Below are 57671 nucleotides of genomic sequence, written 5' to 3' on the forward strand. Positions count from 1 at the left end.
CAAGGCTCAGGCTACAACCAACTACGCTTTGATGACACTACAGGACAGATCAGCGCCCAACTACAAAGCAGCCATGCAGCCAGCCAACTCAATCTCGGCAAACTGAGCCATCCCAAAGCCCAAGCAGAAAGCGAAGACCGAGGCGAAGGCTTTGAACTACGCACAGACCAATGGGGTGCGATTCGAGCAGGTGAAGGCTTACTGATCACCTCCTATGCACAAGCGCAAGCCGAAGGCGATCATCTCGAAGCACAAACAGCCAAACAACAACTGGAAGGCAACCAAAACAATGCCAAAGCCCTGAGTGAAGTGGCAAAGAACCAACAAACGGATGAGTTGGAGTCGGTAGAGCAACTTAAAAACTTTGCAGAAGAAATTCAGCAAGATATAGCCAAATTCAACAAAGCCTTATTACTACTCAGCTCACCGAATGGGATTGGACTCAGTACCGCAGAAGACATCCATCTATCCGCGGATGGACAACTGAACAAATTTGCAGGGGACAGTATTAACCTGACCACACAGAAGAACCTGATTGCCCAAGCCAGCCAAAAGATCAGTCTATTTGCCGCACAAAATGGAATCAAACAAGTCGCAGGCAAAGGCAAGATTGAGATACAGGCACAAGGAGATGGCGCTGATTTTATTGCTCGAAAAGACATCCAGATTATTTCCACAGAAGATACGATTTATATCACCAGTCCAAAAGAAATTGTATTTACCGCTGAGAGTTCGCAGCTCAAATTGAATGGTTCAGGGATTTTCCCAACCACGGGTGGAAAGTTCGAAGTGAAAGCAGGGCAGCATTTATTTGCTGCGGGAGCGAGTGCAAGTGCTAATGTTCCTCAGTTACCGAAAGCCAAACCAATGAAAGGGGCATTGGAATTATTGAGAAGCTATGGTGGTGAAAACTTCTTTAAGCAGAATAGTTATAAAGTAATTGATTCGCTCGGCAAGCAAATTACGGGCAAGCTTAATGCAAATGGTTTTGCTCAGGTGACAGGTATTGCACCTGGTCCAGCAAAAGTTGTTTTTGAGAAAGATGACACGAGTGCATGGCTACAAAGTAGTGATTTTAGCCGTGATTATACGTGGGCTGAACCTGTTTCAGGCGTTGCTGCAATGATGCAAAATGCTTTGGGTTCATTGGGGCAAAATGCAATGTCACAATTGAAAAGTAACCTTCTTTCGATGGACAAAAATAACTTTAAAGATTTAGGTGAAAATACTTTAACTAACTTAGTTGGACAAACTGTAGGACAGATTAAAGATCAGGTTACAAATAGCGCGCTCAATACTGTGTCAAAACAACTCAATCTCAATCTATCCGCAAATCAAATGAAAAGTCTTACTCAAATGGCAATAAATCCAAATCAATCTCTTGAAATGCTCAAAGAGCAAGGCAAAGATTTTTTCACTGATCAGGCAACAGCAAAATTATCTCAATTCACAAAAATAGACTCTCCGATTAAACAGGGTATGGTCGACACCTTCTCTAGATCGAAAAAGTAGATGTAATAATAGAAAGCTCGAAGTGAATTAAACATATTGATGTAATCGAATGAATTAAAGGTTTTAATTAATGGCTACTGAAAAGACACAACAGGCAGAAACTACAAAACAACCCACTGTTGAACTTGCTGTTTTTAATTTAGAAAGTGTAACAAATGTGACTGATTTGCAAATGATTGCAAATCAAATTCAACTTTATTTACAGGTGTGCGGTAACACTACGCTAGAACAAGTCAAAAGTAATGCGAATGTTCCGACGGTTGCGAATATTTTTGCATTAACAGGCAGTGTCTTAGATTTACTTTTGTATGCAACAACACCGAAGACTGGCGATGCTGATTTGCAGCGTGGTGCTTTACTAGGGGCAAACTTAATCGGATTGTTTCTTGAACCGAATAATGAAGCTCATGCTCGTATGGCGTTACGACCAATGTTTGGTGTAATGGCAGAATGTTTATACCCTGAAAATGGGAAAATTAAAGAAGCTGATATTAAGCGTTTAGGCTTACATCTCAATGCAATGGTTGCAGGGGATTTAGAAGTATTTTTAAAAGAAACCCAAGCAAAGTTAAGTGGACTACTGACCCAAGCGGCAACCTTGGGTGCAAGTATTTTACAAAGTATGGCAACCCAAACTACAGCTATTAATGCAGGTGTTGCAGCTCCAACAGGCGCTTCGGCAGAGAAACGGGATCCCAAGCTTAAATTTAGCAATTGGGCTGTGCCATTAATTGACCTAATTGGAACGCCGAGCCAAGCAAACCTGACACCGAAGATTGAGCCGAATATTCAAAGTCGTTTACAGCAAGAAGCAACTCAAGCGATTAAAAGTTTAAGTCAAACGTTGCAACAGCAAGCGAATGCTAGCCAAAAATATACTTTGGCATGGTTAATACAAGAAACCTTGAAAGCGATAAAAGCGTTAGAAAATAAAGGCAGCGCTAGTGTGCCGATGAATCAAACGGGGGAATATGAACGGCATACCAAAGGGGATACTTTAGAGTTCGTGAGTTTACAAGCCGATGCTTTAAATGCTCCACCATGTGAGGGTGCTGATTCGCAATCAGGAAAAAGCATTAGCTATTCAATTGGTGCTGAACGAGTGCAGCATGCAGATTTTTATTTGCCGAAAGTTGGTTTTTCCTTTATCCGTCAATATAACTCACAAATGAATGAGTTTGATCACAGCAAGATTGGCGCACGTTGGATGATGCCATTTTCCAACATGATTCAACCCAACGCTCAAGGGCATCTATTTATTGACAGTAAAGGGCGAAAGCATCAACTTCCAGCTTCGATTACATTTGAAACTTATGAAGTACCGTATGAAGGTATAACGGTACAACCGATTGAAAATAGTGATCTCGTTTTAAACTTTGGTGGAGAATGGTCTTTTCAATTCCATCAATTTTCGGCTGGTCAGCCTTATCAGTTGATTCAACAATTTAATGAAAATACACAAGAAAAGGTTGTTTTAAGTTACCTTGTTTTCGATGAAATTGCCTATCTGCAAAGCGTTGATTTCCAATTAGCACATGCCCAACATCAATTAAAATTTGCTTTTAATGAGCAAGTTAAAATCATTGCTGTATTTGTTGATGAACAGGTTAAGCCTTTAGCGCGTTATCAATATGATACCCAAGGCAATTTAATTGAAGCCATTGATCAAAATGGTCATGTCCGAAACTATGAATACAACCATTTCCATCAACTCACACGTTATACCGATCGTACAGGGCGTGGGCAAAATATTCGCTATGAATCAACCGACGCCCAAGCCAAAGCAATTGAAGAATGGGCTGATGATGGTAGTTACCATACTAAACTAAAATGGCATCCTCGCTTACGCCAAGTCGCTGTTTATGACGCCTACGATGTTCCGACCTATTACTATTTTGATCTGAATGGATTTACCTATCGTACACGTTTAGCAGATGGGCGTGAATCGTGGTACAGCCGTGATAGTCAAAAACGTATTACCCGTCAAATTGATTTTGAAGGGCGTGAGACACAACAAGAATACAATGATCAGGATCAACTCATCAAAATCGTACAGCCAAATGGCGGGGTAATCCGTTTTGCCTATGATGAGCAAGGCAATTTGGTCGAAACAAAAGACCCTGAAGGCAATATTTGGAAACGAGAATATGATGCGAAGGGTAATATCAGTAAAGAAATAAATCCTTTGGGACATATCACCCAATATAAATACAACAATGACAGTCAATTGATCGAAGTGATTGATGCCAAAGGCGGCAACAAAAAAATTCAATACAATGAATTAGGACAAATGACCTCCTATACTGATTGTTCAGGCAAAAGCAGTACTTGGGAATACGATGAAGAGGGTTCGTTAACTGCTGAACAAACTGCAAATAATAAGGTCGTGCAGTACCTTTACAGCACTCAAGGTCGAGACAAAGGACAACTTCAAAGTATTGTTTACCCTGATGGATTAAAAGAACACTTTGAACATGATGAAGAAGGGCGTTTACTCAAACATATTGATACTAAAGGTTTAGTGACTGAGTACCAATACAATGCCACAGGATTACTCGAACAACGCATCGATGCTAATCGACATCGCATTGGCTATCAATGGGATAAACAGGGACGTATCAAAAAACTAATCAACCAAAACCAAGCAGAATATTTATTTGATTACAATCAATATGGTTATTTGGTACGTGAACAAGCCTTTGATGGAGAAGAAAAACACTATAGCTACAATGAAATTGGCAGGCTATTCCAGATGCGTCAACCGAATATCTTGACCCAATTTGATTATTACGCAGATGGACAAATCGCATCGAAAAGCTTTACCCATTTAAATACGGGAAAGAAACAAACAGAACAATTTGATTATAACCTGAACAGTCAACTGAGCCGAGCCAGTAATGAGGTTAGCCAAATTGATTTTTATCGCAATGCACTTGGGCAATTGGTAAGAGAACATCAGCACTACAAAATCGCAGGGCTTCGTCCACTTACTGCGGTGTTACGTTATGAATATGACGAACTTGGTAATCTAATTAAAACAATCCGCCCAGATGGACAGGAACAAGCCAATTTGAGTTATGGCTCAGGACATTTGTATGCCATTGCCCTGAATAAACAGGACGTGGTTTCATTCCAACGAGATGACTTGCATCGAGAAACAACACGCCTATTGGCAAATGGACTCATCCAAACTAAACACTATAATGACGTTGGTTTACTCAGTTCACAACTGATTCAGCCTGAACAAGAAACGCAAGACTATTTACAGTACCAAGCGCATCGACATTATCATTACGACCAAAACTACCTACTTAATCAAGTTGAAGATAGCCGTTTGGGTAAGCTCAACTATCAATACGATCCAATTGGGCGCTTAATCACAACACAAAGCGCACATAAAACCGAGAGTTTTAGCTTTGATCCTGCGGGTAATTTGATCGACCCTGTATCCGCATCTGGTACGGCACAAATTAAAAACAATCTGGTCAGAAGCTATCAAGGAAAACATTACCACTACGATGTACAAGGCAATGTCATAGAGGCTAAACAAGCAGGTAAAACCCTCAAACTGACATGGGACAACCAAAATCGATTGATTCGCAGTGATCACAATGGTCAAGTCACTGACTACGGTTATGATGTATTTGGGCGCAGACTCTACAAGAAAACTGCAAATGCACTGACTTTATTTGGTTGGGATGGTGATTTGATGATTTGGGAATCCCTCAAATCAGAACACGACAGTTTTACCAAGCACTATATCTATGAGCCTGATAGCTTTGTTCCATTGTTACAAGCAGGATATAAAGGTTTTATTCAACTGATCGAAACCCCTGATTATGCTGAATATCAAAACAAACCCTATTCGGTTTATAAGGATCCTGTATGGCGTAATGATACCCGTAAAAATCGAGTTGATTTAGAGCAGATCACTTTTTACCATTGCGATCAAGTCGGTACGCCACAAACTATGACCAATGCAAGAGGTGAGTGTGTTTGGGAAATTACCCAAGATACTTGGGGTACTGCATTGGAGATTAAGTCGGTAAATCAAGATAATCCGTTCGAGCAAAGTAACCTGAGATTCCAAGGTCAATATTACGATCAAGAAACAGGATTGCACTATAACCGTTATCGTTATTACGAACCCCATAGTGCAAGATATGTGAGTAAAGATCCGATTGGGTTAAATGGTGGATTTAATACTTCTGCTTATGTAAGTGATCCAACTCAATGGGTTGATCCGTTGGGGTTGATGTCGGAGAAAAATAGTAAAAAAGATCCTTTTAGAGTGCCCGATGATGCGCCATTGTGGTTAAAGCTTGAAAATAAGGATATACAGCAACGGAGAGAGAATCGCAGGGAAGATTTTAGAAAGATAGCCTTACGAGAGGAAGCTGCTGCACAGGCAACCGCAGACAAAGCAAAACAACAGAAGTTTGCGGATGAGGCTAGGGCAAAAAATGCGGAAGAATTTTATAAAGATACAGTTTGTGAAAGCACGCCTGCTTCTAGACAACCAGGAGGGCTGAGATCAAAGGCTATATTGGGGAAGAATGCATATAAACCTTATACTTGTCCACCACTTGTTGATTATGCGGTTTGTGCTGGAGGGGCAGGACCTTTAGCGGGCGGTGCGGTAATTAATCTTCATGATGGGAGTGTTTATAAAACTAAAGGAGTAAGTCTTTCAACTGTTACAACAGGAATTACTGGTATAATCGAGAATCAAAATAAGAATCCACTTGAATTTGGAAAATCAATTCTAAAAAGCGTCACAGCAAAAGGCGGTGGTTGTAGTTTTGGCTATATTAGAAACAAACCAAAAACTCAAAGAACATCAGATTTTGTAAATGAGTGGTTGCCAGGTAGAGGTTATACTATTACAGGAGGATTAGGTTTAACAGGTGGAGTAACTGTTCCAGATGGTCAAAAACTATTTTCTACAAAGAGTCAGATTGGATTGGAAAAGGGGGTAGGTACAACGATTTTTGATTATTCAGAAACTGAAACAACAGATTTAAAATTTAAACTACAATTGCCAAAGGTTGTTAAGAAATGAGGTATTTTATTTTAAAGAGTTTTTTAATTTTATCTTTTTTATTTACATCTTCTTGTAAGAATACTGGAACTACAGAACAAGGTAATTATTTTTATACTGTGATAGATAAATATTTTGGAGAATATGGTCCTAGGGAAAAAGTTTGGATTAATAAACCTGTTAATAAGTATGCGATAGCTGAGGTTGAAAAATCAAAACTTTCATTAAATGATTTTGAAATTATTCAAAAAAGGTTGGAAAATGATGGTTGGAAATTAATTTCAAGTCATGATGGTTTTTTTGAATATTGTCTGGATAAAAAAATATATATGGGAGTTCTTTACCCTATCAAAAAAAAACATTATGGTTATGATGGTGAGGAGATTAGATATGAAAACATAAATGAATGGTCAATTGGTTTGTCATATAATGATGCAGGGGTTAAGCATTGTATAAGAGATGAAATTCCAGTAATAAATTTAGATTAGTTGTGTGGTAAATTAACGATATTCTTATAAAGTTATTTATAGTTTAACTTTTCTGATAGTATATAATTAAGAGGTTGATATCTCTTTCCTTAGTTAATGTAGTTCAATAAATGGAAAAGTTATTAAAGATAGTCTTCTTGTTGGCTTGGGTTTTATATATTTCATCTTGTAAAAAAATAGAAGAAACTCAACAAGGTAAATATTTTAAAACGATAATTAATCAATATTTTGGAGAGTATAAACCTATTGAAAAAATTTGGGTTGATAAACCAGAAAGTATGTATTCAATTACTAAAGTAAAAAAAACAAATCTTTATCTAAATGATTTTGCTAACATTCGTAAAAAATTAGAGATTGATGGCTGGAAACTCATTTCAGACCAAGATAGTTACTATGAGTATTGTTTGGGTAAGAAAATACATATAGGTATACTTTATCCAATCCGACCACATCATTATAACTCAGAGGGTCGTGAGGTTAAATATACTGATATTAATGATTGGTTGGTAGGTTTATCTTATGGCGAAAGCGGTGTGAATCAATGCCGTAAAGGTGAAATCCAAATTATAGAATTAGACTAACTCGAATCTCTTATTTGAGATTAATTTGATTATTACTGAGATGGAAAAATCGCATCGAAAAGCTTTGTGCAACAAAGCCATTGAGAAAGAATCCTACGTTAATAGTTTTAATCAATCCCTTATTCAAAGATGAGAGAAATGAGATATTCTTAATTTTAAGAACTCAACTTCAATTTGGTCTAGTTTCAACGGGGCAATATAGTACTTACACCGTTGAGCAGACCAAAACTGGACTAAAAGTTGTAGAACAAGCGAGTTCGGAATTTAATCAAATATCCTTCCTATCGATCAATTTCTAGTGCTTTTCCTCGGCAACTCAAAAACAATTGATTCTGATGCCATGCCAGTTGCCCTGAAACAATGGTCGTATCAACTTCATAACGAAAGCTTTTATCTTGGAATGGACTCCAACCACAATGCATATAATTTTTTTGGTCTTTGACCGCGATTTTATGCGCATTTTCTTTGAGTAGGACGAGATCGGCCCAATAGCCCTCACGAATATAACCACGATCTTTGATCTTAAATAAGTCTGCAACTTGATGAGATGTCTTACGTACCATCGTTTCGATACTGAGCTTTCCATCTGCAACCAGTTCCATCAATGCGGGCACAGCATGTTGTACCAGTGGCAGACCTGAAGGTGCATTCATATAGCATTGTTGTTTTTCATCCCAAGTATGTGGTGCATGGTCTGTCCCGATAATATCCAAACGATTACTGTTGGAAATTGCATGGATCAAGGCCTCTTTATCCTGTGACGTTTTGATTGCAGGATTACATTTTATTAAATGCCCAAGAGCAGCATAGTCAGAATCATCAAAACTAAGATGATGGATGCAAACCTCGGCTGAAATATGTTTTCGATTTAAAGGCAGATCCTTAAATAAACACAATTCTTTGGCTGTGGTCAGATGTAAAACATGCAATTGAGTGCCGTATTTTTCGGCTAAGGAAACAGCAAGTCGAGAACTTTCAAAGCAAGCTTGTTTATCTCGAATTTTAGGGTGCATTGCTGCTGGAATATTTTCGCCATATTTTTCCAAATACAGTTTTTCCTGATCCTTAATCCGAGGCGTATATTCACAATGCGTCAATAAGATGGTTGGTACATTGGCAAATAAACGCTCTAGAATTTTAGGATCATCGACCAACATATTACCTGTTGATGCTCCCATAAAGACTTTGACACCACTGACTAATTTAGGATTAAGTTGTTCAATAATATCTAAGTTTTCAGAACTCACGCCAAAATGAAATGCGTAATTTGCCATGCTATGTTGCGCTGCGATCTGCTTTTTTTGTGCCAGTGTCTCTAAGTTCAATGTCGCAGGATTGGTATTGGGCATATCCATGTAACTAGTAATACCACCAATGGTTGCAGCCATAGATTCAGAGGCAATATTGCCTTTTTGTGGTGAACCTGGATCTCTGAAATGCACTTGATCATCAATCATGCCTGGGATTAACCAAGCACCATTGGCATCTATGGTTTTCGCATTGAAAACGCCCGTGATATTGCTAGCGATTTTCTCGATTCGTCCATCTTGAATCAGTACATCGGCAATGTACTGTTTATCTTCATTGACTAGATTGGCATTGCGAATAATGATCTTGGGAAATTGTCTAAAATTCATTGTGCAATGCCTTATATCCTTTGACTAATTCGATATTGGTGCTCACCACACTTTCAGAAAACTCACTGATTGAAACATCAACAGGCGGATATAGGCTCAAATCTGTTTTGGGATTGATATAGCTCATGGCAGGAACATAAAAGTGACTCGGTAAATCACGCCCGTCGACCACTGCATTGTGTCGGATCGCACTATGATCACCGACTTTGCAGTTAAACAAGACACTGTTAAAACCGACAAAAACATGGCGGCCAATTTCACAAGGACCATGAATAATTGAACGATGTGCAATGGATGAGTTCTCGCCAATCTTCACCGCAGCGCCAGCTTTGGAATGAATCACCACACCATCTTGGATATTGGAATTTGCACCGATAATGATTGGTTCCATTTCGCCGTGTTCATCGGTTTCATCAGCACGAATTACGGCATAAGGACCAATAAATACATTGGCATGTACGATGACTTTGCCGCAGATAATAGCAGTTTGATCGACATAAGCAGATTGATCGATAACAGGCAGATGACCAGATGGATTTTTACGTAGCATAGAATTACCGCTTAAAATAAGTTAAATCACAGGTTGAGTTAAAATCGTCACTTGATCTGTATTTAGACCAAGATAAAAACAAGTCGGGCGTAGGGTGTGGCAGGCTGGACCATTCTGATTGACGAAAAACAATAGGCAGTCGCCATCACAATCGAGTCTAGCATCCGTCAAATATTGACGATGACCTGAACTCTCACCTTTACGCCATAAACACTTTCGTGAGCGCGACCAATAACACACTTGTTTGGTTTGCAAGGTTTCGATTAGAGCTTCTCGATTAACCCAAGCCATCATCAATACTTCTTTGCTTGTTTGATCTTGAGTGATCGCTGGAACAAGACCATCTTGGTTCCATTTGATCTGTTCAAACACAGCTTCAAAATCAAATTTCTGCCCCAAAGACCCATGTTCCATCTGCTCAAAAATAGAATGCTTTACCATTGCCATGAACCCTGTGCCACAGCATCATGCGCATGCAGGCTTTCTGCATGAATGACTTTGAAATTAAAGCCTCTAATACTTTTATGATTTAAAAATGTGCCATATAGCCGTCGTAAGGCATCTTCACAAAACATCAGGTTTTGACCATTGGCAATTGCGAAGGCCTGTTCATCGATACGTTTAACGGCAGTCTGAACAGGTGTCATGAGAGCTTGTTCAGCTTGATTAATAAATAAAATCAGTGGGATATGTTGGATATTTTGATCAAGTCTGAAATTAAGAATTGAACCGTACCGGGTTTGTCGGAGGGTCAATATTCTGAGAGACTATTCCGATGAAAAAACCAAACTATACCCCCGAAATTAGAGAAAGAGCGGTTCAATTACTAATTGAATCTGAAAAAGATTATCCTTCTACTTGGGCAGCAATCACAGCTATTGCACCTAAGATTGGTTGTACTCCTGAAACATTGCGTGTTTGGTATTTAAAGCATATGGATCAACTAAATCCTGCCAAAGTACAACAGATATCTGACCAAGAAAAAATGAAGCAAATGGAACGTGAAATTAAAGAATTAAAACGTGCCAATGAAATTCTACGTAAAGCAGCCGCTTTTTTCGCCCAGGCGGAGCTCGACCGCCCACACAAATAATGGTGGATTTTATCCATAACAATAAAGATCGATATGGTGTTGAAGCGATTTGTAGAATTTTACCGATTGCAGCTTCGACCTATTATCGGGCTTTAGATCTCGTTGATAACCCAGAACATCGAGCGAAACGTGCTCAGCATGATTTACATCATGCAGAACAAATCAAACGTATTTGGAAAGAAAGTTCAGGTCGATATGGTGTACGTAAAGTCTGGCAAAAATTGAAACGTGAAGGCTATGTTATTGCACGTTGTACAGTTGCTCGATTGATGCAGAAGCTAGATATACAAGGTGTTTGGCGTGGTAAGAACAAACAAACTACCCGCAGCCGAGATGATCAAAAACGAGCAGATGATTTAGTGAAACGGAATTTTAGTGCTGATCGACCTGACCAATTATGGGTCAGTGACTTTACGTATATTCAAACTCATTCAGGCTGGGTATATACCGCATTTGTTATTGATGTGTTCTCACGAGCAATTGTTGGATGGAAAGTATCTACACGGATGAATACAGATATGGTGCTCGATGCACTTGAGCAAGCATTGCACGATCGAGGCATGCCAAAGAATGTGATTCATCATTCCGATAGAGGTGTTCAATATCTTTCTATTCGCTATACCAATCGTTTAGAAGCTGCAAATTTACGAGCATCAGTCGGTACAACTGGTGATTCATACGATAATGCTCTGGCTGAAACGGTGAATGGCTTATACAAAACAGAGGTGATTGAATATTTAAAAGCAGATTGGCAAGGTTTAGCAGATGTACAACTTGCGACACTAAACTGGGTATATTGGTTCAATAAAAAGCGTGTACACAGTGCACTGGGTTATGTATCGCCTTTTGAGTTTGAAGCAATGTACTATGATAAGATTAACCCGTTAGGTCAGGTGGCCTAACTTAAATAAAAAAGTCTCCGACAAACCCGGTACGGTTCAAATCGCAAAGCTTCTTTGACTATGTGGTGTTGCAGCAATCGCATCTGTACTGCTTAGCCAATCTAAAATTTCCTGCTGATCTAAACGAATGTCTTGATTGTTGAGTGCTGATTCAAAACGTTGTTGAATAATGTTTCTTGCAAGAGCAGCCGAGCATGGGCAGGTTGATGAATAGGGAATCTCAACGTTTAGTTCTGCTAAAAACTGCCCATCTAAAAGTTGGCATGACAAAACAAAAGGATAACTTTTCCAACCTGAAAGCTTGCTGATCAATGCAGGTCGTTCGATATACAGTTCGCTATGAATTTCAATTTTTGCATGTTTGGATAGATCACGATGACTTTCTAAAAAGTCTTGTAATAATGACTGCAGATCGATCAAGTTCAAATTTTCAATCGAACTCAGTTCTAATAGTCGCGTATACAAGCGTGACATATGAATCCCTTTGGCTAAGGGATCGTCCAAACTGACATAAGCATTGATTTGACTTTGACATAGCGCATTTTCGATACGAACGGGTAATGCAATTTTTTCCATACCAACCCAATCTAGGCAATGGCTATAAGCTTTGGGTAAAGTCGATTCAGCTGAAATATCTGGAAGAGCGAGATTCATTTGTCTAATGGCTTACGTTGTAATGTTTGTTGTAATGTTATAACATAACAATAAGCATCGACAAGCGCGTTGCGAAGTAAATTCGATTTAAGTGATGCTGGCGAGTCAAAATGAAAAAAATCTACATGCTCGGATTCATTTGTGGTCTGTCTGCTTGTCAGTCTTCGTATCAAGAGATCCAACCGCAACCTCGACCAAAACTTGAATCGAAACATACGATTCCCAAAGTGATTCTGCAAGAAAAGCGTATCCCATCTTCGTATCTCCAGTGGGCAATGCAGGCTCAGCATCAACAGCAAATCCAAGCTTATAAAAATTTCTTGAAAGCCCAAGGGATTGATTCTTTTATTCCAGATTTTGAGTTTTTTCAAACAGCGAGAGATTGGCAAAAGTGTAATTACGCTGAATATGAAGTTCCACCCAGAGAACTCTGGAATAACAGCATTCCGACTTTAAAGATTCTGAAGCAATTGGTCGAACAAAAACGCATTGATCAGTTTACGGTGACATCTGTGTATCGAAACTATGCATTGAATCGGTGTGCAGGTGGGGCGGGTGGATCTAAACATGTGTTTAATGCTGCACTAGATTTTCGTATAGGTAGTGAGAATCCAGATTCAATTGAACAAATCCGTATCGAAAATACAAAAAAGAAGCTTTGTGAATTCTGGATAGAGCAAGGTGAAGCATTAAATATGGGTTTAGGTGTGTATGCATCAGGACAAATCCATATCGATACAGCAGGCTATCGTACATGGGGAGTCGACCATCGGTACACTTCTTCACCTTGTATGAATAATTCTTTTAATAATAACAATGAGTAAATTGCAATGAAGCTGACGATCGCTCAACAAAATATTTTAGATATTTTAAAAACAGAAAATAAAGCCATGAGTGCTTATGAGTTATTGGAAAAGGCAAAACCTTATGGCTTTCAAGCACCAATTCAGATTTATCGAATTCTGAAAAAACTGTCAGAACAGTGCCTGATCATAAAACTAAATACCTTGAATATGTATGTGCTAGACCAAGCCGAAATTTCAGCAAGTTATCGGCTTTTTACCGTGTGTACCGAATGCCAAAGCGTGCAAAGTATCTCCATTCCACAACTTAAAACCTGTGTGGAAAGTACCATCCAAGCCAAACAATTCAATCCAAGATACCCATATTTAGAAGTATTGGGTCAATGTTTCTCATGTCTTTCCAAACATGAAACTCAACATATTTAATCAGTGAGAACGCCAATGAATCATTCTTTAGCCACTCCAAGCAAACTTCCTGTGACCGTCCTATCTGGTTTTTTAGGTGCAGGAAAAACCACGTTGCTCAATCATATTTTGAACAATCGTGAAGGGCGAAAAATCGCCGTGATTGTCAATGATATGTCTGAAGTGAATATTGATGCGGCATTAGTTCGTGAGGGCGGTGCTGAATTATCACGTACAGATGAAAAACTGGTGGAAATGAGCAATGGTTGTATTTGTTGTACCTTACGAGAGGATTTGTTGATTGAGGTACGCCGTTTGGCTGAAGACAATCGCTTTGATCAATTGGTGATTGAATCAACAGGGATTTCTGAACCTTTGCCCGTTGCAGAAACATTTACATTTGAAGATGAAAATGGCGTTTCACTAAATGAATTTGCGCGTTTGGATACCATGGTGACTGTGGTCGATGCTTATAATTTTTTAAAGGATTATAGTTCGCTGGATAGCTTAACTTCACGAGGTGAATCATTGGGGGAAGATGACGAGCGTAATGTGGTTGATCTTTTGATTGATCAGATCGAGTTTTGTGATGTGATCGTATTAAATAAAGTTGATTTGATTAATCGTGAAGAAAAAGAAAAATTATTTGGCATTCTACATTCACTCAATCCAAGAGCGAAAATTGAAATTGCTGAATTTGGGCAAGTGAAGCTTGATAAAATTCTAAATACCAATTTGTTCGATTTCAATGAAGCAGCTCAAGCACCTGGTTGGCTAAAAGAACTCAGAGGTGAACATACGCCTGAAACCGAAGAATATGGGATCAGTAGTTTTGTTTACAAAGCAAGAAAGCCTTTCCATCCACAACGGTTTTTTGATTTTGTAAACTCTGAGTGGAAAGGTGTGATTCGATCAAAAGGATTTTTCTGGCTTGCTTCCAATCCTGAGTTTGCAGGTTCGTGGTCACAAGCGGGTGCGATGGCTCGACACGGTGTAGCAGGGTACTGGTGGGCAGCCGTACCAGATGAACATTGGCCAGAAGATCAACATAGTCGTGATGCAATTGAAAGAAATTGGGATGATTTAACAGGTGACGCTCGACAGGAAATAGTTCTGATCGGTATGGATATGGATCAAGATGCACTAACGGCGCAGTTTGATGCATGTTTATTAACAGATGACGAAATGGCACTTGGTGCAAAAGAATGGGAGCAATTTGACAATCCATTTACGGGTTGGACAGATATGATTTTAAAATAATTCGAGAAAATAAAGTTAAGCTCTAATTTACATTTCTATTTAAATTAGAGCTTCTTTTACGCTTTAGATGACATGTCTTAAATCTCGAGAAGTTTCCAGCAATAATGGCAAAATGTGAGTAATTAAATAATCTTTAGTCGTTCGCATGGTTGGCGATACGATATTCAACGCTGCAACAACATCAGCATTTGAATCATAAATAGGCACCGCAACAGCGTGTACACCCAGTTCATGCTCTTCACATGAATAGCACCAATCTTGCTCTTTGATTTCATGCAGTAGCGCCAAAAACTTCTCACTTTCGGTATGCGTATATTTAGTAAGTCGTTTAAGAGGATATTTTTCTAACCATTGTTTCTGTTCATCCAAATCAAGATGCGCAAGTAAAATTTTACCTGCTGATGTGGCATGAGCGGGCAACCGATTACCTAGATGTAGACCATATGGGTTAACGCGATCTGTTTGTTGATGCGCTGCACTTCGTGCGATGGTAATTGCTTCATATCCATCTAACACCATCACTGAATAAATAAGTGAGGTCTGATTGGTCAATAAATTTAATAACGGTTGACAAATTTTGGGGAGTGGGGATCCATCTAAGTAAGCACCTGAAAATTTTAGAATTTTAGGTGCAAGATAATAATAATGTCCATCAAACTCCAAATAGCCTAAGTATTCCAAAGTAAGTAGATGACGTCGAGCAGCGGCACGTGTCATGCCTGTCTTTTCAGCAGCTGTACTGATATTTAGACGATGACGTTCTGGACCGAAACACTCTAGGATGGTTAAACCTTTAGCAATACCTGCGATAAAATCTTCATGTCGAATTGACTTCTTATTCTCACTGTGATGAATCAATCGAACAGTTTTTTCTTGATCATGATCCATATGATGATAACTCCAATCTGCAATTTCAGTTGCTCATTTCCATTCTAATCAAAAGCTGACTGTTTTACTTGGAAAATGTTCGATCATCGAACATAAAATATATATATCGAACAAAATGCACTTTAAAGCATAGAAGTGCGTCCAAAATTTATCAAGAATAAATACAAGCAATCCGAACAGAACACTCAACTTCATTGGCCCGTTTTTCGGCCTGAAAGATTGAGTGACTTATCGTACAGGAAGTAGTCAGATGATTGATAAGAGTACAGCCTCATTGGTTGAGGTTTTATCCCAAATAAAAGATGGATCGACCATCATGATCGGTGGCTTTGGAACCGCAGGACAACCTGCTGAACTCATCGATGCTCTGATTAAACTCGGGGTTAAAGACCTTGTCATCGTCAATAACAATGCAGGCAATGGCGATTATGGTCTTGCCAAACTCCTAAAAACAGGTGCAGTCCGTAAAATCATCTGTTCCTTCCCTCGTCAGTCTGATTCATGGGTGTTCGATGAACTTTACCATGCGGGCAAGATCGAATTAGAACTCGTCCCACAAGGCAATCTCGCTTGCCGTATCCAAGCCGCAGGTATGGGCTTAGGTGCTGTATTTACACCGACTGGTTTTGGAACATTATTGGCAGAAGGTAAAGAAACTCGTCATATCGATGGTAAAGATTACGTTCTTGAATATCCAATCAAAGCTGATTTTGCCTTGATCAAAGCTTACAAAGGCGATCGTTGGGGCAATTTAGTTTTTAATAAGTCGGCACGTAACTTTGGACCGATCATGGCCATGGCTGCAGATGTCACCATCGCTCAAGTCTCTGAAGTAGTAGAACTCGGTCAGCTTGATCCTGAACACATTATTACCCCGGGGATTTTTGTCCAGCATGTGGTTGCTGTTAAAGCAACATCACCTGTCGCTGCGCAATAAGGAGAATAACAATGAGCTATCAAAAACTCAGCCGTGACCAGATCGCTGAACGTGTTGCACAAGATATTCCTGATGGTGCCTATGTCAATTTAGGCATTGGCTTACCGACCAAAATTTCAAAATACTTACCTGCGGATAAAGATGTTTTTCTGCATTCTGAAAATGGCTTATTGGCATTCGGCCCACCACCAGCCAAAGGTGAAGAAGACCCTGAACTGATTAATGCAGGCAAAGAATATGTGACCATGCTCACAGGGGGATGCTTTTTTCATCATGGTGATTCCTTTGCCATGATGCGTGGTGGTCATTTAGATATTGCGGTACTGGGTGCATTCCAAGTTGCAGCCAACGGTGATCTTGCCAATTGGCATACAGGTGCAGCCGATGCGATTCCTGCTGTGGGTGGTGCAATGGACTTAGCTGTAGGTGCAAAGAAAGTTTTTATCACTACCGATCATGTCACCAAGCAAGGTGAACCCAAGATTGTTGAAGCACTCTCTTATCCAGCCACGGGTCTGAAATGTGTTGATCGTATTTATACCGATTTGTGTGTGATTGATGTGACGACAGAAGGTTTAAAAGTGATTGAGAAAGTGGATGGTCTGAGTTTTGAAGAACTACAGGCTTTGACGGGTGCTCAATTGATTGATGCGACTCAAGCTTAAGGATTGAAATCCCCCTAAATCCCCCTTTGTTAAGGGGGAACTTCATCTAAATAATAGAGTGAGGTTTCCCTCCTTTTAAAAGGAGGGATTAAGGGAGGATTATAGGGAAAAACATATGAAAAACGCTTATATCATTGATGCGATTCGCACACCATTCGGCCGTTATGCAGGTGGTTTAGCGCCTGTACGTGCTGATGACCTTGGTGCAGTTCCGATTCAAGCCTTAATGCAACGTAATCCAACGGTCGATTGGCAACAAGTCGATGATGTGATCTATGGCTGTGCTAATCAGGCAGGTGAAGACAACCGTAATGTCGGCCGTATGTCTGCGCTGTTAGCAGGCTTGCCGCACCAAGTCCCTGCAACCACAGTAAACCGTCTTTGTGGTTCATCTTTAGATGCGATTGCGATGGCTGCACGTGCGATTAAAGCAGGTGAGGCAAATCTCATCATTGCGGGTGGTGTTGAGAGTATGAGCCGTGCACCCTATGTGATGGGTAAATCGGACAGTGCTTTTGGACGTAGCCAAAAGATTGAAGATACCACCATGGGTTGGCGTTTTATCAATCCAAAGCTCAAAGAAATGTATGGTGTAGATACCATGCCACAAACTGCAGAAAACGTGGCAGAGCAATTTAATATTAATCGTATCGATCAAGACCAGTTTGCCTTGGTGAGCCAACAACGTACTGCAGCAGCGCAAGCCAAAGGCTTTTTTAAACATGAAATCGTTCCTGTCACGATTCCTCAACGTAAAGGTGATGCGGTTGTTGTCGATACGGATGAACATCCACGTGCATCGACCACGATTGAAGCATTGACCAAACTCAAAGGTGTTGTGAAAGCAGATGGAACAGTGACTGCGGGTAATGCGTCAGGTATTAACGATGGTGCAGCAGCGATTTTGATCGCTTCAGATGAGGCAGTTGCTCAATATCAACTTAAACCACGTGCCAAAATCATTGCAGCCACGACAGTGGGTGTCGAACCCCGCATTATGGGTTTTGCCCCTGCACCTGCAATCAAAAAGTTACTCAAACAAGCCAATCTGACCTTAGAACAAATGGATGTGATTGAGTTAAACGAAGCCTTTGCAGCTCAGGCGTTAGCGGTAACACGTGATTTGGGTTTAGCTGATGATGATGCGCGTATCAATCCGAATGGTGGTGCGATTGCTTTAGGTCATCCACTCGGTGCCTCAGGTGCGAGATTAGTGACCACAGCTCTGAACCAACTTGAGCAGATCCAAGGACAATATGCTTTGTGTTCGATGTGTATCGGCGTGGGTCAAGGCATTGCCTTGATTACTCAGCGTGTTGAGTGAGGTGTGAAATGAGCCAGTTATATGCCAGCTTGTTTTATCAATCAGATGTGACCACTATTTTTAGTGATCGTTCTTTATTGAGTTATATGATCCAAGCTGAAGTGGCTTTGGCAAAAGCACAGGCTCAGGTCAATGTCATTCCTCGTGAAATGGCGACGATCATCGAACAAGTTGGGCAATCTGCTTTAACACAGATTGATTTTGATGCTTTGGTGGTTGCAACAGGTTTGGCTGGAAATATTGCTATTCCTTTTGTTAAGCAATTTACAGCCATTGTAAAGCAGCAAGATGAACAAGCTTCACGTTATGTGCACTGGGGCGCAACCAGTCAAGACATTATTGATACGGCAACGATTTTGCAGTGTCGTGATGCTTTAGCCATGATTGAAAAGCAACTTCAATCTGCATATCAAATTTCTTTGCAACAGGCTGAACGTTACCGTGACCAAGTGATGATTGGGCGTACATGGTTGCAGCAAGCTTTGCCGATTACATTAGGACATAAGTTTGCACGTTATGCAGCTGCATTAAAACGTGATCTCGATCGTTTACAGGCAATGAAAACTAGAGTGTTCACCGCCCAGCTTGGTGGTGCAGTAGGTTCATTTGCATCTTTGCAAAATCAAGGTTCTGCTGTAGTTGAAGCTTTTGCAGCCGAACTAGGACTTACGACGCCTGAATGCACTTGGCATGGCGAGCGTGATCGTATTGTAGAGATTGCTAGTCTGCTTGCCATGATCGTGGGCAATGTTGGCAAGATGGCAAAAGATTGGTCATTACTCATGCAGACTGAAATTGCTGAAGTTTATGAACCAACTGCAAAAGGGCGTGGTGGTTCATCGACAATGCCTCACAAGCGCAATCCAGTTGCAGCCGCTTCAATTCTTGCCGCTGCAAATCGCGTTCCAGCGCTGATGGCTAGTGTTTATCAAAGCATGGTTCAAGACCACGAACGTGCTTTAGGTGCATGGCATGCGGAATGGTTAGCGATACCTGAAATTTTTCAACTATGTGCGGGCGCATTAGAGCGTAGCAATGAAGTATTACAGGCTATTGATGTGAATGCCGAAGCAATGCAACGTAATCTTGAATCTACACAAGGTTTGATCATGGCTGAAGCAGTGATGATGGCACTTGCTAGCAAGATTGGACGCTTGAATGCCCATCATGTAGTCGAGCAAGCCTGTCAACAAGCAATTGCACAACAAACTCATTTAAAAAATATTTTATCGAATTTAGATGAAGTGAAAGAACATTTTTCAGCACAAGCCTTAGATGAGCTTTTTAAGCCCGAGTCTTATATAGGGAATATCCAAATGCAAATTGATTCTGTTCTCAAAGCAGGTCAAGGAGATTCACAATGATGATCAACATTCATAATCGTCAAGGATATCAACTTGCAGTGCAAGTGCAGGGTCAGAAAGATACCCCAGTGATTGTGTTTTCTAATTCACTTGGAACCGATCATGGGATGTGGCAACCACAAGTTGCGGCATTAACAGACCATTATCAAGTCGTGACTTACGATACGCGTGGTCATGGTATGAGCCGTGTGATTGAGCAAAGCACTTTGCAAAACCTTGCTGAAGATGTAGTAGATATTTTAGATGCGCTCAGGATTGATAAAGCACATTTCTGTGGAATATCAATGGGAGGCATAACTGGATTGTATCTCGCGATTCATCATTCAGATCGCTTTTTGAGTGTCACAATCGCAAATTCTGCTGCAAAAATAGGAACTGCTGAAGCATGGAATAATCGTGCGGACAGTGTAGAGCAACACGGTTTGGCAGAGCTTGTTAAAACCACACATACTCGTTGGTTTAGTGAGCATTTTGATTATGCTCATGATGTTTTAGCACAGAAAACCATTCAAAGTTTAGCTGTTACACCTGCGCAAGGGTATGCCAATGCATGTCGTGCTTTGGCAGGGGCAGATCTAAGAGATCAACTTCAACAGATTCATATCCCAACTTTAATTATTGCTGGTCAATTTGATCCAGTAACGACGGTTCAAGATGCTGCTTTTATGCATCAGTCTATTTCACAAAGCCAGATTGAGATTTTGGCAGCTTCTCATTTATCGAATATCGAGCAACCTCAAGTCTTTAATCAAGCATTGTCTAAGTTTATTCAGAAAATATAACCAGTTCAGGTTAGAAAGGAACTCGCCTACAAGGAGGCAACTATGGCACAGGAATTTGCTGCTCCCCAAAATAGTATGGATGCACAGAAACTGATTGATCATGCACCAATCAGTAAATATCAGTGGTTAATCGCAATTGTTTGTTTTCTCATCGTTTTTGTGGACGGAATTGATACTGCTGCGATGGGTTTTATTGCTCCGGCATTAACACAGGATTGGGGAATTGATCGCTCACAGCTTGGACCCGTAATGAGTGCAGCTTTAGGCGGGATGATTATTGGTGCATTAGTATCAGGTCCCACAGCCGATCGTTTTGGCCGCAAGATTGTATTGATCGTTTCCATGCTGATTTTTGGAGGCTTTACGCTTGCTTCTGCCTACGCAACGAATTTGGATCAGTTGGTGGTATTGCGTTTTTTAACGGGTATTGGTCTGGGTGCCGCGATGCCAAATGCAACCACATTATTCTCTGAATATTGCCCAACGCGTGTACGGTCTTTAATGGTGACCTGTATGTTCTGTGGCTACAACTTGGGGATGGCAACGGGTGGTTTCATTAGTAGCTGGCTTATTCCCAATTATGGTTGGCATAGTTTGTTTTTGTTAGGCGGATGGACACCATTGTTTTTAATGCTTCTGGTGATTTTTTTCTTACCTGAGTCTTATCGCTTCTTAATTGTAAAAAATAAGAATCCTGAGAAAGTACGTCGAATTTTAACGCACATTGCACCATCACAAGTTCAAGGTGTAACGGAATTCCACATCCCAGAAGAGCAATCAAATGTAGCTCAGAAAAAGAGTGTATTTGGCATGTTGTTTTCAAAACAATTTTCCAAAGGCACCGTTTTATTGTGGTCAACCTATTTTATGGGGTTGGTGGTGATTTATCTACTGACCAGTTGGTTACCGACCTTAATGCGTGAAACTGGGGCGACCTTGGAACGCGCTGCATTTATCGGTGGTTTGTTCCAATTTGGTGGTGTACTCAGTGCTTTATTTATCGGTTGGGCAATGGATCGCTTTAATCCTAATCGAATTATTGCAGGCTTTTATTTTGCCGCAGGTTTATTTGCGATTGCAGTCGGTCAAAGCTTAGCAAATCCAACATTGCTTGCTGTTTTAGTTCTCTGCGCAGGTATTGCGATTAATGGCGCGCAATCAGCAATGCCAGCTTTAAGTGCTCGTTTTTATCCTACCCAATGTCGTGCAACAGGCATTGCATGGATGACAGGTATTGGTCGTTTCGGTGCTGTGTTTGGTGCTTGGATTGGCGCAGTGTTACTTGGGAATAATTGGTCATTCACTATGATTTTAAGCATGTTGTTTATTCCAGCAACGGCTGCTGCTGTGGCGATCTTTGTGAAATCTCTAGTTGCGCATACGGATGCAACCTAACTTTCTTTCAATTCGGGACAACGTCAATGAATGATGAACAACGTTATCAACAAGGTCTGAAAGTCCGTACAGAAGTACTGGGTGAAAAACATGTCGGGCGTTCTTTAGAGAACCTGAATGACTTTAACCAAGATTTTCAGAATTTTATTAGTCGATTTGCTTGGGGGGAAGTGTGGTCACGTGACGGTTTACCACGCCATACCCGCAGTTTAGTCACCATTGCCATTTTATTGGCATTGGGGCGAGAAGATGAACTTAGGATGCATTTACGTGCTTGTTTTAACAACGGCGTGACTAAAGATGAACTTAAAGAACTGATTTTACATAGTTCATTGTATGCAGGCTTACCCGCTGCAAATGCTGCAATGCACTTGGCTGAAGACGTCTTTAAAGAAATTGGAATCGAAGTGCAACCCGTTTCGGCACAACCACAGGATTAAGGAGATAGGCATGTTAAATCATACATTAGGTGCGTATCCGCAACGTAATACAGATGATCACCCACCAGCATATACACCGGGTTATAAAACCAGTGTATTACGCTCACCAAAAAATGCGTTGATCTCGATCAATGAAACTTTGACAGAAGTCACTTCACCGCATTTTTCACCGAATCTTTTTGGTCCTAAAGACAATGATTTGATTTTGAATTATGCCAAAGAGGGTTTACCTGTAGGTGAGCGAATTATTGTGCATGGTTATGTGCGTGATCAGTTTGGTCGCCCTGTTAAAAATGCCTTATTAGAAGTATGGCAGGCCAATGCTTCAGGTCGTTATCGTCATCCGAACGATAAGTTTATTGGAGCGATGGATCCAAATTTTGGTGGCTGTGGTCGTACATTAACGGATGAAAATGGTTTCTATATTTTCCGTACCATTAAACCAGGTCCTTATCCGTGGCGTAACCGTATCAATGAATGGCGTCCAGCGCATATTCATTTCTCATTAATTGCGGATGGCTGGGCGCAACGTTTAATTTCGCAGTTCTATTTTGAAGGCGATACATTGATTGACTCTTGTCCAATTTTGAAAACGATCCCATCTGAAGATCAACGTCGTGCCTTAATTGCGTTGGAAGACAAAAACAATTTCATTGAATCAGATAGCCGTTGTTACCGCTTTGATATTCATCTTCGTGGTCGTCGTGCGACTTATTTTGAAAATGATTTGACTTAATGGAGTAACACAATGAACGCGTGGAATTTTCAGGAATTGAAAGAAACCCCATCACAAACAGGTGGTCCTTATGTACATATTGGTTTGTTACCACAGCAAGCCAATATCGAAGTGTTTGAACACAATTTTAACAATCAGTTGGTGAGTGAAAAAACGCAAGGTCAGCGTATTCGTCTTGAAGGACAAGTATTTGACGGACTAGGTTTGCCATTAAGAGACGTGTTGTTGGAAATTTGGCAAGCCGATGCCAATGGTGTTTACCCAAGTCAAGCCGATACGCAAGGCAAGGCCGTTGATCCAAGCTTTTTAGGTTGGGGACGCACGGGTGCAAACTTTGAAACAGGTTTCTGGAGTTTCAACACCATTAAACCGGGTGCAGTAGCAGGTCGTAAAGGCACAACACAAGCGCCGCATATTGCGGTCATTGTATTTGCGCGTGGTATCAATCTCGGTTTGCATACTCGTATTTACTTTGATGATGAAGTTGAAGCGAATGCCAATGATCCGATTCTAAACAGCATTGAGTGGGCGACTCGTCGTCAAACCTTAATTGCAAAACGCACAGAAGTGGATGGTGAAGTGGTGTATCGCTTTGACATTCGTATTCAAGGCGAAGATGAAACTGTGTTTTTTGATATTTAAAGTTTTTAAATTTTAAGTGAATAACCAATGATTGCTTGCTCTTGGGAAAGACAGGCAATCCATTAAGGACGATGATGATGAAAATGAAAACACTGGCAGCATTAACACTGCTTATAAGCCCTTTATTTACGGTTCAAATGGTACAGGCACAAGAAAATGTTCATAGCCCAGTTCAATTGGCTGAGCTTGCTAAGTCACCAGTTAAAACGATTGTACCGATTACTGCAAAAACTAAAGAACAAGCAATTGCTCAAGCTAAAGTGATTGCAGCCAATCAAGATGCAGATCTAGCAGAATTTCGTATTGATCTGCTCGATTTTGCTGCTGATACCAAACAGGTAATTGCTTTAGGACACGAATTAAAAAAGGTATTAGGTAATAAACCAGTAATCGCGACCATTCGTACCCATAACGAAGGTGGTCAACTCACTATTAGCGATGCTGATTATGGCAAGACCTATCAAGCCTATTTAAAACAGCCTTTTATGGACATGCTGGATATTGAAATGTTCCGTGATCAGCAGGTGGTCAAAAATACAGTTCAATTGGCACATGATAAAAAAGTGCTGGTCGTGATGTCGAATCATGATTTTAAGAAAACGCCAAGCAAAGATGAGATCGTTAAACGTTTATTGAAACAAGATGAACTTGGTGCGGATATTTTAAAAATTGCAGTGATGCCGCAAAACAAACAAGATGTTTTTACCTTGATGAATGCCACTTTAAAAGTTAGTCAACTTTCAAATAAACCATTGCTGACGATGTCGATGGGCAAACTCGGCACCATTTCAAGAATTGCGACAGCCAATATGGGGGGGGAGTTTTAGCTTCGGCATGATTGGTGAAGCATCAGCACCCGGTCAAATTGATGTGACCCAACTGAAACAGTTGTTAAAAACAGTTCAGCCAACAGAATAATTGAAAAGGATTTTTACAATGAACGTTATTTCTTTACGTTTAAGCACGCTTGCAATCGGTTTAGCAGTATCTGGTATGGCAGCAGCTGAAACCTACATCGTAGACCGTTATCAGGACGATACTGAAAAAGGTTCACTGCGTTGGGCGATTGAACAAGCCAATAGCAAGCCGACAGAAACCAGTGAAATTTTGATTCAAGCAGTTGGTCAAGCACCGTATGCAATCAAGGTAAATAGCCCACTTCCTGAAATTAAAGCACCTGTCAAAATCATTGGTACACAATGGGCAAAAACAGGCGAGCATATTGTCATTGATGGTTCAAACTATATTAAAGGTCGTGGCGTTGAAGCGTGTCCCGGCGCTGTAGAAGGGCAGTTTGGAACCAATGTACGTACAACCACTTTACCGGGAATTGTGCTGCGTGACATCAATGGTGTGACCATCCAAGGTTTAGAAATCCGTCACTTCTGTATTGGTATTTTGATGAATCGTGCCAGCAACAACCTGATTCAACACAACCGTATTATGCACAACTATGGTGGTGCAGGGGTGATGCTGACAGGTGATGATGGAAAAGGCAATCCGACTGCAACCACTACCAATAACAACAAAGTTCTCAATAACTATTTCCAAGATAATGGTGATGGCTTAGAGCTAACACGTGGTGCTGCATTTAATTTAGTTGCGAATAACCATTTTATTTCAACTTCAGCAAATCCAGAGCCATCTCAAGGAATTGAAATTCTTTGGGGCAATGACAATGCGGTTGTGGGGAATAAATTTGAAAATTATTCGGATGGTTTACAGATTAATTGGGGCAAACGTAACTATATCGCCTATAACGAACTGACCAATAACTCATTAGGATTTAACCTAACGGGTGATGGTAATATTTTAGATAGCAACAAAATTCATGGTAATCGTATTGGAATTGCGATTCGCTCTGAAAAAGATGCCAATGCACGTATTACATTAACAAAAAATCAAATTTGGAATAATTCAAAGGATATTAAACGCTGTGAAGCAGGCGGAAGCTGTGAATCAAACCAACGTTTAGGTGCAATCACTTTTGATATTCCGGGCTTAGAGCATGCACATTTTGTTGGTTCTCGTGGGCATGGTGTCAAGATTGATCCTGAAAACTTACAAAAAACTTGTCAGCAACCAAATCAACAAGGCTGTAATCCACAACCGAACCAAGCCATTCAAGCACCAAAACTTACACTCTCAAAAGGGCAGCTTGTTGTTGAGGTAAAAGGACAACCAAATCAGCGTTATCAAGTCGAATTTTTTGGAAACTCGATAGCAAGTGCAAATGAAGCCGAGTTCTATTTAGGTTCAGTGATTGCTGTTACCAATACTCAAGGTGTAGCAACAGTTTCATGGAAACCAACTGCTCAAGTTGCCTCCATAACCGCCAATGTGACGGATCATTTAGGCGCCACCTCTGAACTGAGTTCAGCCGTGCGAGTCAAATAACAATAAAAGTAGCACCTTTCCTGAGGTGCTACTTAGATTAGAAAGACAAGGAATTTATCGATGAAACAGCATTTGTTTTTATTTAAAACGACGTTATTGACATTTTCAATTTTATCTGTACAGCATGCTTTAGCAGATCAACCATGGTCACAAGATCGTCAATGGTTATTAGGTGATTGGAATGGACAACGCCAACAACTAGAAAAAGAGGGTTATAAATTTACCGCATCGATTATGAGTCAATCAGCAACCAATTTGGATGGTGGCTACAATGATGACAATGCCTTTAAAAATGCAGCGCAATTATCTTTAGGTGCAAATTTTGACTTAGAAAAAATTGCAGGGTGGAAAGACACGACCGCCAATATCTTGATCACTAAACGAGATGGTAATGCCTTAACTTTAGATCGTATTAAAGATCCACGTTCAAGTGCTTTGGGAAATAGCCAAGAAATATATGGACGTGGCAAAATCTGGCGTTTATCACAAGCATGGATTAAAACTGGTTTTGCGGATAATTCAGTCCAATTCAAAATCGGTCGTATGGGCATGTCTGAAGACTTTAATGGCTCTCAATGTGAATTCCAAAATTTATTACTATGCGGTAGTCAACTTGGTAAATCGATTGGCTCGATTTGGTACAACTTACCTGTAGGTCTATGGGGTGCCAATGTCAAATATCAATTTGCACCTGAGTGGACGCTCGGTGTAGGTGTTTATGAAGTTAATCCTGATAACGTTAAAACCGATAAAAACAGTGATGGGTTTAACTTGGATATGGACAATGTTAAAGGTGCAACTATTCCTGTTGAACTGGTTTGGAAACCTCAATGGACTGTGTTCAATGGTTTGCCCGGTGAATACAAAATTGGGGCACTTTATTCAACTGCTGAAGCGAATGACATCGCGATTGCAGATAAAGTCCACGATAGCAAACACAGTTTCTGGCTCAATGCACAACAACAGCTGATACAAAAAGGTGATGATCCAAAGCGTGGTTTATATGCCAGTGTTAATGTCGTGGTAAACGATAAAGAAACAACAGCAGTTCGAAGTACGCAACAATTTGCACTTTGGTACAAAGGACCATTTGAGAGTCGTCCAAATGATTCAATTGGTTTGGGTATTGCAAACTATCTAGTTAATGATCGTTATAAAGATCGTCAAATCGATATCAATCATAGTCGTGGTTACGACCAATATGATGCATTCGCAGCAGATTATGTTCCTGTTCAACGAGATGAGCTCAATGTTGAATTGAACTATAGCTATCAATGGTCACCAGCTGTCATGTTACGACCAAATCTACAATATATCCATCAGCCTGCTGGTGTGAAAGAGGTGGATGATGCTTGGGTTGCTGGATTGAGCATGCGAGTGAATTTCTAATTTAGGAGTATGACCCATGTCAGAGTCTACCAATAGCCATACCATATTAAAGATATGGTGTTTTATTTTAGGTCTCGCCTTATTGCTTACAGGGCTATTTTTCACCATTGGTGGTGGAAAGCTGATTGCTCTCGGCGGTTCATGGTATTTCATGATTGCAGGTCTATTCACCCTAGCATCTGCGATTTTTATTTTTAAGAAAAAAGCCCTCGGTGTTTGGTTATTTAGTCTTGTTTTTGTCGGCACGATTATTTGGTCATTAATTGATGCAGGTTGGGAGTTTTGGCCGTTATTTTCACGTCTAATGTTCCCAGCAGGTTTGTTTGCAGCTCTCATGCTGACTTTACCTGCGATACGTCGTTATCAGTTTCAACCGACATCAGCTACGCCAGCTTATGCAGTGGGTGGTTTGACTGTATTGGGTATGATCTTTGGTTTTTATCAAATGTTTCAGCCGCATCCAACGGTTACTGCATCTGGACAGCAATTACCGTTGGTGCCTGTTCAAACAGATATGAAGCAAACCAATTGGCAACATTATGGTCAAGATCAAGGTGGTAGCCGTTTCGCAGCTTTAGATCAAATTACCCGTGACAATGTCCATCAGTTAAAAGAAGCATGGCGCTTTCGTACAGGTGATTTTACAACGGGTTCGGGCAATGGTGCAGAAGATCAAATGACACCATTGCAAGTTGGAAATAAAGTCTTTTTATGTACACCACATAACAATATTTTTGCTTTAGAAGCAGATTCTGGTAAACAAATCTGGAAGGCAGAGGTTAACTCTAAAGCTGATGCTTGGGAGCGTTGTCGTGGAGTTGCTTATTTTGATACAACCCAGCCATTACAACAGCCAACTCTAGCAGGGGCCACACCAGTAAAAGCAGTTGCAAATAATACCGCATGTTTACGTCGAGTTTATACCAACACACCAGATGGGCGTTTAATCGCTGTCAATGCGGATACGGGAGAGCGTTGTAAAGATTTTGGTGTGAATGGAACGGTTGATTTGCACAAAGGTCTAGGTGAGGGCACCAAAGCACCGCGTTTCCAAGTCACTTCAGCTCCAACAGTGGCAGGATCAGTCTTAGTTATAGGTAGTCGTATTGCTGATAACTTTGCAGCAGACATGCCGGGTGGGGTAATCCGTGCATACGATGTCATTACAGGTGAATTGCGTTGGGTATTTGATCCACGTAATCCTGATCCAAATTATATGCTCAAAGAAGGCGAAATATATAAGCGGAGTTCTGCTAACGCATGGGCTGCATTATCTTATGATCCTGAGATGAATACCGTATTTTTGCCAATGGGTAGCTCATCTGTTGATGTCTGGGGCGGGAATCGTCAACCACTCGATCATAAATACAACTCATCTGTATTGGCTTTAGATGCAACCACGGGTAAAGAAAAATGGGTTTATCAAACCGTACATAATGATTTATGGGATTTTGATTTACCGATGCAACCGAGTCTTGTTGACTTCCCTATGAAGGACGGAACCAATCAGCCTGCGGTGGTGATTGGAACAAAATCAGGTCAGTTCTTTGTTCTTGATCGATTAACAGGAAAACCTTTAACAAAAGTGATTGAGCAACCTGTTAAACCCGCCAATATTCCTGATGAACAATATAGTGCAACGCAACCGCGCTCAGTAGAGATGCCACAAATCGGCAATCAAACTTTGACTGAGTCAGATATGTGGGGTGCAACGCCATTTGATCAATTGATGTGTCGTATTAGCTTTAAATCTATGCGTTACGAAGGTTTATATACAGCACCAGGAACAGATATTTCACTTAGCTTCCCAGGTTCTTTAGGTGGGATGAATTGGGGAAGTATCGCGTTTGATCCAAGTCATCAATACATGTTTGTGAATGATATGCGTCTGGGTTTATGGATTCAGTTGATTAAACAAACACCTGAAGATTTGGCACTTGAAGCAAGTGGTGGAGAGAAAGTCAACACTGGAATGGGCGCCGTTCCAATGAAAGGGACACCTTATAAAGTAAATAAAGATCGTTTCTGGTCTAAATTCAATATCCCATGCCAAAAACCACCGTACGGTACAATGACAGCCATTGATATGCGGACACGTCAAATTGCTTGGCAAGTACCCATGGGAACAGTCGAAGATACAGGACCTATGGGCATCAAAATGGGGCTTAAAGCACCAATTGGAATGCCAACGATTGGGGGGCCAATGGCAACCCAAGGTGGTTTAGTATTCTTTGCTGCGACTCAAGACTATTATTTACGTGCGCTTGATTCATCAACAGGGAAAGAGTTATGGAAATCTCGTTTACCAGTCGGTAGCCAAGGTACGCCGATTAGTTATGTTTCACCTAAAAATGGTAAACAGTATGTGATGATCACAGCAGGCGGTGCACGACAATCTCCTGATCATGGTGATTATGTGATTGCATATAGCCTAGATTAAGTTCAATTCAATCTTTAAAAAGCTGCAATAGGTTAACTGTTGCAGCTTTTTTTATTTTACGATTCAAACATTATATTCTTAAATTGGCACATTCATTGCTTAATATAAATAGATCTGGTCTGACCAGTCTGACATTGGTGCAAGTTGGAGCAAACATGGATTTGGAACAATTCAATTCATTAAATAATGAGCAGGTATTTGAAGCATTAAAATCATGCGTTCATATTCAATCATGGATTCAGAGCATTATTCAGCAACGGCCTTTTGGTTCAGTTGATGAGTTATATCAAACGGCTGCTTTACAGGCTCAAACATGGCAATGGTCAGAAATATCAGAAGCGCTTGCACAACATCCACGAATTGGTGAAAAAAAAGCTGCCATGACTTTATCGGAAAGAGAGCAGCAGTTTTCACAAAAAGAACAGGCTCAGCTTGGTGCAGATCAAGAGATTCAACAAGCACTGTATCAGGGCAATTTAGCTTATGAACACAAATTTGGTCATATTTTTTTAATCCGTGCTGCAGGGCGTTCAGGAGCTGAAATGCTCGCAGAACTTAATCGACGTTTAGAAAACTCAGTTGAGTTGGAGCAGTTCGAAGTCAAACAACAACTCAGTGAAATCACGTTAATTCGTTTAAAGCAGGAGATTCAATAATGGCGGGTATAAGTACACACATCCTAAATGCTTCATTGGGTAAACCTGCTGCGGGGGTTTTCGTTGAATTATTTAAGCAAACTTCCCAAGGTGATGTATCGGTGGATAAACAATTAACCGATGCGGATGGTCGTATTAAAGCATTCGCTATTGATTCATTTACACCAGGTAATTATCAGCTCATTTTCAACATTGCCGATTACTTTCAATCTATGGAGGTTGAAAGCTTTTATCCGAGAGTATGTATCGATTTTAAGGTAAGCGAAATTCAACAACATTATCACGTGCCTTTATTGATCAGCCCATTTTCTTATTCCACCTATCGCGGTAGTTAATGACTCGCGATGTAGAAAGTATAAATTTTTATTGAGGAAAGGCCACCATGCACAACGATAAAATGCACAGTGAACCTCGTGCAACCGTTTCAGCGGAACATCAATATTTAGGAATGAATAAAAACATCATTTATGGACTGCAACATGTGCTGACGATGTATGGTGGAATTATTGCACCACCCATCATTATTGGCGCTGCCGCAGGTTTAGAAGCCTCGGAAATAGGTTTGTTGGTTGCCGCTGCGCTCTTTGTCGGAGGCATTGCAACAATGTTACAAACCTTGGGCTTTAAGCATTTCGGTGCAAAACTGCCGATTGTTCAAGGAGTCTCTTTTGCAGGTGTTGCAACAATTTTGGCAATTGTCACCACAGGTGGAGGATTAGCTTCAGCATTTGGCGCAGTCATTGTTGCATCATTGATTGGTTTATTACTCGCACCATTCTTTTCAAAAATTATTCGTTTTTTCCCTCCAGTGGTGACTGGCTGTGTAATTACAATGATTGGTATTTCTTTACTGCCCGTTGCGATTCGTTGGATGATGGGTGGCAATCCAAAAGCCGAAAATTGGGGCGATCCAGCAAATATTGGTTTAGCTGCGATGACTTTAGCGATTGTCATTATTTTCAGTATGTTAAAAAGTCAGTTAATGCGTCGTCTGGCGATTTTAATGGCGATTGTATTAGGTACGATTATCGCTTCATTGGCTGGTTTTGCAGATTTTTCCAAAGTTGCTAGCGGTTCAGTGTTCGCTTTTCCTCACATCTTCCATTTCGGCATGCCAGTATTTGAATTTACTGCCATTCTTTCTATGGTGATCGTAACTTTAGTCATTATGACTGAAACTACAGCAGACATTATTGCAATTGGTGAAATTGTTGGAAGCAAAGTTGATTCTAAACGAATTGGAGACGGTCTACGCGCTGATATGTTATCTAGTGCAGTTGCCCCAATTTTTGGTTCGTTTATGCAAACCGCATTTGCACAAAATGTGGGGTTAGTTGCAATTACAGGGATTAAAAGCCGTTTTGTGGTGGCAACCGCTGGTGGGATTCTTGTGGTACTTGGACTATTACCAATCGTTGGGCGTTTAGTCGCTGCTATTCCAATGCCAGTATTAGGTGGGGCAGGTATTGTATTGTTTGGCACCGTGGCTGCAAGTGGCATCCGTACATTGGCAAAAGTAGATTATAACGATCATAAAAATCTGATTATTGTCGCAACCTCATTGGCAATCGGTATGATTCCAATTGCAAACCATGAATTTTATGCTCAATTTCCCAAATGGGTAGGTACGTTATTACATTCTGGAATTAGCTCAGCATGTATCACTGCCATTTTGCTCAATATTTTATTTAATCATTTACCTTTCACCAAGAAGTCTGTGGAAACAACCACATTACCTGTTAATTCTGGCCACTCATAATCGTATTGAGGTGGCTTGATTTTCCAAATCCACCATACGTTTTAAACATCAACCATTAAAAAATTACTTATTCATTTTCGAATAGGTCTAGGGGAGCTTTTGATTTGAAAAAATCAAAGGTTGGGGCTTTGACAACTTAAAAATGAATTGAGTTGATTTTTAAATGAATCTTTAGGGGAACATTATGAAGAATTTTACTTTGAAATCTGTAACTCTGCTCATCGCAATGGGGAGCATGAATCAGGTTTGGGCAGCAGATACGAGCTTAAATGGGCTGTTTAATTTAGGGCAGGACTGTAAAGTGCAAGATAATTCAGTTAAATCCATACAGGAAATGCTGACTTGTGGAGCGATACATGGTGCAGTTAAAACAGCTTATTATTCTTTGAATAATGGTTATTTTGTCAATAATCTTAATCAAGATACAGTTGCTATTGGAGGTTATATTAAATATGAAACAGCGCCATTTTACGGCGTACAAGCAGCCATTGGCTATGATCTGCAACGTCGTTTAGATGAAAAAAATAAAAATGATGAAGTATTTGAGTTAAAAGAAGATCGTGATGGTTTAGCAGAAGCCTATGTGACTTGGAAAAATGATTTCGCACGAGTGACAATCGGTAATCAGCGTCTTAATTTACCATTTATGGGGGATTATGCAGATCGGCGTATTTTAATGGCTTTGTATCAAGCTGCGGATCTCCAAGTGGGAAATAACACTGACTTTATACGCTTAACCAAAGTCAATAAATTTAAAAGTTATGCTGATGATGAATTTAGCAAAACCACACGTCAAAATCCTAATACTCAATCAGATGGTGTGTGGTCAGTTGGTGCTGGTAAGAGTTTTGATATCGCCGAAGATAAGAAGCTTAAAGCCCAATTTTGGTATCAAGACTATGATGATTACACGCGTTTGATTTATACCCAAGCAGATTTGTCTTTGCCAAAATTGAATTATTCGCCAGAGTTTTCTATGCAATATATTTCGGGTAAAGATCAAGGTAAAGCTTTAGCTGGAGAGGTAGATAGCCAAATTTTTGGGGTTCAGGCGGCGTTTAAAGTTTTGCCAAAAGCAACTTTGAAAGTGGCCTATAACTATATCAAACCAGATAGCGAAAGTTATCTAAATGGTGCTTTATTAACGCCATACGCTACTAAAACTTCTTCAGGTGAAATTTTCGCACAACCATTTTTTACCAGTACTCAGGATCTAGGTGCAGGGAATGCTTTTATGACGTCCTTGGAAGGAAAGCTCACAGATCAAGTGATTGCGGGTGCTCGATATTCTTTTATGGATTTGAAAGAGGCCGATCATGTTGCGAGTCGTAATCAGTCTGAGTATATGGTTTTTGGAATTTATAATTTTACAGGCGCTTTAAAAGGATTTAGTGTGAGTAACTTCTTTGGTATCCAAACTTCACCACGTTATGAAAAAGACTTTTTACAAAATCGATTTACATTGAGCTATAAGTTTTAAAGTCTGCTTATCCCAATTGCCTATTTCAGCTTTGTGAAACCTGTTTTTTAATATGCTTTCCGTACTTAAAACTGATGTGTGCTTAAAAAACAGGAGGGTTTAACTTGGTAAACTATACATACTCATTAGGAGTTTACCATGAGCAAGAAACAGAAGACTTACACCGCAGAATTTAAAGCTGAAGCCATAAAAGCCATTGAAGAGAACCAAGGTAATGTATCGGAATCCGCTAGACAACTTGGCATTTCAATGCAAACCCTTTCGAACTGGAATAACAAAGCAAAGGCTGGAACTTTAGCAGGCACAAAACAGTATTCGCCCGATCTAAACGCCTTACTCGAAGAAAATAAGAAGCTTAAACAACAGCTCAAAACAGCTGAAATGGAACGTGAATTTTTAAAAAAGGCAGCAGCGTACTTTGCCAAAGAAAGTCAGTGAGGTACGCCTATATGAAATCGCAAAGCCACTTATTTCCGATTATTTTAATGGCTCGATTACTTCGTGTATCCGTTTCTCGCTTTTATGATTGGCTAAAGCGAGGCATGAGTAAAAGATCAATTCAGCGAAATCAGCAGACAATTTTGGTCAAAATAGCCCATGAAGAAACCAAACAAAGCTATGGCTATGTTCGATTAACCAAGCATTTACAAGCGCAAAGTATCAAAATAAGTATGTATGCTGTGCGCCAAATAAAAAAATCAAATCAGTTGTATTGTAAGCGCCATAAGCGTTTCAAAAGAACCACGGACAGTGATCACAACCGTTCTATTTATGACAATTTACTCAAGCAACAGTTTTCAATGACGAAGCCTAATCTTGCGTGGTCGAGTGACATTACCTACATTTGGACGGCTGAGGGCTGGTTGTACTTGGCAGCTGTCAAAGATCTTTACACGAAACAGGTTGTTGGCTATAGCTTAAATGAGCGCATGACAGCCAAGCTTGTTTGTGATGCATTGAATATGGCTATTCGCAATCAGAAACCTGCTAAAGATCTCATTGTACATTCAGACAGAGGCAGCCAATATTGCAGTAATGAATATCGAAACTTACTTGAGAAATTTGATTTTCAGGGTTCAATGAGCAAAAAAGGCGACTGCTTCGATAATGCACCGATAGAGAGTTTCTGGGGCATACTCAAAAATGAACTAGTCCATCATCGCAACTACAAAACAAGGGAAGAAGCCAAAGCGGATATTACAAAATATATAGAGTTATTTTATAATCAGCGAAGAATTCAAAAAGGCTTGGATTTTAAGACACCAAATCAAATGGCAGAAGACTTTTATCGGTTAGCTGCCTAGAATCTCCCAAGTGAAAGTCTCCTGCTAATTCAGCACACATCAAACAGCCAAGCGGGATCACCATATGTTTGATGAAACCTTCAATCCTGCTGAATTAGAAAGTTTTGGTTTTCGATAGCTTAACTTCGTATAAGGTGTACTAGCCCAAATTTGACCTGATAGGCACATGAAAAAATGGATAACTGTCAGATCGGGTTTGGGCTAGTAACAATTTAAATCAGGCTCGGATGTGCATCTAGAATGCGAATCAGGGTTGCTGCTGGCCCTGTTGGATAGCGTCTGCCTTGTTCCCAGTTCTGAAGTGTACGAGGGCTAATATGCAAACGTGCAGCAAATTCTGTTTGGCTCAAGCCTGTTTTCTCACGAACTTCTTTAATATCAGGAAGAGTCAGCTCGGTCACTCGACTTGCTTTAACTTCATTACGTTTAATAGCTCCTGCTTCTTTGATCGAAGCAACGAGGTCATCAAATAAGTTATTATCCATGAAATTGCTCCTTCACAAGTTGACATAGGATAGCGGTCTCTTTATCAGTTAGGTTTTCTTTAACAGATTTAGGGTAAGCCAATAGCATAAATATTTGATCATCTTTAGTGATCCAGTAATAAATTACTCGAATGCCACCACTTTTTCCTTTACTGCCTTGGGTACAACGTACTTTACGAATTCCACCACCATTTTTAATGAGATCTCCCTTATCTGGCTGAACCAAAAGTTCTTGTTGGAGTTCTCTATATTCATCATCAGAGATAAGCTCTTTGATTTGTTTGGTAAAAATACTGGTTTCAATAAATAGCATGGCGTAGGTACGTCAATGGCGTATTTTTTATTGTAGTGAATATCGTGAAAAAAAGCTAGTTACTAAGTTGGTAATGATCAATAGCTAAAGATTCTCATAAGCTATTTTATAAGGATTTGCCTGATTAAATTATTTAGATAAAAAAAGCCCCCATTGAAGGGGGGAGTTAAAACTTTATGTTATTAATCTAAAGGATTTCCTACAATATTGCTAATAATTCCTTGCATGATGTGCGAACCTTGTTCTGTATAGAGTGATTGATACCACTCTTCAGTCACTTTTTGATCTTTCATATGCGTTACATCACAACGCTTACGAGCACGTAATACCATTTCTTTGGTTCGGTCATTACGTTTGTTCTGGTATCTTTCTAGTGCATCACTTAGCCCAAAAGTATTTATTTGCAAAGCACGTGCCAAGTAAATAGCATCTTCCATTGCTTGGCAACCGCCTTGCCCAATGTCTGGGGTGGTACTGTGTGCTGCATCGCCAAGTAAAACGACACGACCTTTATAAAAATTCATAAAAGGTTCAATATCATGGATTTCAACGCGATTGGTTTTTTGCTCATCTAAACGATCAATCAGTTGATGTACAGGTGAACACCAATCTTTGAAATATTTTTTCAGCTCAGTTTTATATTGATCACGTTGATTGGGTAGACCTGCTTCTATAGGCACATCAAAAAAGAAATAGAAACGATTTTGTGCTATAGGCATAAGTGAGACACGTTTTCCTTCACCGACATAGGTTGTCCATTGTTGCGCTGGTGCAATTTTTTCGTCAATTTCAACCAGCCCATTCCAATTGACATAACCAGCATAACGTCGTTCAACTTGATGGCCGAGTACAAACTTGCGTGTGATGGAGTGAGTGCCATCTGCACCAATCAATAGATCTGCTTTTATCTGGGAACCATTGGCAAAACGAATGCTGACATATTCAGACTGATTTTCAATCTCGGTCATTCTCATGCCTAGCTTAATATTTTCTAAGCCAAATGTTTGCATGAGCAGGCGTTGTAAATCTGCACGTGCAACAGGGTAGGCACGTTGTCCAACTTCTTTGTATAAAGGAGTTAAACTAAATTGAGTCATGGTTTGACAAGTGAGACCATCGATATAGGAAAGAGACTCCATTTCTCCGCCTAAAGCTTGAATTTGATCAGTCAAACCAAGGTAATTTAGACATTTTACGCCGTTCGACCATAGTGATATTGCTGCGCCTACCGGTAAAATTTCTGCTGCTTGTTCATAAATCGTGACCTGATGTCCAAATTTTTTTAAAGCGATACCAGCAGTTAAACCGCCCATACCTGCACCTACAATCGCAATATTCATTGTTCAGACCCTAGTATTCAAAATGATAAAATTTCTAATGAGTCTTAAGCGAGAATTGTGCCAATTTTATTTGGTGGTTTAACAGGTCATACCAGTTATTTTGCGCTATGAAGAAGCGGAAATAGGATGGGTGTTTCGATGTGGTTCACAGTTTGAGTTAAAGTGGTGCATGGGTATTTTATCAAGACTCATGACGAGAAAAATAAACACCAGCACGTTGAGCAGCGCCAATAATATGTGCCTGCATTGCCTTTTCAGCCGCTAAAGCATCTTGTTTAAAGAGTGCTTGTAAAATCGCATCATGTTCTTTAATGGTTTTAAATGCTAAATTTGGTTGAACAAAAGGAAGAATCTGACTTTTCTTAATCCATTCGTTATGCATTTTAAGTGTTTGAATGATCGACTGATTATGACTTAAATCAATGATATGTTGATGAAATGCATAATCAAATTCAGAAGCAGCTTGCCAATTTTGTTGCAAAATTGCATTTGAGAGCGCTTCATAGTGTTGTTTTAAAATTAATTTATCTTGTTCAGTTAGATATTCACATGCCAGCAGGGCGCAAAACCCTTCAAGTACGTAGCGTAATTGATAAAAATCTTTTAAAGAAATGCGATGTTCACCTTCCCATTGTTCTGCTGCTTTACTGTGTTGTGAGATGACATACACCCCTTTACCAGCCTTGATTTCTAATAGACCTAAAGCGGCAAGGCGGGTCAAAGCTTCACGCAGAGAAGCGCGGCTAATTCCTAATTGCGTGGCAAGATCACGTTGAGAGGGTAATGCAGAACCAATTGCATAAGTACCTTCCTGAATGCGTTGATGAATGACTTCCACTGCTTGCTCAGTCACTTGAGATGATTTTCCATTGAGCATTGCTTGTGGACTCATAAACATCGTTTCCTAAAAATAAAATGAACAATTTGATTCTACACAAAATTTATAAATTTAAATTGCTTCAAAGCTAAAATTAGATAATTATTTATAACAGGTCAGACCAGTTGGACTGGATTTTGCATAGAATGAACCATATGAAAATGTTTTGTAGGATTGATTAATGACGGTGCATATTGCCAAAGTAGTCGCTTTGCCAGATAACTTACAGGGTTTAACCAATTTAGCTGATGCGCGCATTGGCGCGAGCATTGTGTCTTGCTCTGATGAGTTTTTTGCAAGTGCGGAAAGAATGTTACAACCAGAACCTGCAAAATTCATCGAAGGCAAGTTCGATGATCATGGGAAATGGATGGATGGATGGGAAACACGTCGTAAGCGTGAAGCAGGATACGATTGGTGTATTGTGCGTTTGGGTGTAACTGGAAAAGTTTCAGGTTTTGATCTCGATACTTCTTTTTTCACAGGGAATTATCCTGCTTCTGCATCGATTGAAGGGTGTTATGCACCTGATGATCAACTGGAAAATATCACTTGGATTCCATTGTTAGAAAACTCGGTTTTGTCTCCAGATCATCATCATTTTTTTAGTTGTGAAGTACATAAAATCAGCCACATTCGACTTAATATTTTCCCTGATGGCGGTGTTGCTCGTTTACGTGTTTATGGCAATGTTGTACTGGAAAATATAGATTCAACCCAACAAATTGATCTGATTGGTTTGAAAAATGGAGGGCGTATTGTTGCATTTAGTGATGCGCACTATGGGCATCCGAATAATTTACTCAGCCCAGATCGTGGCATCAATATGGGCGATGGTTGGGAAACCAAGCGTCGTCGTGAACCTGGTTTTGACTGGTGCGTTATTGCCTTAGGTCAAGCGGGGCACGTAGAAAAAATAGAAATTGATACAGCACATTTTAAGGGTAATTTTCCTGCTTTTTGTTCGATACAAGCTGCTTATGTTGAGGATGCAACAGATGCACAGTTGATTCCTCAGAGTATGTTTTGGTCTTACTTATTAGAACAGCAGCCTTTATCAATGGACGCGATTCACACATATATTGCAGAAGTTTTGCAGCATCAAAAAGTGAACTATATCCGTGTAAATATGATTCCTGATGGTGGGATCAGTCGAATTCGCTTATGGGGCAAAATCAAAGAATAAAATTGTTTCTTCAGTAATGCGCAGAGTCATATAAGTTTTGATAACAGATCATTTTTGTATTGGTATTTGCTTACTTTTGAAAGATCAAAAGTAACAAAAATCTTTCGTTAGTCTGATGGCACATCCTGAGCAAAACCAAAGTACTGCTTGGGTTGCAGCGCAAGACAGCCTAACGGGCGGCATCTATGCCGCCTAGCTTGATAGCAAATGTTCATTATGCATTGAATTAGAGAAGAACAATCTACGAAGTTTCGTTCTGCTAAAATAAAGTGAAGTTCAATATATGAGAAAAAACATCCAAATTCAGCCTTTAACTCAAGATAGTTTTTCCGCTTTTGGTGATGTGATTGAAAAAGAAAATCATGATTTTTTTTCGATTAACCAAGGTTTAACGCAGCGCTATCATGCATTATCAGTTGCTCAAATTACTGGTGATCACGTTACTGTGGGGATGAGTATTTTTCATAACTTATGTGCAACACAGATTCCGTTTAAAATAGATATGCTTGAACGTCATCCTTACGGCTCACAATCGTTCATTCCATTACAACAACAAAAATTTATCATTATTGTGGCTTTACCTTTGGATCACTCACAACCAGATGAACAGCAAATCTATGCCTTTCTAAGTAATGGTAAGCAGGGTATTACCTATCGCCAAGGGGTTTGGCATCATCCATTAATTACCTTAGAAGCTGAAAGTGATTTTTTAGTGGTGGATCGTATTGGTGGTGGACAAAATTGTGATGTGTATCATTTGGTTGAATCGAAGTGGGTTATTGAACGGAAACAGTCAGAGATTTTAAGTCTCTGACCGCAAAATTATTTAATATTTACCTTTAAAATTTGCACTAATTCTTTGTTTTAGATATTCCTTTGCCGTGATTGCTGGATATTTCTTTTGCGGGCTTTCGATGATCACATGTTCATTGGCTTGACAGAAGAATGCCAAACTATAACGTGCGCCTTGATATTCATGGGCTTCAGGATTTTTAACGCGATGAAAATTTGATGGAAGTTGATCATCACTCCAGCGCATCAACATATCACCAATATTACAAGTGATTACATCATCACGCGGTTCAATACTTGTCCATTGTTGTTGGTCCATGTCTTTACCAGGACAAACTTGCAGACCACCTTGGCCTTTGCGCTGAAATAGTAAGGTTAAACAATCAAAATCGGTATGTGCACCAGCACGCCATAACCCCAGTTGATCTTTGATGGCTGGATCAATTGCATAATAGTGCAGCATCCGGAGTGTACTTTGATAAGTTTCTTGATCAGGATCATGTGCTAGCGTAAAGAAATTATCTGCGAATCCAAGTTTGTAAGCAAAGCAAGATAATATTTTCATACCCACTTGCCAGCATGCTTTTTCAAACTCAAGCATTGTGGTCTTAAATGTTGGTAATTCTTGTTCGCTGGGATACAACCCCATCATTCTTGGGCGCGTAATTTGATAGGATTCTTTCTGATCGGGCGTACTTGTAGATGGGCGAATTTGAGCTTTGCTTTCCCAGCCAGCATTTCGATTCAAAGGGTATTGGGATTTGATATGTGTAGGTAGCTCAAAAAACTTTTTTGTCATTTCAAAAGCATTTTGAATTTGTTCTAAATTAATCCCGTGATTTGAAACTTGAAAAAAACCAATATCAGTTGCCGCAGACCAAAGCTGTTCTGCAATTTCATATTTACGATCTTCAAAGTTGGAAAGATCAATGATACGAACTTCTCTTTCAAAAGTTTCTTGACCCAAAGCCCCCATACGTGCTTCTTTTTGCAGCTCTTCTAAACTGTAATTATTTTCAGCTAAATTGGTCATGTTCGCGCTATTCATATTTCACCTCAATTGTTGAATAAACCATGACCCAATCAAATTGAATGAAAGGCTACTGGGTCATTTTTTCAAAAAAGAGCAACACATCCTAAAAAAATAGAATGTGAGCTTATTTCTGAGCAATGACCCACATATATTGTTTTGATATATGCTGAACGCTTCTACTCCGACAAATCAATATAAGCATTTTTTATACCAATCTAAAAAGAGATTAATTTATGACCTTGATGTATATAAAATATGAGAAATAATATTGACCAATATAGAATATTTGAATGTCTAAAATTATAGTTTAATATTTGATCCTTTTTTGTGCATGTTATGGTTTAAAAATGGTGCATTTTATTTGTCTATCTAAAATTATTCAAAATTAAAAGTAATGTTAATAAAAAATAGATGGCTGATGTGAAATTAAAAGAAAAAATATTAGCTTATCTTTATGAAATATATCGATTAAATAAATGCTGGCATGGTGTTTGCCAAATCATAACTGAGTATAAGCGGTTAGTGTGTATTACACATGGGACATTGCTCTACAGCGTTAGCTGTTCCTCTTTTGGGGACAAAGTCATTTCAGGGCTTTGAGAGAATCTGTGTGCCTTTTTACATTCGATTTTTATTCCCCTAAAAGAACAGTGAAATGAGTTCAAACATATTTAGGGGTCTTACTTATGAAAATTCAGCACTATGTAGGCAAAGGGCGATTAGCTGTCATTGCGAGCGCATTACTATTCAGTTCATTTACTCAAGCTGCCGACAAATTAGTTTTACAAACCACATGATATGCACAAGCAGAGCAAGGTGGTTATTATCAAGCTTTAGCACAAGGAATCTATAAAAAATATGGGCTAGATGTCGATATTAAAATCGGTGGCCCACAAGTCAATAATATGACGTTATTACTTTCTAAACGTGCAGATATTATTATTAATTATGATCTCCAAGTATTAAAAGGTATAGAAAGTAATTTTCCGATCAAGGCAATTGCTGCACCATTTCAATTTGATCCACAAGGTATTTTGACTCACAGCGATGTGAAATCTTTGGCAGATTTGAAAGGAAAAACAATTCTTGTATCTACCAGCGGACAAGCAAGTTGGTGGCCATGGTTGAGAGAAAAATATAATTTAAATGCGGCTCAGGCTCGTCCTTATACTTTCAACATGCAACCATTTTTAGCAAGTAAAAATGTAGCTCAACAAGCCTATGCAACCTCAGAGGTGTTTCAAGCAAAAAAAGCTGAACCTTCGAGTAATTTTTTCTTATTCGCTGATGCTGGATACCCAGCCTATGGTGGAATTCTTGTAACTCGAAATGATGTCATTCAAGCAAAACCCGATGTTTTAAAACGTTTCGTACAGGCTTCTATGGAAGGTTGGAAAAACTACCTAGCCGATCCTCGTTTAGGCAATGCGATGATAAAAAAAGAAAATCCTAATATGAATGATGATTTATTGGCTTTTGCAGTTGATCAAATGAAAAAACGAAAATTGATTGATGGCGGAGATGCCAAAACTCGAGGGATTGGCGTGATGACAGACGCGCGTTGGAAAGCAACGCGTGATTTTATGGTAAATGCAGGTTTGCTCAATGCTAAAACTAATTGGAAAGCGGCTTATACCACACAGTTTAATCCTGTAAGTAAATAACAATTACATCAGTAGGTTAGAAAATCAGACATTCGTCTCAAGGGGAAACCGCATGAATTCAGTTTTATCTGTAGATATTCCGACTACATCAAATTTTGTTACGCCAATGATTATGGTGCGTGGAGCCGAAAAAACCTATCCAAACGGCACACATGCTTTACAGCGACTTGATCTAGATATTGCACGAGGTGAAATTGTTTCTCTACTTGGACCATCGGGCTGTGGCAAAAGCACATTACTGAAGATGTTTGCTGATCTTGAGCAACCCTCAGCGGGGCAAGTTCGCTGGAATGGTAAGGCGGATATTCAATCACAATGCAAAATGGCAATGGTATTCCAAGAAGCCATACTTATGCCTTGGGCAACGATTGAGGAAAATGTACGTCTGCCACTTGATTTACAACACATTGCTAAGTCGAAAAGTTCCTCCAAAGTATCTGATGCTTTGAAAGCAGTAGGATTAGAGCAATTTGCGAAAGCTTATCCGCGTGAACTTTCAGGAGGAATGCAAATGCGCGCTTCTCTTGCTCGTGCATTAGTGACAGAGCCAGATTTATTACTCATGGATGAACCCTTTGGAGCTTTAGATGAGTTTACTCGACATAAACTCGATAGTGATATCCGAAAACTTTGGTCTGAACGCGATTTAACCGTTGTTTTTGTTACTCATAGTATTTACGAAGCAGTGTATTTGTCTTCTAGAGTGATCGTGATGGGTGCAAGACCTGGTCGAGTAATCGCAGATTTAGAAGTGGATGGACCATATCATCGAGATGAATCTTTTAGAACATCTGATGCGTTTATCAAACAATGTGCACATTTTTCTGCTTTGTTGGCTCAAGCAAACGGAGGGTATGATCATGGTTAAACCTTTAATACAACATCCTGCTATGCAACGTATTGCAGCGCCATTCATGCTTGGCTGCTTCTTATTACTCACATGGCAATTGAGTTTTCAGCAATTAGAAGTTCCCGTTTATGTTGTACCAAAGCCAAGTGATATTGTGATGGCAATGATGAATCAATCTTCGCTGTTGTTTGGTAGTTTATGGGTGACGTTAAAGATCACATTACTTGCTTTTGCTTGTGCAGTGATTATTGGAACTTTAATTGCTTTTCTATTTGTACAAAGTCGTGTTGTAGAAGCATGTTTTATGCCTTATGCCATTTTATTTCAGGTAACTCCGATCGTGGCGATTGCACCTTTAGTGATTATTTGGATTCAAAATACCACTTTGGCATTGGTGGTATGCGCCATGTTAGTCGCTGTTTTCCCAATACTCACCAACACAACTTTAGGCCTACGTAGTGTCAATAAAGGGCTACTTAATCTTTTTCAGATTAATAAAGCCAGTCGTTGGCAAATTCTGATGCGTCTGCGTGTGCCGAATGCGTTGCCTTATTTCTTTGGTGGCCTACGGATTTCATGTGGTTTAGCGCTTGAACCGTACCGGGTTTGTCGGAGACCAAGCTTTCTGAGAGAATGTCCCGATGAAAAAAGTAAAATATACCCCTGAAATCAGAGAAAGAGCGGTTCAATTATTGATTGAATCCGAGAAAGATTATCCATCGAATTGGGCTGCGATCACCGCTATTGCTCCCAAGATAGGTTGTACTCCTGAAACTCTACGTGTTTGGTATCAAAAATATTTAGATAAACAAAACCCAATTAAAGTACAGCAACTTTCAGATCAAGAACGTATTAAACAACTCGAACGTGAAAATAAAGAACTGCAACGTGCTAACGAAATTCTACGTAAAGCAGCCGCTTTTTTCGCCCAGGCGGAGCTCGACCGCCCACACAAATAATGGTAGATTTCATCCATAACAATAAGGCGTTATATGGTGTTGAGGCGATTTGCAGGATTTTACCGATCGCGGCTTCTACCTATTATCGAACACTAGATTTCGTTGAAAACCCAGAACATCGAGCAAAGCGAGATCTACATGACTTGCATCATGCTGAACAAATTAAACGAATTTGGAAGGAAAGTTCAGGTCGATATGGTGTGCGTAAAGTTTGGCAAAAATTGAAACGTGAAGGCTATGTTATTGCTCGCTGTACAGTTGCTCGATTGATGCAAAAACTAGGTATACAAGGTGTTTGGCGTGGTAAGAATAAACAAACTACCCGTAGCCGAGAGGATCAAAAACGAGCAGATGACTTGGTGAAACGCAATTTTAGTGCTGATCATCCTGACCAGCTATGGGTCGCTGACTTCACGTATATTCAAACAAATTCAGGCTGGGTTTATACTGCATTTATTATTGATGTCTTCTCACGAGCAATTGTTGGATGGAAAGTATCGACACGGATGAATACAGATATGGTGCTCGATGCACTTGAGCAAGCGTTACATGCTCGAGACATGCCAAAGAATGTGATTCACCATAGTGACAGAGGGGTTCAATATCTTTCCATTCGCTATACCAATCGTTTAGAAGCAGCAAATTTACGAGCATCAGTCGGTACGACCGGTGATTCATACGATAATGCTTTGGCTGAAACAGTGAATGGCTTATACAAAACAGAGGTGATTGAATATTTAAAAGCAGATTGGCAAGGTTTAGCGGATGTACAACTTGCGACATTAAATTGGGTAGATTGGTTCAATAAAGAGCGTGTACATAGTGCACTAGGTTATGTGCCACCTTTTGATTTTGAAGCAATGTACTATGATAAAATTAATCCGTTAGGTCAGGTGGCCTAACTTAAATAAAAAGTCTCCGACAAACCCGGTACGGTTCACTTATAGGAGCGGTAGTTTCCGAGTTCGTTGCAGGTGCTGGCGGTACAAGTGCAGGTTTAGCCTATCAAATTTTACAGGCAGGATTCCAACTAGATTTACCGTTAATGTTTGCTGCACTATTTCTAATTACTTGTACGGGCTTAGGGCTGTTCGTATTGATGTCTTTATTAAGTCGTGTATTTCTCAGTAAATGGCATGAGAGTGAACAAGCATGATGAATAACAGCTATTTGATTAAAAATGCGCATGCAATTTTGACAGGTTTATCTGGTACAGCAGCGCGTTCATCTGCTACGGATATTCGGATTCAAAATGGAAAAATTTCTGAAGTTGGGCAATTAACTGAGCTTGAAAATGAACAGGTTGTAAATGCGAAAGATTGTGTTATTTATCCTGCATGGGTGAATACTCATCACCATTTATTTCAGTCTTTATTAAAAGGAGAACCTCAGGGTTTAAATCAAAACTTAAGTGCATGGCTTGCGACTACACCGTATCGATTCCGAGGCGCATTCGATGAAACGACGTTTAGAATCGCAGTGCGTATAGGTTTAATCGAGTTACTACGCTCAGGTTGCGCAACAGTTGCAGATCATCATTATTTATATTGGCCGAAAATGTCGTTTGATGGTGCTGCTATTTTATTTGATGAAGCTGAAAAGCTCGGCATGCGTTTTGTATTATGTCGTGGTGGTGCAACGCTTACACGTGGTTTAGAAAGTGATTTACCACAAGCATTACGTCCAGAAAAATTTGATGATTATATGGCTGACATAGAGCGGTTAGTTCATTTATATCATCAATCAGAAGGCAACTCTTTTAGAAAAATTGTAATGGCCCCCACATCAACTTTACATTCCATGACACCAGAACAATTTAGAGAAAGAGCAAAAATTGCTAGAAGGCTTGGTATAGGTATGCATAGTCATTTATCTGAAACGGTAGATTATTTGGACGCAGCAAAAGCTAAATTTAATATGACACCTGTGCAATATTGTGCTGAAAATGATTGGGTGGGCAATGATGTTTGGTTTGCTCATTTGGTGAAGCTATTACCTGACGAAATCCAAATTTTGGGTCAAACAAAAACAGGAGTTGCACATTGTCCTCAAAGTAATGCACGTTTAGGTAGTGGTATCGCTGATTTGGTAAGTTTAGAAAAAGCTGGCATGACAATTTCGATTGGTGTTGACGGTGCAGCGTCCAACGAGGCTGCTGATATGTTGTCAGAAACACATGCCGCATGGTTATTACAACGTGCGAGAAAAGGTATGTTGGCAAAACCACAATATGAAGGTGGGATGTTTGAGGGTGGTGCCGATGCTGCAAGTATTGAAGATATTATTCGCTGGGGAACAGTAGGTGGTGCAAAAGTTCTCGGTTTAGATCAAGTCGGTACGATTGAGATCGGTCAACAAGCGGATTTGGTATTGTATCGTTTGGATGATCCTCGTTATTTGGGCTTACAAGATATGGCGATTGGTCCTATTGCAAGTGGTGGTCGCGCGTATATTAAAGCGATGTTTGTTGCAGGTAAAATGGTGGTGGAAAATGACCAAATTCCTGATGTTGATATGATGGAGCTGGCTTCGCAAGCGAAACAATCAGTAAAGCTGTTACAGCAGCGGAGTATGCAAATGGCTAAAATAGCCTAAGAGGTTATGTAACATTGTTAGGCTATGATCTACTTTAGAACTTAAGCTTTTAGAATTTATATTGCTGATTACTATCGTGGGGCGGCATGGATGCCGCCTGTTGGACTGCGGTAGCAGGGAAGTACCGTCAGGCTAACAAAGGATTTTTGATTACTTTTGATCCTTCAAAAGTAAAAAATAGCCAATACAAAAGCAATCTGTTTGTACATCGCTGATGTAGCAGTGCTAGAAAACTGTAAAAGAAATAGATCTATCCCTGATAAGGATGATATCTATACCAATGTTCCGCAATTTGCTGACGAGTACAAATCCATACCCGATCATGATTTTGTACATAATCCAAAAAGCGCTGTAATGCTTTAAAACGGGCAGGGCGACCTAGAATTCGACAATGCATCCCGATAGATAACATTTTCGGTGAAGTCGCTCCTTCAGCATACAGCACATCAAAAGCATCTTTTAAATACTCAAAAAAATCTTCACTACGATTAAAACCAGTCGGTGAGGCGAACTTCATATCGTTGGTATCAAGGGTATAAGGAATAATGAGATGTGGACGAGTTTCACCATTCTCTTTTGATAGTGTTGTCCAAAAAGGTAGATCATCCCCATAATAATCACTGTCATACTGAATCTGATCATAGTCAGCCAAGAGTTGACGAGTATTGGGACTATCACGCCCTGTATACCAACCTGTTGGATATTCCCCAAATAAATCTTTTAAAATTTGCATGGCTTCAGCCATATGTGCTTTCTCGGTTTCAATATCTACATTTTGATAATGAATCCAACGTAAACCATGAGAAACAACATCATAATGATGCTGTTTAATTGCTTCTACAATTAAGGGATTTCGTTGTAGTGCCATGGCGACTGCAAAGATACTCATAGGTAAATTACGTTTGGCAAACTCTTGATGAATGCGCCAGAAACCAACGCGTGAACCATATTCGTATATAGAATCCATGGACAAATGTCGTGCTGGATAGCTTTCAGCACCGCTGATTTCAGAAAGAAACTGCTCTGAACCATCATCACCATGCAAAATGTGTTTTTCTCCACCTTCTTCATAATTCAATACAAACTGAACGGCAATTTTGGCTTGATTTGGCCACTGCGCATGTGGAGGATGATTGGCATAACCTAGCATATCTCGAGGATAATCATGGGTGACATGGTTAGTTTGATCTATGAGTGTCATGGGTTTGCCTAAGAAGATGGAAATGTGAAACTTCTCATTAAATTACTCGATGGATTGTTTTGGTGTCAAACAATAAAACAATATAAATCATATGTTTGTGTGTTTTATTTTGGTGCGTTAATCGAGTTTATTTGCTGAGTAATCTTTATCATGCGCAATTTTAGTGCTTCCATATGTTCAATGATTTGATTCATCATAATTTGTGATATTCGTGAGAGTTGCCGTTTTGGTGCAACACACAAGGCAAGGGTAATCGGATGTAGTCCATTTTCGTGAATCGTTCTGAACTCAAATTCACCATTTTCAATAAAAGCATAGGCATCTAGATAACTCATGATACCAATGCCTAGACTGTTTCTAAGCAATGAAAGCATCATACGAATATCGTTACATTCAATTTGATGGGGAGGATTAAAATCATGTTTCTTATATAAAGCCATCACATGATCATGAATAATCAACGGTGCAGCAGCGATGATATGGTTGAATTCCAGTGTATCGGAGAAATAGATTTTTTCTTTGTTTGCTAAGGGATGTTGTTTGGGAATGACAAAACCGAGTGGCATTTCAATAAATGAGCTGACTTGCAATTGATGCTGATGTTTTGGATTGAGGATTAAACCAAAATCGAGTTCTGCATTAATTACGAGATCAGCAACATAGTCGCTATCTAACACGCGAATATTGAAATTAATCCAAGGATAATCTTGATGAATGGATTGAATAACATCCGTGACAAAACTTTCACTGAGCGCGGAAATTACGCCAAAATCAATTGAACCACGCTGTAAGCCTTGGATTTCATTCAAGCGCTTTTGTGTCATTTGAAAGTCTTTTTGCCAACTTCGCAAATCTGCATATAGCAACTCACCGGCCAAAGTTAGTTTTAAGCCATTTGGCAGGCGTTCAAATAAAGCTACACCAAGTTCCTCTTCAGCTAAAACGATCTGACGATGTACCGCTGAAACTGAAATAAAAAGCTGATCCGCTGCTTTTCTTAAACTACCGGTTTTGGCGACTGCAATAAAATATTCAGCGAAGCGAGAAAAGGGTAATGCCATTACATGTACGTTTTATAAAAATAAGTATTTATACAAAAGCAATTTTAGTGCCGTTACTGTTCTAATTTTTAGAATGAATGATCAAATTCATTCTAATAGACGAAAAAAATGTTCTGCTCCACACTGCATTTAAGCCATATAGATCCGTGATCTTTAGCAGAAAATGAGAGCAAAGCATGAATGCAATTCCGTTAATCAATCTTCCAGATAAACCTTGTCACAGTCAGTTTGATGATCGGGATTGGCACATATTGGCTCAACATTGGTATCCCGTAGCACGAGTTGAAGACGTAACGACTAAGCCACAGCAAGTCACGGTGCTTGATCTGAATATGGCGATTTATAAAACTGAGTCAGGCAACATTCATTTAGTTCGTGATATTTGCCCACATCGAGGTGTACCGTTAAGCAAAGGTTGGGTTGAAGGCGAAACGATTATTTGTCCTTATCACGGTTTGCATTTCAATGAACAAGGTAAATGCATAAAAATTCCTGCACAGCCTGATCTAACCAAAATTTCTGATCGTTTTTCCTTAACCAAATTTCCTGTGGTCATAAAATATGGTTTGGTATGGACGAGTATTTTAGGACGAGACGAAAGCTCGGCAAATTTCCCAGTACTGGATACATGGGATACAAAAGAACACCAAGGAATTTTACCTCCATATGTTGATATTGCTGGTTCAAGTGGTCGTCAATTAGAGGGTTTTATTGATGTGGCGCATTTTGCTTGGGTGCATCACAATGCATTTGCGGACAGAGAGAATCCTGTCGTTCCGAAGTATTCGACTGAACGCACCGATTATGGGTTACATACTGAATATGTCAGTAACGTCAGTAATTATCCACATGGGATGCAACATTTAGCGCCTGATGATTTCCTTTGGGAGCGGATTTTTGATGTTTATCCACCATTTTCAGCAGTATTGACGATTCATTTTCCGAATGATGGTGTGTTAAAGATTTTAAATGCTTGTTGCCCAATCTCACATAACAAAACTCGGTTGTTTGTACCACTGACACGTAACTTTGATACCACTGGGGATTTGCAAGCTGTTTATGACTTTAATGCACAAATTTTTGCAGAAGATCAAGAAATGGTAGAGTCTCAAAAACCTGAAGAATTACCTGTAGATATTACCATGGAAGCACATTTTGAAGCTGATCGCTCTTCAACCATGTATCGTCGTATATTGGCAGATTGGGGGTTGAGTAAGCGTTATACCGTTTAGGTTACGAGTTTATCAACTCAAGAATTCAAGTGAACAAAATTCCATATTATTTAAAAGTGGGATTCTAATTGTATAAGCTTGTATATACAAATTGACACTAATCCATATACAATAGCTGAAAGTATTTTGTATGAGTTTTAGTCAATGTCAAGAACATCCAAGCAAAACGATTTGGATTTATCACTCGGGGAAGATAGTCCCGTTCCTTTATATTTACGTGTAAAGCAAATGATTTCACAAAAAATCTATGAAGGCACATGGACAGTCAATAAAAAGATTCCATCCGAGAGTGAATTAGTCAATTTGCTTGGTTGCAGTCGTATGACAGTCAACCGCGCTTTGCGTGAGTTGACTAGTGAAGGCTTGTTGGTACGTATACAAGGTGTGGGTTCTTTTGTTGCGGAAGGACAAGGGCGAACAGCTTTATTTCACGTGAATAATATTGCTGAAGAGATTATCGCTCGAAATCATAAGCATCGTGCAGAAGTGTTAGTGTTAGAGCAAATTCAATCTGATGCTGAGCAGAGTGTGTTAATGCAGATGCGTGAAGGGCAAAAGCTATTTCATTCGATTATTGTGCATTATGAAAATGATGTGCCTGTACAAATCGAAGACCGTTTGGTTGATCCAGTGCTGATACCAGATTACTTAGCACAAGATTTTACAGCGATTACACCGAATGCATATTTGATGTCAAAGGCACCTGTGACTGAGGGTGAGCATGTGGTTACGGCGATTTTAGCTTCTGCTCAAGAATGTAAATGGTTGAAGATTAATAAAACAGAACCATGTCTGTTGATCCGCCGCCGTACATGGTCAAATAAACAACTGATTTCCAGTGCGCGTTTGATTTATCCGGGTAGTCGTTATTATCTGGAAGGTAAGTTTACGCAATGATTTCATCTTTCTAATCTCATTGGAAATACTTGAAAAATATCGCTTTTAGTCAGCAGAATATACAACATGCTTGTCTAATAGCACTGAAAAAGTCTAATTTTATCTCTCTTTTTTAAAACCCATACAAATTGTAGTTGTATGGGTTTTTTGTTGTCGAATAAAAAATAAATTATTTTATTTCATATGCTTGAGATTTATTTTTAGAAATGGAATGAAATGCATCTTTTCAAGGTAAAAGTTTTGTGTAGTATATAGATGTATATACAAGTTAATACATGCTATATCGTAAATAACAGTTTAACTTGCTAACCAAATTCCATCGAAAGGAGTCTCATCGTGACAACGACAACAAAATTTCGTGACGTAGAAATTCGCGCACCACGTGGTACACAGCTCAGTGCAAAAAGTTGGTTAACTGAAGCGCCGTTACGCATGCTGATGAATAATCTTGACCCTGATGTTGCAGAAAATCCGAAAGAGCTTGTTGTTTACGGTGGGATTGGACGAGCAGCACGTAATTGGGAATGCTTTGATAAGATCGTTGAAACATTAAAAACACTAGAAGCGGATGAAACCCTATTGGTTCAATCAGGGAAGCCTGTTGGCGTGTTTAAAACTCATAAAGACGCGCCACGTGTTTTGATTGCAAACTCGAACTTAGTTCCTCATTGGGCGAATTGGGAACATTTCAATGAATTAGATGCAAAAGGCTTGGCGATGTACGGTCAAATGACAGCAGGTTCATGGATCTACATTGGTAGCCAAGGCATCGTACAAGGTACATACGAAACTTTTGTAGAAGCAGGTCGTCAACATTACAACGGTGATTTAACAGGTCGTTGGGTACTCACTGCTGGTTTAGGTGGTATGGGTGGTGCTCAACCATTAGCAGCAACATTGGCTGGTGCTTGTTCACTGAATATTGAATGCCAACAAACCAGTATCGATTTCCGTTTACGCACACGTTATGTTGATGAACAAGCGACTGATTTGGATGATGCATTAGCACGTATTGAAAAATACACCAAAGAAGGTAAAGCTGTTTCGATCGCATTGCATGGTAATGCAGCAGAAATTTTACCTGAATTAGTTCGTCGCGGTGTACGTCCCGATATGGTCACTGACCAAACCAGTGCACATGATCCACTTAATGGTTATTTGCCAGTGGGTTGGACGTGGGAAGAATATCGTCAACGTGCTCAAACTGAACCTGAAGTTGTGGTAAAAGCGGCTAAACAATCGATGGCAAAACACGTACAAGCGATGCTTGATTTCCAAAAAATGGGTGTGCCAACATTTGACTATGGCAACAACATTCGTCAAATGGCACAAGAAGAAGGTGTTGCGAACGCTTTTGATTTTCCAGGTTTCGTGCCTGCTTATATTCGCCCATTATTCTGTCGTGGCGTAGGTCCATTCCGTTGGGTTGCATTGTCTGGTGATCCAGAAGATATCTATAAAACAGATGCAAAAGTAAAAGAGTTAATCCCTGATGATGAGCATTTGCATCGTTGGTTGGATATGGCGCGTGAACGTATTAGCTTCCAAGGTCTACCAGCACGTATTTGTTGGGTCGGTTTAGGTTTACGTGCAAAACTCGGTTTAGCTTTTAATGAAATGGTTCGTAGTGGTGAGCTTTCAGCACCGATCGTCATTGGTCGTGATCATTTAGATTCAGGTTCAGTATCTAGTCCGAATCGTGAAACAGAAGCGATGCAAGATGGTTCAGATGCAGTATCAGATTGGCCATTATTAAATGCGCTCTTGAACACCGCAGGTGGCGCAACTTGGGTATCGCTGCATCATGGTGGTGGTGTGGGTATGGGATTCTCTCAACACTCTGGTGTCGTGATTGTATGTGATGGTACTGATGAAGCAGCAGCACGTATTGCACGTGTATTGACCAATGACCCTGCAACAGGGGTGATGCGTCATGCAGATGCAGGTTATGACATTGCGATTGATTGTGCTAAAGAGCAAGGTTTGAACTTGCCAATGATTACTCAATAAAAAATCACTCAATCACATTTACGGCGTTTTTTGCAATTGTGTAAGAGGCGCTGTAAGAGAACAATATAGTTCAAAATAGGACACCAATCATGGAACTTCTCATTCAACCCGGCAAATTAACGCTAGCAGATCTTCGCCAAGCTTATTTAAATCCGATTAAAGTTAAACTTGATGAAAGTGCATCGGCTGCGATAGAAGCCAGCGTTGCTTGCGTGGAAAAAATTGTCAATGAAGGTCGTACTGCCTACGGGATTAATACAGGCTTTGGCTTGCTTGCCTCAACGAAAATTGCGCCTGAAGATTTAGAGAAACTACAACGTTCATTGGTTCTTTCGCACGCTGCAGGTGTTGGCGAGCCATTAGATGATGCAATGGTTCGTTTAATCATGTTGCTTAAAGCCAATAGTCTGGCACGTGGTTTCTCAGGTATTCGCCGTAAAGTGATTGATGCCATTGTTGCGTTGATCAATGCGCAAGTCTATCCACATATTCCACTCAAAGGATCGGTTGGTGCTTCAGGTGATTTAGCCCCATTAGCACACATGTCATTGGTTTTATTAGGTGAGGGTAAAGCTCGTTATAAAGGTGAGTGGCTATCTGCTGTTGATGCACTAAAAGCGGCTGGTTTAGAACCAATCTCTCTTGCGGCTAAAGAAGGTTTGGCCTTATTAAATGGTACACAAGTATCAACAGCGTATGCGTTACGTGGTTTATTTGAAGCAGAAGATTTATTTGCAGCAGCTACGGTTTGTGGTGGTTTAAGTGTTGAAGCAATGTTGGGTTCACGTGCACCATTTGATGCTCGTATCCATGAAGCACGTGGTCAACGTGGGCAAATCGATGTTGCTGCGGCTTATCGTGACTTATTGACTGACTCAAGTGAAATTGCCCACTCACATGAAGATTGCAGCAAAGTTCAAGATCCATATTCACTGCGTTGCCAACCTCAAGTAATGGGTGCTTGTTTGACTCAAATTCGTCAAGCAGCGGAAGTATTAGAAATTGAATCAAATGCTGTGTCGGATAACCCACTGGTTTTCGCTGCTGAAGGTGATGTGATTTCAGGTGGTAATTTCCATGCTGAACCTGTTGCGATGGCAGCAGATAATTTGGCACTGGCAATTGCAGAAATTGGTTCACTGTCTGAACGTCGTATTTCGATGATGATGGACCGCCATATGTCACAACTTCCACCGTTCTTAGTTGCCAATGGTGGGGTCAATTCAGGATTTATGATTGCTCAAGTCACAGCCGCAGCTTTGGCAAGTGACAACAAAGCTTTAGCACATCCTGCAAGTGTAGATAGTTTGCCAACTTCAGCAAACCAAGAAGACCATGTTTCTATGGCACCAAATGCAGGGAAACGTTTATGGTATATGGCTGATAATGTTCGTGGCATCTTGGCAGTGGAGTGGTTAGGTGCCTGTCAAGGTCTTGATTTCCGTGAAGGTTTAAAAAGCTCTCCGAAACTTGAACGTGCTCGTAAAGTGTTGCGTGATCAAGTGCCGTATTACAGTGAAGACCGTTTCTTTGCTCCTGATATTGAACAAGCAAGTGAGTTACTCGCAAGTGGTTGTTTGAATGAGCTCATTCTCCCAAATTTGTTACCGAGTTTAGTTAAAGCTTAATCAGTACAACATGAAAGACAAAATAGCCTAAGTAGTTAATGCTTGGGCTATTTGAGGATAAATGCATGAAAAAGCTTTGGAAAAACTGTCATATTGCCACGATGCAAAATGGACAATATTCCAGTATAGAAAATGCAGCCATGGTGACAGATGGAAAGCATATTGATTGGATCGGTTTAGAAAAAGATGTACCTCCACTAGAGTTTGAAGAATCTATTGATCTCAATGGTGCATGGGTCACGCCTGGCATGATTGATTGTCATACCCATAGTGTTTTTGGGGGGAATCGCAGTGTTGAGTTCGAACAACGTTTACAAGGTGTGAGCTATGCGGAGATTGCTGCAAAGGGTGGTGGGATCGCCAGTACTGTGCGGGCAACCCGTGAAGCAACTGAAGCGCAGTTACTTGAATCAGCGCTAAAACGTATTCGTTGCATGTTAAAAGAAGGTGTGACGACCATTGAAATCAAGTCAGGTTATGGCTTGGATTATGAAAATGAACGGAAAATGTTGCGTGTCATTCGTCAGATTGCACAAACATTACCTATGACTGTGAAAAGCACGTGCTTAGCTGCACATGCATTGCCGCCTGAATTTAAAGATCAAGGTGATGCCTATATTGAGCATGTTTGTACAGAAATGTTGCCCAAACTGCATCAAGAAGGGCTTGTCGATGCTGTTGATGCGTTCTGTGAGTATTTAGCATTTTCACCTGAACAAGTTGAGCGTGTATTTAAAACAGCGAAAACATTAAATCTTCCAATTAAATTGCATGCAGAACAGCTTTCTTCATTGGGTGGTTCAAGTTTAGCTGCACGTTACCATGCATTATCTGCTGATCACTTAGAGTTCATGACGGAAGATGATGTTAAGGCAATGGCTGAGACTGGAACGGTTGCTGTGCTATTGCCCGGTGCATTTTATTTTTTGAGAGAAACCCAACTTCCGCCACTAGAAAGCTTGCATAAGCATGGTGTTCGGATTGCATTATCTAGCGATTTGAATCCAGGAACTTCACCAGCTTTGTCTTTACGTTTGATGTTGAATATGGGGAGTACTTTGTTTCGTTTAATGCCTGAACAAGCCTTGGCAGGTGTCACGATTCATGCCGCTCATGCATTAGGTTTACAGGTAACACACGGCAGCTTAGAACAGGGAAAATATGCGGATTTTATTGCATGGGATATTGAGCACCCTTCTGAAATTGTGTATTGGCTCGGCGGTGATTTAGGCAAAAGAATCGTACGACACGGTACTGAAATTTCGATCAGCTAAGTGCATAACATTTAAGTAGCGATATTAATTATGGATCATTCATTTAAGTGGCAAGGAAGATATGATGGAGAAGGTGAGGCGCACTTACGTATCCATCAGGTGGTCAATACCAGTCAACACGCCACATATGCATTCATTGGCTTTAGTTCAGATGAAGGCGTAAAGCGAAATAAAGGCCGTGTCGGTGCTGCGGATGCGCCAGATCTGATTCGTGCGCAATTGGCGAATTTACCTGTGCACCAACCTGTCACAATTGCTGATCTTGGAACTGTCGTTTGTGATAGTGGTAAGTTGGAGACCGCACAGGCTGAATTGGCTGATCAGGTTGAACGTTGTTTGAAGCAGGGCATGAAACCGATCGTCTTAGGCGGTGGGCATGAGGTTGCTTTTGGTAGTTTTTCAGGTTTGTTTCAATATATTCAAAATCACGAGCCAAATAAAAAGATTGGAATTATCAATTTCGATGCCCATTTTGATCTTCGTGAAGCAGACCAAGTCACTTCAGGCACGCCTTTTCTCAATGCAGCAACATTATCAGCACAACATCAACAAGAATTTCATTATCTATGCATTGGTGTGGCGAAGCACTCCAATACCAAGATTTTGTTTGAAACAGCAGACCGTTTGAACAGTACTTATATTTACGATGATGAATTACAACAGAAAAATGTCGAAAATATAATCTTAAAAATACAAAAATTTATCGGAAAAGTTGACTATTTGTATATTACGGTTGACCTTGATGTATTT

General features: G+C 40.0%; 47 protein-coding genes, 6 pseudogenes and 2 other annotated features (1 of these 55 running past the window's edge). Of the genes and pseudogenes, 40 read left to right on the plus strand and 13 right to left on the minus strand.

Annotated elements, in window-relative coordinates:
• The 4 genes from F927_RS05820 to F927_RS05835 form a co-directional block, all read left to right on the plus strand.
• A partial coding sequence (locus tag F927_RS05820; protein ID WP_005082481.1) for a DUF2345 domain-containing protein occupies positions 1-1512 on the plus strand: 1512 nt, incomplete at its 5' end.
• 70 nt (positions 1513-1582) lie between these two features.
• Complete coding sequence (locus tag F927_RS05825; RefSeq protein ID WP_005082484.1) at positions 1583-6574, plus strand: RHS repeat-associated core domain-containing protein; 4992 nt, start codon at positions 1583-1585, stop codon at positions 6572-6574.
• Entirely contained in the window at positions 6571-7041 is a 471-nt protein-coding gene (locus F927_RS05830; protein ID WP_005082486.1) for a hypothetical protein, read from the plus strand. Before F927_RS05825 ends, F927_RS05830 begins: the two co-directional genes overlap by 4 nt.
• 110 nt (positions 7042-7151) lie before the next feature.
• Entirely contained in the window at positions 7152-7622 is a 471-nt protein-coding gene (locus F927_RS05835) for a hypothetical protein (RefSeq protein ID WP_005082488.1), read from the plus strand.
• 281 nt (positions 7623-7903) lie between these two features.
• Here F927_RS05835 and F927_RS05840 read toward each other — a convergent pair whose 3' ends face one another.
• The 4 genes and pseudogenes from F927_RS05840 to F927_RS05855 all read right to left on the minus strand — a co-directional run.
• Positions 7904-9259 (minus strand): dihydroorotase, encoded by a 1356-nt coding sequence (locus F927_RS05840; protein ID WP_005082490.1) that lies wholly within the window; start codon positions 9257-9259, stop codon positions 7904-7906.
• Positions 9249-9809, minus strand: a complete 561-nt coding sequence (locus tag F927_RS05845) for a gamma carbonic anhydrase family protein (protein ID WP_005082492.1) — start codon at positions 9807-9809, stop codon at positions 9249-9251. The genes F927_RS05840 and F927_RS05845 overlap by 11 nt, the downstream gene beginning before the upstream one ends.
• A 21-nt stretch (positions 9810-9830) precedes the next feature.
• Positions 9831-10250, minus strand: coding sequence for a phosphoribosyl-AMP cyclohydrolase (gene hisI / locus F927_RS05850; RefSeq protein WP_005082493.1), 420 nt, complete (start codon positions 10248-10250; stop codon positions 9831-9833).
• Positions 10244-10540, minus strand: a pseudogene (locus F927_RS05855) (GTP cyclohydrolase, FolE2/MptA family); the annotation flags it as partial. The pseudogene F927_RS05855 and the gene hisI, both read right to left, overlap by 7 nt.
• Before the next feature lie 44 nt (positions 10541-10584).
• On the opposite strand from F927_RS05855, the gene F927_RS05865 reads away from it, so the two are divergent.
• Positions 10585-11804 (plus strand): IS3 family transposase gene (locus tag F927_RS05865; RefSeq protein ID WP_111841927.1). Its coding sequence is split into 2 segments (ribosomal slippage): positions 10585-10861 and positions 10861-11804, totalling 1221 coding nucleotides; the frame shifts between segments, so codons are not numbered across the junction.
• Positions 10860-10976, plus strand: a sequence feature (AL1L pseudoknot). It overlaps the preceding gene by 117 nt.
• Positions 11805-11843: 39 nt before the next feature.
• On the opposite strand, the pseudogene F927_RS05870 reads toward F927_RS05865, so the two are convergent.
• A pseudogene (locus F927_RS05870) lies at positions 11844-12458 on the minus strand (GTP cyclohydrolase, FolE2/MptA family); the annotation flags it as partial.
• A gap of 110 nt (positions 12459-12568) precedes the next feature.
• Between F927_RS05870 and F927_RS05875 the strand changes: the two are divergent.
• From F927_RS05875 to zigA, 3 genes are read left to right on the plus strand one after another with little or no spacing between them, the layout of a single operon-like run.
• Entirely contained in the window at positions 12569-13282 is a 714-nt protein-coding gene (locus tag F927_RS05875; protein WP_005082499.1) for a D-Ala-D-Ala carboxypeptidase family metallohydrolase, read from the plus strand.
• A gap of 6 nt (positions 13283-13288) precedes the next feature.
• The gene (locus F927_RS05880) at positions 13289-13687 is read left to right on the plus strand and encodes a transcriptional repressor (RefSeq protein ID WP_005082502.1); all 399 of its coding nucleotides are present in this window, start codon (positions 13289-13291) and stop codon (positions 13685-13687) included.
• A gap of 15 nt (positions 13688-13702) precedes the next feature.
• Positions 13703-14926, plus strand: a complete 1224-nt coding sequence (zigA, locus tag F927_RS05885; protein ID WP_005082503.1) for a zinc metallochaperone GTPase ZigA — start codon at positions 13703-13705, stop codon at positions 14924-14926.
• A 63-nt stretch (positions 14927-14989) separates the two neighbouring features.
• Here the strand turns inward: zigA and pcaU are convergent, their stop codons facing one another.
• A complete protein-coding gene (gene pcaU / locus F927_RS05890) occupies positions 14990-15814 on the minus strand; it encodes an IclR family transcriptional regulator PcaU (protein WP_005082506.1) in 825 nt (274 codons plus the stop codon).
• A 250-nt stretch (positions 15815-16064) separates the two neighbouring features.
• Here pcaU and F927_RS05895 point away from each other — a divergent pair, with 250 nt between their 5' ends.
• From F927_RS05895 to F927_RS05985, 18 genes and pseudogenes are all read left to right on the plus strand, one after another.
• Positions 16065-16751 carry a 3-oxoacid CoA-transferase subunit A gene (locus tag F927_RS05895; protein ID WP_005082509.1) on the plus strand — a complete coding sequence of 229 codons (687 nt, stop codon included), beginning with the start codon at positions 16065-16067 and terminating at the stop codon, positions 16749-16751.
• Positions 16752-16762: 11 nt separating this feature from the next.
• Positions 16763-17416: a 3-oxoacid CoA-transferase subunit B gene (locus F927_RS05900; RefSeq protein WP_005082511.1), complete on the plus strand. Its 654-nt coding sequence runs from the start codon at positions 16763-16765 to the stop codon at positions 17414-17416.
• A 115-nt stretch (positions 17417-17531) separates the two neighbouring features.
• A complete protein-coding gene (pcaF, locus tag F927_RS05905; protein ID WP_005082513.1) occupies positions 17532-18740 on the plus strand; it encodes a 3-oxoadipyl-CoA thiolase in 1209 nt (402 codons plus the stop codon).
• 8 nt (positions 18741-18748) lie between these two features.
• Complete coding sequence (gene pcaB, locus F927_RS05910) at positions 18749-20104, plus strand: 3-carboxy-cis,cis-muconate cycloisomerase (protein ID WP_005082515.1); 1356 nt, start codon at positions 18749-18751, stop codon at positions 20102-20104.
• Positions 20101-20886 (plus strand): 3-oxoadipate enol-lactonase, encoded by a 786-nt coding sequence (pcaD, locus tag F927_RS05915; RefSeq protein ID WP_005082517.1) that lies wholly within the window; start codon positions 20101-20103, stop codon positions 20884-20886. Before pcaB ends, pcaD begins: the two co-directional genes overlap by 4 nt.
• Positions 20887-20928: 42 nt before the next feature.
• Positions 20929-22281: a 4-hydroxybenzoate transporter PcaK gene (locus F927_RS05920; RefSeq protein WP_005082520.1), complete on the plus strand. Its 1353-nt coding sequence runs from the start codon at positions 20929-20931 to the stop codon at positions 22279-22281.
• Between the two features lie 26 nt (positions 22282-22307).
• The gene (pcaC, locus tag F927_RS05925) at positions 22308-22721 is read left to right on the plus strand and encodes a 4-carboxymuconolactone decarboxylase (protein WP_005082521.1); all 414 of its coding nucleotides are present in this window, start codon (positions 22308-22310) and stop codon (positions 22719-22721) included.
• A gap of 10 nt (positions 22722-22731) precedes the next feature.
• Complete coding sequence (pcaH, locus tag F927_RS05930) at positions 22732-23457, plus strand: protocatechuate 3,4-dioxygenase subunit beta (protein WP_005082522.1); 726 nt, start codon at positions 22732-22734, stop codon at positions 23455-23457.
• Between the two features lie 12 nt (positions 23458-23469).
• The gene (gene pcaG, locus F927_RS05935; protein ID WP_005082524.1) at positions 23470-24099 is read left to right on the plus strand and encodes a protocatechuate 3,4-dioxygenase subunit alpha; all 630 of its coding nucleotides are present in this window, start codon (positions 23470-23472) and stop codon (positions 24097-24099) included.
• 83 nt (positions 24100-24182) lie between these two features.
• Positions 24183-25017: pseudogene (gene aroD, locus F927_RS05940) on the plus strand (type I 3-dehydroquinate dehydratase).
• An 18-nt stretch (positions 25018-25035) separates the two neighbouring features.
• Positions 25036-26496 (plus strand): right-handed parallel beta-helix repeat-containing protein, encoded by a 1461-nt coding sequence (locus F927_RS05945; RefSeq protein WP_005082528.1) that lies wholly within the window; start codon positions 25036-25038, stop codon positions 26494-26496.
• 60 nt (positions 26497-26556) lie between these two features.
• Positions 26557-27885: a carbohydrate porin gene (locus F927_RS05950; protein WP_005082531.1), complete on the plus strand. Its 1329-nt coding sequence runs from the start codon at positions 26557-26559 to the stop codon at positions 27883-27885.
• Positions 27886-27901: 16 nt separating this feature from the next.
• The gene (locus F927_RS05955; protein ID WP_005082532.1) at positions 27902-30325 is read left to right on the plus strand and encodes a glucose/quinate/shikimate family membrane-bound PQQ-dependent dehydrogenase; all 2424 of its coding nucleotides are present in this window, start codon (positions 27902-27904) and stop codon (positions 30323-30325) included.
• Between the two features lie 155 nt (positions 30326-30480).
• Positions 30481-30981: a 2-oxo-4-hydroxy-4-carboxy-5-ureidoimidazoline decarboxylase gene (gene uraD / locus F927_RS05960; RefSeq protein WP_005082533.1), complete on the plus strand. Its 501-nt coding sequence runs from the start codon at positions 30481-30483 to the stop codon at positions 30979-30981.
• Positions 30981-31316: a hydroxyisourate hydrolase gene (gene uraH, locus F927_RS05965; protein ID WP_005082534.1), complete on the plus strand. Its 336-nt coding sequence runs from the start codon at positions 30981-30983 to the stop codon at positions 31314-31316. The genes uraD and uraH overlap by 1 nt, the downstream gene beginning before the upstream one ends.
• Before the next feature lie 47 nt (positions 31317-31363).
• Positions 31364-32740 (plus strand): nucleobase:cation symporter-2 family protein, encoded by a 1377-nt coding sequence (locus tag F927_RS05970; RefSeq protein WP_005082535.1) that lies wholly within the window; start codon positions 31364-31366, stop codon positions 32738-32740.
• A 184-nt stretch (positions 32741-32924) separates the two neighbouring features.
• Positions 32925-34220, plus strand: a complete 1296-nt coding sequence (locus tag F927_RS05975; RefSeq protein WP_005082536.1) for an OprD family outer membrane porin — start codon at positions 32925-32927, stop codon at positions 34218-34220.
• 138 nt (positions 34221-34358) lie between these two features.
• A protein-coding gene (locus F927_RS05985; protein WP_100223926.1) for an IS3 family transposase occupies positions 34359-35524 on the plus strand; the annotation gives its coding sequence in 2 pieces (ribosomal slippage) (positions 34359-34617 and positions 34617-35524; 1167 coding nt in all).
• 212 nt (positions 35525-35736) lie between these two features.
• Here F927_RS05985 and nadS read toward each other — a convergent pair.
• The 4 genes from nadS to F927_RS06005 all read right to left on the minus strand — a co-directional run bounded on the left by nadS (position 35737) and on the right by F927_RS06005 (position 38554).
• Positions 35737-36009: a NadS family protein gene (gene nadS / locus F927_RS05990; protein ID WP_005082538.1), complete on the minus strand. Its 273-nt coding sequence runs from the start codon at positions 36007-36009 to the stop codon at positions 35737-35739.
• On the minus strand, positions 36002-36322 hold the full coding sequence (locus tag F927_RS05995) for a type II toxin-antitoxin system RelE/ParE family toxin (protein ID WP_005082539.1): 321 nt from the start codon (positions 36320-36322) through the stop codon (positions 36002-36004). Before F927_RS05995 ends, nadS begins: the two co-directional genes overlap by 8 nt.
• A 182-nt stretch (positions 36323-36504) precedes the next feature.
• Complete coding sequence (gene hpxO, locus F927_RS06000; protein WP_005082541.1) at positions 36505-37662, minus strand: FAD-dependent urate hydroxylase HpxO; 1158 nt, start codon at positions 37660-37662, stop codon at positions 36505-36507.
• A gap of 181 nt (positions 37663-37843) precedes the next feature.
• Entirely contained in the window at positions 37844-38554 is a 711-nt protein-coding gene (locus F927_RS06005) for a FadR/GntR family transcriptional regulator (RefSeq protein WP_005082543.1), read from the minus strand.
• A gap of 166 nt (positions 38555-38720) precedes the next feature.
• Here F927_RS06005 and alc point away from each other — a divergent pair, with 166 nt between their 5' ends.
• Positions 38721-39725, plus strand: coding sequence for an allantoicase (gene alc, locus F927_RS06010; RefSeq protein WP_005082544.1), 1005 nt, complete (start codon positions 38721-38723; stop codon positions 39723-39725).
• Between the two features lie 283 nt (positions 39726-40008).
• Positions 40009-40539, plus strand: coding sequence for an ureidoglycolate lyase (locus tag F927_RS06015; RefSeq protein ID WP_005082546.1), 531 nt, complete (start codon positions 40009-40011; stop codon positions 40537-40539).
• 12 nt (positions 40540-40551) lie between these two features.
• On the opposite strand, the gene F927_RS06020 is transcribed toward F927_RS06015, so the two are convergent.
• A complete protein-coding gene (locus F927_RS06020) occupies positions 40552-41565 on the minus strand; it encodes an isopenicillin N synthase family dioxygenase (protein ID WP_005082547.1) in 1014 nt (337 codons plus the stop codon).
• Positions 41566-42236: 671 nt separating this feature from the next.
• Between F927_RS06020 and F927_RS06025 the strand changes: the two are divergent.
• From F927_RS06025 to F927_RS06050, 6 genes and pseudogenes are all read left to right on the plus strand, one after another.
• Positions 42237-43214, plus strand: a pseudogene (locus tag F927_RS06025) (ABC transporter substrate-binding protein).
• Between the two features lie 52 nt (positions 43215-43266).
• Positions 43267-44082, plus strand: coding sequence for an ABC transporter ATP-binding protein (locus F927_RS06030; protein WP_005082553.1), 816 nt, complete (start codon positions 43267-43269; stop codon positions 44080-44082).
• Positions 44075-44656 (plus strand): annotated as a pseudogene (locus F927_RS06035) (ABC transporter permease); the annotation flags it as partial. The gene F927_RS06030 and the pseudogene F927_RS06035, both read left to right, overlap by 8 nt.
• A gap of 49 nt (positions 44657-44705) precedes the next feature.
• A protein-coding gene (locus F927_RS06045) for an IS3 family transposase (protein ID WP_111841931.1) occupies positions 44706-45925 on the plus strand; the annotation gives its coding sequence in 2 pieces (ribosomal slippage) (positions 44706-44982 and positions 44982-45925; 1221 coding nt in all).
• Positions 44981-45097, plus strand: a sequence feature (AL1L pseudoknot). It overlaps the preceding gene by 117 nt.
• 35 nt (positions 45926-45960) lie before the next feature.
• Positions 45961-46179, plus strand: a pseudogene (locus F927_RS16795) (ABC transporter permease); the annotation flags it as partial.
• Positions 46176-47618: an amidohydrolase family protein gene (locus F927_RS06050; protein WP_005082559.1), complete on the plus strand. Its 1443-nt coding sequence runs from the start codon at positions 46176-46178 to the stop codon at positions 47616-47618. The pseudogene F927_RS16795 and the gene F927_RS06050, both read left to right, overlap by 4 nt.
• A gap of 250 nt (positions 47619-47868) precedes the next feature.
• Here F927_RS06050 and puuE read toward each other — a convergent pair whose 3' ends face one another.
• Positions 47869-48819, minus strand: a complete 951-nt coding sequence (gene puuE / locus F927_RS06055; protein ID WP_005082560.1) for an allantoinase PuuE — start codon at positions 48817-48819, stop codon at positions 47869-47871.
• Between the two features lie 104 nt (positions 48820-48923).
• Entirely contained in the window at positions 48924-49880 is a 957-nt protein-coding gene (locus tag F927_RS06060; protein ID WP_005082563.1) for a LysR family transcriptional regulator, read from the minus strand.
• Positions 49881-50056: 176 nt separating this feature from the next.
• Between F927_RS06060 and F927_RS06065 the strand changes: the two genes are divergently transcribed.
• From F927_RS06065 to hutG, 6 genes are all read left to right on the plus strand, one after another.
• A complete protein-coding gene (locus tag F927_RS06065) occupies positions 50057-51112 on the plus strand; it encodes an aromatic ring-hydroxylating oxygenase subunit alpha (protein WP_005082565.1) in 1056 nt (351 codons plus the stop codon).
• A gap of 144 nt (positions 51113-51256) precedes the next feature.
• Entirely contained in the window at positions 51257-52009 is a 753-nt protein-coding gene (gene hutC, locus F927_RS06070; protein ID WP_005082567.1) for a histidine utilization repressor, read from the plus strand.
• Between the two features lie 333 nt (positions 52010-52342).
• A complete protein-coding gene (gene hutU / locus F927_RS06075) occupies positions 52343-54019 on the plus strand; it encodes a urocanate hydratase (protein ID WP_026057265.1) in 1677 nt (558 codons plus the stop codon).
• A gap of 89 nt (positions 54020-54108) precedes the next feature.
• A complete protein-coding gene (gene hutH, locus F927_RS06080; protein ID WP_005082568.1) occupies positions 54109-55647 on the plus strand; it encodes a histidine ammonia-lyase in 1539 nt (512 codons plus the stop codon).
• Between the two features lie 65 nt (positions 55648-55712).
• Entirely contained in the window at positions 55713-56921 is a 1209-nt protein-coding gene (gene hutI, locus F927_RS06085) for an imidazolonepropionase (RefSeq protein ID WP_005082571.1), read from the plus strand.
• 30 nt (positions 56922-56951) lie between these two features.
• Positions 56952-57671, plus strand: partial view of a formimidoylglutamase gene (gene hutG / locus F927_RS06090; protein WP_005082574.1) — the 5' portion only. 201 nt of this gene lie beyond the right edge of the window; 720 of the gene's 921 nt are visible here — the first part of the coding sequence; it begins with the start codon at positions 56952-56954; its stop codon lies off the right edge, out of view.

This window comes from Acinetobacter haemolyticus CIP 64.3 = MTCC 9819, from assembly GCF_000369065.1.
Classification (GTDB): domain Bacteria; phylum Pseudomonadota; class Gammaproteobacteria; order Pseudomonadales; family Moraxellaceae; genus Acinetobacter; species Acinetobacter haemolyticus.

What these genes read in the sequence shown, in the direction of transcription:
- pcaH (WP_005082522.1), top strand. Translation starts at nt 22,732, where the DNA reads ATGTTAAATCATACATTAGGTGCGTATCCGCAACGTAATACAGATGAT.
- F927_RS05875 (WP_005082499.1), top strand. Translation starts at nt 12,569, where the DNA reads ATGAAAAAAATCTACATGCTCGGATTCATTTGTGGTCTGTCTGCTTGT.
- F927_RS05830 (WP_005082486.1), top strand. Translation starts at nt 6,571, where the DNA reads ATGAGGTATTTTATTTTAAAGAGTTTTTTAATTTTATCTTTTTTATTT.
- F927_RS06005 (WP_005082543.1), bottom strand. Translation starts at nt 38,554, where the DNA reads ATGAGTCCACAAGCAATGCTCAATGGAAAATCATCTCAAGTGACTGAG.
- F927_RS06050 (WP_005082559.1), top strand. Translation starts at nt 46,176, where the DNA reads ATGATGAATAACAGCTATTTGATTAAAAATGCGCATGCAATTTTGACA.
- pcaD (WP_005082517.1), top strand. Translation starts at nt 20,101, where the DNA reads ATGATGATCAACATTCATAATCGTCAAGGATATCAACTTGCAGTGCAA.
- uraD (WP_005082533.1), top strand. Translation starts at nt 30,481, where the DNA reads ATGGATTTGGAACAATTCAATTCATTAAATAATGAGCAGGTATTTGAA.
- F927_RS05970 (WP_005082535.1), top strand. Translation starts at nt 31,364, where the DNA reads ATGCACAACGATAAAATGCACAGTGAACCTCGTGCAACCGTTTCAGCG.
- F927_RS06065 (WP_005082565.1), top strand. Translation starts at nt 50,057, where the DNA reads ATGAATGCAATTCCGTTAATCAATCTTCCAGATAAACCTTGTCACAGT.
- uraH (WP_005082534.1), top strand. Translation starts at nt 30,981, where the DNA reads ATGGCGGGTATAAGTACACACATCCTAAATGCTTCATTGGGTAAACCT.
- pcaG (WP_005082524.1), top strand. Translation starts at nt 23,470, where the DNA reads ATGAACGCGTGGAATTTTCAGGAATTGAAAGAAACCCCATCACAAACA.
- F927_RS05880 (WP_005082502.1), top strand. Translation starts at nt 13,289, where the DNA reads ATGAAGCTGACGATCGCTCAACAAAATATTTTAGATATTTTAAAAACA.
- F927_RS06020 (WP_005082547.1), bottom strand. Translation starts at nt 41,565, where the DNA reads ATGAATAGCGCGAACATGACCAATTTAGCTGAAAATAATTACAGTTTA.
- pcaB (WP_005082515.1), top strand. Translation starts at nt 18,749, where the DNA reads ATGAGCCAGTTATATGCCAGCTTGTTTTATCAATCAGATGTGACCACT.
- hisI (WP_005082493.1), bottom strand. Translation starts at nt 10,250, where the DNA reads ATGGTAAAGCATTCTATTTTTGAGCAGATGGAACATGGGTCTTTGGGG.
- F927_RS06030 (WP_005082553.1), top strand. Translation starts at nt 43,267, where the DNA reads ATGAATTCAGTTTTATCTGTAGATATTCCGACTACATCAAATTTTGTT.
- F927_RS05950 (WP_005082531.1), top strand. Translation starts at nt 26,557, where the DNA reads ATGAAACAGCATTTGTTTTTATTTAAAACGACGTTATTGACATTTTCA.
- F927_RS05825 (WP_005082484.1), top strand. Translation starts at nt 1,583, where the DNA reads ATGGCTACTGAAAAGACACAACAGGCAGAAACTACAAAACAACCCACT.
- pcaF (WP_005082513.1), top strand. Translation starts at nt 17,532, where the DNA reads ATGAAAAACGCTTATATCATTGATGCGATTCGCACACCATTCGGCCGT.
- F927_RS05840 (WP_005082490.1), bottom strand. Translation starts at nt 9,259, where the DNA reads ATGAATTTTAGACAATTTCCCAAGATCATTATTCGCAATGCCAATCTA.
- F927_RS05995 (WP_005082539.1), bottom strand. Translation starts at nt 36,322, where the DNA reads ATGCTATTTATTGAAACCAGTATTTTTACCAAACAAATCAAAGAGCTT.
- hutC (WP_005082567.1), top strand. Translation starts at nt 51,257, where the DNA reads ATGTCAAGAACATCCAAGCAAAACGATTTGGATTTATCACTCGGGGAA.
- F927_RS06060 (WP_005082563.1), bottom strand. Translation starts at nt 49,880, where the DNA reads ATGGCATTACCCTTTTCTCGCTTCGCTGAATATTTTATTGCAGTCGCC.
- pcaU (WP_005082506.1), bottom strand. Translation starts at nt 15,814, where the DNA reads ATGGATCATGATCAAGAAAAAACTGTTCGATTGATTCATCACAGTGAG.
- F927_RS05900 (WP_005082511.1), top strand. Translation starts at nt 16,763, where the DNA reads ATGAGCTATCAAAAACTCAGCCGTGACCAGATCGCTGAACGTGTTGCA.
- F927_RS05835 (WP_005082488.1), top strand. Translation starts at nt 7,152, where the DNA reads ATGGAAAAGTTATTAAAGATAGTCTTCTTGTTGGCTTGGGTTTTATAT.
- F927_RS05895 (WP_005082509.1), top strand. Translation starts at nt 16,065, where the DNA reads ATGATTGATAAGAGTACAGCCTCATTGGTTGAGGTTTTATCCCAAATA.
- F927_RS05945 (WP_005082528.1), top strand. Translation starts at nt 25,036, where the DNA reads ATGAACGTTATTTCTTTACGTTTAAGCACGCTTGCAATCGGTTTAGCA.
- nadS (WP_005082538.1), bottom strand. Translation starts at nt 36,009, where the DNA reads ATGGATAATAACTTATTTGATGACCTCGTTGCTTCGATCAAAGAAGCA.
- F927_RS05975 (WP_005082536.1), top strand. Translation starts at nt 32,925, where the DNA reads ATGAAGAATTTTACTTTGAAATCTGTAACTCTGCTCATCGCAATGGGG.
- F927_RS06015 (WP_005082546.1), top strand. Translation starts at nt 40,009, where the DNA reads ATGAGAAAAAACATCCAAATTCAGCCTTTAACTCAAGATAGTTTTTCC.
- hpxO (WP_005082541.1), bottom strand. Translation starts at nt 37,662, where the DNA reads ATGAATATTGCGATTGTAGGTGCAGGTATGGGCGGTTTAACTGCTGGT.
- zigA (WP_005082503.1), top strand. Translation starts at nt 13,703, where the DNA reads ATGAATCATTCTTTAGCCACTCCAAGCAAACTTCCTGTGACCGTCCTA.
- F927_RS05920 (WP_005082520.1), top strand. Translation starts at nt 20,929, where the DNA reads ATGGCACAGGAATTTGCTGCTCCCCAAAATAGTATGGATGCACAGAAA.
- F927_RS05845 (WP_005082492.1), bottom strand. Translation starts at nt 9,809, where the DNA reads ATGCTACGTAAAAATCCATCTGGTCATCTGCCTGTTATCGATCAATCT.
- hutH (WP_005082568.1), top strand. Translation starts at nt 54,109, where the DNA reads ATGGAACTTCTCATTCAACCCGGCAAATTAACGCTAGCAGATCTTCGC.
- alc (WP_005082544.1), top strand. Translation starts at nt 38,721, where the DNA reads ATGACGGTGCATATTGCCAAAGTAGTCGCTTTGCCAGATAACTTACAG.
- hutI (WP_005082571.1), top strand. Translation starts at nt 55,713, where the DNA reads ATGAAAAAGCTTTGGAAAAACTGTCATATTGCCACGATGCAAAATGGA.
- puuE (WP_005082560.1), bottom strand. Translation starts at nt 48,819, where the DNA reads ATGACACTCATAGATCAAACTAACCATGTCACCCATGATTATCCTCGA.
- pcaC (WP_005082521.1), top strand. Translation starts at nt 22,308, where the DNA reads ATGAATGATGAACAACGTTATCAACAAGGTCTGAAAGTCCGTACAGAA.
- F927_RS05955 (WP_005082532.1), top strand. Translation starts at nt 27,902, where the DNA reads ATGTCAGAGTCTACCAATAGCCATACCATATTAAAGATATGGTGTTTT.